Source organism: Metabacillus dongyingensis (assembly GCF_019933155.2).
In the GTDB taxonomy this organism is placed as follows: domain Bacteria; phylum Bacillota; class Bacilli; order Bacillales; family Bacillaceae; genus Bacillus_P; species Bacillus_P dongyingensis.
The window spans coordinates 2,394,682-2,452,352 of sequence record NZ_CP082944.1 but is presented as its reverse complement, the minus strand read 5'-3'; the positions used below and the strand labels follow the sequence as shown (position 1 = coordinate 2,452,352).

The window sequence follows — 57,671 nt, the reverse complement described above, 5'->3', positions numbered from 1 at the left end:
AAGGCAGTTGAATTTCCTTTATAAACACAGAACTTTTAACCGGTTTATCATTGATGGTCTTTGGCAATGTAATGTATAAATTTTTCTTGGGACGGGTAACCGCTACGTACATTAATCGCCTTTCTTCTTCAATCGTAGAAGGTGGATCCGCTTGTTCCACATGTTTCTTCAATTCTGTTTTGTTCGGTTTTTTTATGGCACGTTTACTAGGCAGTCCATTTTCGTAAAGTCCAATCAAAAAAACATTCTCAAACGACAAACCCTTACTTTTATGAATCGTCAAAAGGTAAAGAGCATTATAATTTCCATTATGGTAATCCTCTATCTTTTTCTTCATCTCATCCTTTTTCTTTTTCATCTGAGAATATCTTTGCATCATGCTTGCCCATGAGTCGAATTCTTCACTTTCCATTTCAATCCACTTTTTTTCTTCTTTCGTTAATTGCTTCTCAATGACCGGGAATGTTAAGAATTTCTTGATTAAGGCTTTTAAAGACACTGGTTTGCCTATTTTTAATTGGATAAGATCGTTTAAATACTCAATGACCATCTTTTTATTCTTATCTGAACTCCTACCACAAATAAATTCAGCTGCGTCAGACGGATCAATATCTCCTTTCCCTCTTTGAAATTCGGTTATATCTCTATTATTTCTATAAAAAGCATTAGCAGTGTGTTTTAAAATCATATTCCATTCAACTAGCTTACTTTGCTCCTCATTGATAAACTTAACCCAGTTATCAAAGGCTTGCTTGAACCCATCGATATTAAAAATACCCATAAGATCCTGATTGGTTTCAATCACGAAAGGAATGTCCAATATTTCTAATCGCTGAAGTAATGTCTTAAGCTGAGTACTGGACCTATACAATACAACACTTTTTGAATAATCCACTTCTTGTTGCTCATTGGTCCCTATCTTAACAGCTTGGTTAATAATCCAATTTGCCTCTTCTGTCGGATTGGAAAGAGCTTTTATATAACAATCACCATCTTTATAATGAAAAGGTGTCATGGATTTTTTGATTCGGTCTTTAGCATTATGTGTGATCACTCGATTGCCTGCCTTGACAATGGATTCAATAGAACGATAGTTTGTCATAAGAGTAAGGGTATGCGTTGAGTAGGTTTGTGCAAATTCTTTGATGAACTTAGGCTCCGCTCCCCTAAAGTAATAAATGCTTTGGTCATCATCACCTACGATGATTAACTTAGCTGCATCTTTTTTATCCGGCGGGCATAGTAACTTGATGATTTCCATTTGCAACGGATTGGTATCTTGAAATTCATCAATAAATATGTAATCAAAGCGTTGCTGTAAATATTCTCTTGCATCATCATCTTGCTGCAACACCTTTAAGAGGTTAACGATTTGATCATCGAAAACCATAATTCTTTCTGTTTTTCGTTGTTCGTTGAACTCTGTCATCATATTTGAAAAGCGTAGGCTTAGAGGGTTATCACTGTTTGGCTCAAGATCATCAAAATGCTTTTTTATAAACTTTATCATCTCATCAGATGTAAAGCCCATGTTTGTCCAATAGCCAATCTTCTCTTTTAATGGTTTCTCTCCCTCGTTTATTGGTTTCAATCCATATTTTCTGATTAAACCATTTAATAACCTGTTGTACTTTCTTTCGCCTTCATCCACATCCTCACCTTCGATTCCTATACGTTCCACATAGGGAAACTTTCTTTTTACGTCATTGTATAGAGAGGCAAATATACCGTTAAAGGTTCCAACAACAACCTTTGATTCTTCTTCATCTAAAAATTCATTGACTCTTGTCCGCATTTCAGAGGCTGCTTTATTTGTAAACGTAAACATTGCTATTTTATCTTGTTTAACATTTTCCATCATGGTCAGGTAAGCTGTCTTTGCACAAATGGTTTGTGTTTTCCCACTACCGGCACCAGCTATTATCCTCAAATTCTTTTTCATATTGTAGCGAATGGCTTCAACTTGGTCATCATTAAAATCATTATTATCGTTTTTGGGTCTTAGGAAATCAAAAAAACTTTTATCTTGATCATGTTCCGAGAGGCCTTTATTGCCTTTTCTATCGACGTCTATAATATCTCCATAATACTTACTATAGGTAGTGATCAATTTTTCCTTTTCCTGAATTTCTTTGTTTTGTGCTGTGATTTCTAGCTCTGCAGATCTGATGGTATCTTTCAAGTTACTAATGTTTTTTATCGCATCAGTATAATTACTTTCATATGATCTAATTTGTTGTTCAAGTTGCTTTGTTTCTTTCTTATATCTTGCTACTGTTGCCGTTAAATCTTGAACTTTTTCGATTAATTTTGCTCTACCAGTGATGATATTAAATAAATTCATCGGTTCCCCCACATTTAGTAAGATTATACTCAAGTAATATTTTCCAAATCAATTATTCAGGATAAATTTAACAGAAACGAGGTCTTGCTCAGGTGTTATTCACTTGTTTTTCAGTTTATTACCAGAATTATTAAAATCTTACATCCTTTACTGTTATTATAGTCATAAAAGTAAAATAAATTAATAGAAAAGGAGTTAATTTATGGATAACTTTACTCAAATTGTTCCAATGGTCCTCATGTTTATCATATTCGTGGCAATAATTTATGTACTTGCAAAGATATTGATAAATAAAAGTAAAAATAAAAGCCTCCTATTTACTGAAGTCTTTTCAATGCAATAGTACCTACTCGAATCGGGTCAATTCGTGACGTGTGGATACACCTACTATTGTACCTATCTTATAGATGCGGGGCTTATAATGTGAGAAATACCCCCCATTAGCTTTCCAGTATAATGAACATTGTGTTTACCTGCCCAGTACTGATTCTATAGTCAAAGAGGTTTAACATATGGTAATTACCCTACTAATATAAAAGAAAGAGACTTCCTTCTGGAAGTCCCTTAAATAGTCACCTGTTGATGCTCTTTAATTAATTTGTCTAGTGTTGGTCTCGATATCCCAAGTTCCTTTGCTAACTGAGACTTTGATACTTCACGATTCATATATCGTTGAAAATGCTTACCGAAGTCTGGGATTGATACTTCTTTTCGTCCTTTGTATTTTCCTTCTGCTTTAGCTATCGCAATGCCTTCACGCTGTCTTTCAAGCATATTTTCACGTTCAAAATCGTTAATAGCACTAATCATCTTTAACATTAGTCTGCCTGTTGCTGTTGAGGTATCAATCTGCTCTTTAATTGATACTAGTTGTACCCCTTTTGATTCTAATAGTTCAACTAGTTCCAGCAAGTCTTTTGTAGAGCGTGCTAATCTTGAGAAGTCTGCAACATAGATTGTATCACCTTCTCTTGCAAAGTCTAACATCTCTTGTAGCTTTGGTCTGTCTGTATTTTTTGCTGAGATCTTCTCTTTATACACCTTATCTATTTTGTACTGTTTCATTGCTTCGACTTGTCTTGCTTCGTTCTGTTCAACTGTTGATACTCTGATATATGCTATGTTCATGTTCATCGTTCCTTCTGTATTTATCTGATGAATCAAAGATAGCATATTGTAAAATTAGAATCTATAACTTTATTTGCATTTTGTAAATTAATTATAGTATCAACTTCAAATTTACAACACACTAATGCATATCGGTTGTGAACTTAAGGCACGCTCTAGATTTACAAACGACTTATTGAAACAGAATAATAGCGGAGATATCTATTCCTTAGATTTCACTTAATATTTTACACTTCTGTTATCGATAATTTTGTTGATCAACATTAGGTTTTCATTATACGATTTATCACTTTACCGCACTAAAATACACCAATTATTTGAGTCGTGTCGTATAATTATCGATGCATGCATGTGTGTTGATGAGTATGATTTCTGTATAAACAACAAACAAACAAACTTAACATCAGGCTTACATAATACCCTCAGATTCAATCCTAACTTACATTAAACAAAGAGACCTCATAATAACACTACGAGCCAATCTGAGCGCCTCTGAAGGTGTGTGCTTTTGTACTCACTATACTCATTAAATGGACACACTGTGCTTTTGCTTAACGGGTTCAGTTTTAAGGTACAAATAAAGTATTAAGTAGTGATAAAAATATGTAAAGTGTAGTAAACAAAAAAAGATAACAAAGACGTTCTTTTTAGAACCCTTTACTATCTTTCTCTTGCTTTACATACATATTCCTATATAAGCTACTCACTTGTAGGGTTTTTCAGACGATCCCTTATGTATTTCCAATGGTTTTCAACCTGATGCTCCATTAAATTTATTGTTTTTGTATTTTCATCGAATATTTGCTGCGCCCTTGAAACATAGCTTAAAAAATTACCATGTCCTTTTCGTTTCTTCCCTAGATGGGTATAATTTTGATATAGACTCCTTCTATAGACTTTTCGCTTTTTCTCTTCAGTTTTCCAATTGCATAATCTCACTTTTTTGTAAGCTCTACTGTAAAACTTGAAAAGGCTTTTTTCTCTTATTTTCACATTATTCCCATCAAAGGAAAAACCAAGATAGTCTAAAAGGGAAGGTTGTAGTGATTCATTGTAAATCTTATCATTCATATAAAAATATTTACCTGTTTTTTCTTTTTGAATTTCTAGTCTTGGAGTTCGATCTTTAATATTATTAACAAAAGATATATGTGTATCAAAACTATTCGGCTGAAATTTCCCTTTAATAGGTATGATAATAATAAGATCATCACAATATCTCCTATAAAGTCCATTATTACTGTTTACATAATCATTTATCGCTTTATCATAGTCTAAAAGGTATATGTTAGAGCAAACCGAACTAATCCCTGCCCCTTGGGGTATCCCGAATTTTTCTTTATTTACTTTTATCTTTTCCTTTTTGAATTCTCTGAATTCTTTATCGCTAAAATATCTACTTAAGTTTTTACGTTGTTCTTGATCAGGATATTTTTCATTTATTACTGCCTCAATTTCATCTCTTTCTATCGAACTAAATTTAGTTATGTTTTTATACACAGCGTAATAGTCCGAAGGCAAGCTTTGGACTTTTAAAACATCCTGCAATTTCTTTTTCAAATATTTATGATCTAGGTTATCAAAAAAAGCAGTAAAGTCAGCAACATAAATAAATGCCTGATTACAACTTTTAATAAATTCAATCACTTCTTTAGCAAAATTGATATTACTTTTTCCCTTTAAGTTATTTCTGTAAGCAGTGGAAACGTCGTTTACCCCTAACTCTATTACCGATTCATTATAGTACTCATTTAACATATCACCGTAATATTTATAAATGTAACTATCGATATGAGAAGCATAATAAATGTCTCGTATCTTTTCTTTTTTCTGTTTATTTTTTTTATTATATTTAAAGAATTTCATTTGAAAATGGATAAACGGGAAAAAACCATGCTTAGTAACCCAGCATGGATTCGTAATATCTTCTTCAAGAATTTCAAACTGCTTCTTATTATCAAAGTGAGTATACCGTTTAATAGTATACTTCTCTTTATTGATCTTGGCAGAGCCAGCGAGGGTTTGTAATCGTAGTCTATTACCCTGAACCATTTCAGTCACCCCTCACCAGCATACTCTCATTTCAAATGTACTGTTTCCAGACACATAAGGACTACTCAATTCACTTATTAGTTATACTATAGAATATATAGTAGATTGGTTATTAAGTACAAATGGAGGTGTTGATGTCCATATGCATTGTTGCTTAACATTAACCATGGTAATTGCCTGCTGGTTGATTACCGCAAGAAAGTCTCAGTGGCTTATGCTTGACAACAGTTCACCAATCTCCCTCACATCAATTTCTATGAGACTATTATATAATACCATTATTTAACTAAATTTCCAAGTGAAAAGTTTTGCATATCTTAATATTTAGGTTATCCTATTCCCATGCTATTAGTTGGTGCTTTGAAAAAAACTCAACTAAGAATGCTCTGTTCTTACGACTTATTTTTGCAAATAAATAGTTTTCATTTGGTATAACATCAAAGTGAAAATTAATAAATAGTCTGGATTTTGTATCAGGGTCAATCCAGTGATTTCTTTTTTTAGTACTGAAAACGGTAAGAATTTTTGGCAGGTAGTATTAAACAAAGATATACTAAAGTCGGGTCCTTCTTTACTTTACAGTAATATTAAAATAGAAAGTGTTATATGGTATTGAGATAGTCTTTACATGATTTGTAGTTATTTGAGTTTGCGGATAATACATATTTTTAGGAGACCCCCACCATTGGCAAATTTAAATCGATATGTAATTGTTTCCCTAAGAAAAAAAGCAGGCAACATAAACTTTATTATGTTACCTGGTTTCTATACAAACGCATTTTACACAACCAAATTTCCAATATTAAGGTCTTTAAGCATCCCATACTAAGTTGGACTACTTCAATTGGTTGAATAAACCAGTTCCTCTACTTTCTCTAGAAATGAATAAAAATCTGTTCCTTTTATATCCTCCAATGACATTTTGCTAGCTATCTTTCTATTATTTTTCTTAGAATTTATTCCTATTTGTTCTTCTAACTTTATACTCGGGTCAATTAATGTTATCTGTTTACTAATTTGCCCTTTAAAAACAGCCCTTAGTGCATCTACAGTAAAATAATTTTCTATTGCGTACCTTTCCAATTTATGAACTGAAATATCAGTTTCATTACATTTTCTCATAAATCTATCTCTTACAGTCTTGCTCCCTGGATCAGAATCAATTAATGCAATTATATTGTAGCTGTCTCTAAAGACACTTAAATCTACTTTATCCATAATATCACCGCCCAATGGCCAAGTTTTTATATTAAAGCGTTGCATTAAGCCCATTTTAACTAAGAATTCCTCTATTACACCTTTATCAGTAGGGCCTTCGGTTAAAATTATTAAGTCTGAAGTTAAATTGTCTGTTATGGAAAAACCTAAGTCATTCAATATCTCACTCTTGCTTGTTGCATCTGCAATAGTTATTTTGTCATCAAACGATACATGAAAAACCCTGTTTACAAAATTGCTATCTAAGAAGACATTAGAGTGTGTAGTCATAAAATACTGCTTAGCTGTTTTTTCCCTTAAAACACTTAAAAGCCTTCTTTGCATATCAGAATGTAAATGAGCTTCAACTTCATCTATTAATATTATGTTATAATGGCTATTGTTAGCAAAAAAGAGAATAATTAATAGGTCGTGCAAGCCTAAACCGCATTTATCAGCACTTAACCACTCTCCTGTTGGATTGGTAAAGTATAATTTTAAAATATTTTTATCGTCTTTTATTACATCAAAGTCATATCCACAGGACACTTCCGTAAATTGCTCTTTAATTTTTATGTATTCTATATATAGCTGTGAGGTAGTTAGCTGTGTCTTAAAGTGAAATAGATTATCTAGAATAAATTCACCAGATGTCTTTGGACTGGACAAATCTCCCACCTTTTTCATGTATTCAAGATTCCTCTTGGCAGGTATCAATGCTATTGCTTGATTTTTTTCTTCAATAATAAAAAACTTATCCTTATGATCGTTTAATTCCTCAACTATTTCATAAAAATAATTTAAGCAATCGTTGTGTCCCATGTGTGTCATTATTGTATCTAATAATAACTTGCATAAATCTTCTATATCCTTAATAAACCATATACTTTTTTGAAACCCATTAAATGCATTTTCAATGAAAGAAAGGAATATATCAATAGAATTATCAAAACTATGTAATTTCTCTTTTGGTACTTTATATCTTTCTTTATCTATTACAGACTGAACCCAATTATTCATAGCGTATAAATCAAACTCAATTCCTATGTAATACCTATCAATTTCTCTCATTAACCTTAAAATAGTAGATTTGCCTGAATTATTCTTACCAATAAAGACATTTAGTTTTTGTAACCCTTCTAATTTACCGTTTTTAATTATCCTGTTCTCTAAATCTAGGGCTTTTATCATATCTCTTCTCCTTTTATATTTTACCATTTTTATCCTCTTGTTAATTGGTTGTTTTTACCTGTATATTATATCAAATTAAATATAGGTTACTAAAACATTAAATGAGAAAAAGAAGTAAGACATTCTTATTCTCATTTATGACTTTTTGCTTAACAAAAGATTAGATGCCTATTATGTGTTACATTCAATCATTTCAATAACCATTGGTCATTTTTCCAAATATTTTTTCTCTATGAATGTAAAAATTTTAAACTTAATCTATACTATTCTATTGATCTAAATGCAATGTTCATAAATAGCCTAATCTCCTTTAAATGAACTTATAGGAAAATCATACCATACTATTCATGATTTTTTAGGTATTAATAAAAGAGCAGCAAATTTATATGCTCCCCTTTAAGATAACTATATACACCAATGTTCCCATATCATTTATATTAGATGTGTAGTGATAATGAAAGTTGCCGTTCTGAACGTTAGTGAAGAACGAGCAACTACCGAGGAGGAACTGAGCAATAGCGAAGTGACGGGCGTGGCCAACGCCTGTCTATTCTAATTTCACTCTTAAAAATCCTTATAGGCTTGTCAGCCCGTCACTCGTTCGTTCCTCACTCGCTCCTCCCCGACCATGTGACTAATCTTCGCTTCGCTATGATTAGTCACATCTATCAAACTCATAAGGTATTTTATCAATTTCCCGCTTGATATCAATTTGTTTTTTCTTGTATTAATTCGATACAATAATAATTGCTTATGAGTTACGCAGCCCCTACGCAGTGGGCTGTGTAACACCAACGGAGCAAAGCGGATGCGGTAGCTTACCTCCGTAAGGTGGTAACCAAAGAACTGCCTCTTATCCTTTTGCACCCTTTTTTATACTTTTATTATAAGGGATACCATCTAGAAACCCATATTTTATAAGGATTTAAATTTTCATTTACCCCTTTTGAAGGGACAGCTACCGTTTCCTCCTTGGAGGTTGACTCTATTTTCTTTTGCTTTTGAGATTGATTTTGCCATACCATCATACCGTCAAATATCTTCTCAAACCACGCTACTGATTCACCGCTCAAATATTTTTCTAACAGTTCACGCATACGTGAGGATGGAATGTAAAGATTTATTGGTTGTTCTTTTCGGATTGCACTTCTAAATAACCATTGTATTAACTCTGACAAAGCCCATAAATCCTCGTCAACTCTAATATTATGACTTTTGAAGAATTGTTTTGTAACTGGATTCATATATCTATTAGCTAAATAGATTAAGGTATCCCTTTCAACGTAATTATTTGTGGCTCTACATGTAACTTCTACAAACTGTTTCTTTGCCTTAGGCACTGCAAGTTTCTTTTCAAACTCTTTAACGCAAGTCCACATCACTTTATCTGATTTTGATTGACATTTGTTACGGTGAAAATTGTAAGCAGAATCTGTAATCATTTTAAGGACTGACTTATCGCCCAAATACCGCTTAATCCAGCTGCTAGAAAATGCGCTTTTCTCTTCACCAATAGCATTTAAATCCTTTTTATCGTTGAGTCCCTTGTAATAGATTCGAATTTTCTCTCTTAGTTCTTGAAGTTCCTTTTCCTGTGTGGGTCTAACGTATTGTGTCAACTCATATTTACCTGTAACAGTATTTAAATCAACCGAAAGAAATTTATATTTAACTTTAAACAAATCAAAATAATATCTTTGCAATTGACCGTAAAACATATAGGTCAAGATATAGACATCTTTAAATGATTTAAAAACTGCTGCAGGGAAAGTCCAATACATAGCAATATCATTATAGATGATGAGATTGTCTGTATACGATAAATGCTTTATATGGCTAAACCTGTCCCCATTATATTTTCGATGATTCCATTTAACATAGCCATTTTCTTTCACAGTAATAAAAAGTTGTTCCTCATCTGTCTTTGCTTTAAGCAAGACTTTAATATCATCTTGCTTAATTGGTACTTGTTCTATTACATTCATAACCTCGTCTAATATCAAGGTATAATCTTGAAGAAAGATTAATTTCAGTATCTCGTCATCAGCGTTTAAAAATAATGAGTGTGTAGCTACAATGTTTTCTCCTTTTTCAAGAAGATGTTTTAGGCTTTCTAACTTTGTAACATTCTGGTCATTTTTTGTTGGTTCATAAAATTTTCTACTTGTAACTGATTCTTTAACACGTTGTACCTCTGTTAAAAATGGGGTAATATAAATGAATTTCTCTGATAACTCCACTTCATACATATGTTGTATTGCCCAAGAGGTTTTTCCTTTTCCACATGTAGCATCTACAATTTTTAATTGCTCGCATTTCTTTAAATAATCCAATATGTTCAACTCTTTCTTTTTATTGTTTGTTCTAAAAGTATCCACAAAATTAATGCTACCTAAAGGTCACTAAATTGTACTCTAGGTAGCATTTTAATTAGTAGCAGCAATCTGTATTTACTATCAGATTTCTAATTTTTTCATCCAACTCGGTGTTAAGTTAACTTTTAGCTTAAGATTACCACAACCTTCAATGTCGTCCTCAATCACAATTTTAGCGTCATAACATTCGTCGTATGGAAAATCATTTGGAATTCCATCATTTATAAGATTATTGTATCTCCCATAAGCTATATCCTGTAATAAGTTTAATAGCTTTTGTATCTCGGCATTAGAATAGGATTCGAAATCGGTAAGCTTATGAGTATAAAACTTGACCAACTCAATCTTTACTACGTAAGTTAATAGTTGTTTACTCATTGAAATTTCTTTAAGTTGTGAATATCTTAATTCCTTTGGTGTAATTGTTATATTTTTCTTCATAAAAATAATATCCTCCAATTTAATTGTTATTTTTGTTTTTTAAGGAACGATAACTCCATCTTTACAATACATTCACACTCTTTGTATCTTAATTCCCATGCATTTTTTTTATAAGTTTTCCCTTATCGAAATTACATATATAAATAAACAGAAATCTATAATATCACCAACGAGAAATCGGTTAAAAATTCCTATCGTATCGGAATATTTTACATCGTGTATATGTAATTTGAGGTGCTTAGTTACCTTAATCAACTAAACATAGTGTAGCATGTTTATACTACACTGTAAACAGATATTATAAAATTGTAGTATATATTATTTACAAGCCGCATTCTATCAGTGTATTGTAGTATGGTATAATTCACATTAATTAAACTTCTTTTTGCTGTTTGGAGGAAAATAACAATGGGTACTAATAACTTTGGTAGAGATATAAGAGCATTGAGAACAAAGAGGGGAATGGGTTCTAGGGAACTATCTCGATTAGTAGGCAAGGCTGAAACGTATATATCCCAACTCGAAAGAGGATTGATAAAGAAGCCAGATTATAATACGGCCTTCGAAATAGTGAAGCTTTTAGGGTTTACAGAGAGTGGGATTGATAAATTTTTAGAGAGTTTTTATCAAATTAAATCCCCACTAAAGATTGCTGCTGAAGCAGAGGATGTAGAAAATCTTGATGAAGCTAGAGCCGCCAAAATTGAAGAAATGTGGACTCAAAGACAGGAAGACATTGATAATGACCAAGAATATCATGTAAATAACTTTGAAAAAGAAATGGTTAATATTGAAAGTGAATGGATGATAGAGTTGATTGATAAGCTCAAAAGGAGAAATGAAGAAATTAAGATGGAACTTTCATTTAATATTGATAAAAATGCACAAACTTTTGAACCTGTTATTAATAATCTATATTCATTGTTAACATCAATGAGGAAAGATAGAGGAAATTTTAATTTTTTTGTTGGATTATTTGAGAATGATCTAAGTATTCTGAGTCAAGAAAGTAAAGACAAAATATTAAAAGTAGTAAAAGAAGAGATGGACGAAAAAAAATAGTTTTATCCATTATTGTTTAATTCAAAAAAGAAGAGAGCAGCAGCACTGCTGCTCTCTTCTTTTTTGATCTAATTGGTTTGAATTTCACGTAACCATTCTTGTAAAATATTTTCAATATTATCATAATCCCAATATTGAATTGTGATCAGGGATATGGTGTTCATTAGGCAATATTTTTTCTTAATATTATCTTTTTCTTTTAACTCTTGGAATGCTTCCTCTCCTCCAAAGATATCTACTGGTTCTAAATGTTGGATTCCATTATACTCTATTAATCCTAAAAGTTTATTTTGACTATATACCGCAAAATCAAACCGAAGTCTTCCCTTATAGACACAGTCTTTAAAAGTATATTGAGATCTATAGTCAATTTCATTTTTTTCTAAATATAATGCAATCCGCCTTTCACCTTTTGAAAATCGGCAACCTGGACAGCGTTGGCCTCGAATGAAATCATTCGGTCTAATATTCCATTCATATCCACATCTATTATGTCTCATAAGAGTAGGTTTTGAAGTGTTTTCATACTCACCTAATAAAGTATATTCATCACCTGCTAAATCATAAATTTCTTTTATGTAATACTTAGTATCTCTACTACGAATATGATTATCACATTTGGGACAATAACCCTTCCTAAATATGAACGAAGCAGGATGAACTTTCCACTCATAGCCACAATTGTTATGATACATTAATACTGGTGTCTTGCTGCTAATATATCTACTTTTCACACAATATTCATCGCCAGCAATGATACGAAGATTATTTACAAATTCCTTATGTGTAAGACTTAGTTTTACTTGCATTTTAATTTTATTACAGTTTGGACACCCTCTTTTTCTGTCACCATTATAAGGTGCTAAATCATTTGGAAATCCACTCCAACAATAATTACAAACTTTGCATTTATGTTTTGCTGAAGTATTCATATTAGTAAAACCCCCAATATACTCGATTTGTCCTTTATAATTCTTTAACAATCTTCCTTTGTACTGGTTTTCGGATATGGGTAACTTATTGTTACAGTAAGGACAGCCACCTCTCTGTTTAAAAATAGCGGGAAGTACTAATCTTTCATGACCACACTTATTATGTTTAACGATTATTCTATTTTTGCTATCAATATACTCACTTATAATGGTATAACTGTTTCCAAATTTCATTTGTACGTTTTTTACATAATCCATATGACTTAAAGTACGATTTTTTGCACTCTCTTTTATAGTACATTTTCTACATCTATGTCCCCCTAAGAAGTCGGTAGGTGTCATAAAGAATAAACTGTCACATTCACTATGTTTTATCTCGATCTTCGTTCTATTATTTTTATATTTACCAATTATTACATATTCTTCGCCTATCGACTGATAAACTTGATTAACAAATTCCTCATGAGATTTAGTCCTATTTTTAATCCGACATACAGGACAACGTGTACCTCTGAGAAAGTTGTTTGGTGCTACTAACCATTCATATCCACAAGAAGTATGGTGAAATTTTACAGGTACTTTGTTATTATGATACCTATCCAAAACTAGGTACTCCCCTTTTGTTAGTAAAAATACCTCTTTTTTGAATTGATCATCTGTTTTTCTAATTTTTCTCATAACAAAAAAATCACCTCATGATCGTAAAATAAATAGGTTAATACCCCCTACCTCTTTCTATAATTTGTAAATAACTTCATATTTATTCTAAAAGATTATGTATTTACTAAAACAAAAGTATTGCAATATATATTTTGTGAGAAATCATAAATTATATCCATCTCGAGCATAGTGTAATTATTCCAACTAAAGCGTGGATAATTATGTAAAAATCCTTAATTCTTCTTTTTATCAAAAAAAGCAGCCTCAATTACCACTCTAAAGATAATTGCGTTGTAGTGCGTTTCTCAAACACTAAAACGTCATAAGCCAATGTTACCTATGTCCACAACTTTCGAGTAAATAACCGTGTCGTACCAATTTATAAATGCTTCGCCTTCGCTTTCGCTAAACTGTTCCAAAACATAACGGTACTTAACCAATTAATTAAAAAAGGCACTCAAAAAGAGTGCCTAATATGATTCCTTGTATTCCCATAGTGAAGAGAAATACCTTTATCGCTATGACTTCTTTAAATTCATTAGGGGACTTGATGATACCGCCTTGGATAGCAATTGCTCATCATTCATGGTATGCAAGTACCGTTGAGTTACAGATATGTCAGAATGCCCTAGGAGGCGTGATAATGAGTAAACATCTATATTGCCTTGTGTCAAACATTGGACAGCGTAGAAGTGTCTAAATGTATGTGGAGATACTCTTTTCCCCTCTATCCCTGCCCTTCTTCCCGCTTCTTTGATAATATTGTCTAGAGCGACATGAGAAATCCCTGTGCCTATGTAGGAAAGGAAATAGTTGTTAGGTATATCCTTATCAAAGAAATACTGTTTTTTAGTCCGCTCATATTTGATTAAAATTCTCTTCAAAGCAGGACTAATGAAAACGATACGTTCTTTATTACCTTTACCGTTTACACGGATAGAGGTTTCTTTTACATTATCTGATTTTAACCCTCTAATTTCCATTGCTCTTAATCCACAGTCAGCCAACATTGCAATAATGGCTTTATTTCTTGTCTCAAGATAGTTTGTATATGTGAAAACTTCAATCATTTTTTCTACTTCGGATGCCGTAAAGCCATTTAATACCTTTTTAGGTACTTTTGGTACTTCTACCTTTTTTGTTATATTCCCCTTTAAATATTCTTCTCTCTCACACCAAGAGAAAAATGCTTTTATCATTTTAAACATGGAAACAATACTTTGAGGTTGCAAACCATCTTTCTGTTTCACCCGTATATACGCTCTCAAATCATGAGTAGTGATACTTTCAAGTTCTGTTATAGCCCTCTTTTCTTTTAAGAAATTCTTCAATTGCTTATACTCTTGTCTTTTGTTTATTAGTGTCTTCGTTGTAAATCCTTTTGCTTGGCAATGGTACATGTATTCCTCAAGAATATCTTCTAACAACATACAAAAAACCACCTTCCTCTGGTTTAGTTTCCATCAGAAAAAGTGGTTTCAGATTAGTTTTATGAAAGATAAAGCAAAAATAAAGAAATATCTGATGAAAGATTCACTCTACAACATAAGTTAAAGCAGGTTTTATCTTTTCATCACTTTTAACCAAATGGTAAATCCTTATGTAGCAAGGGTTGAAGGGTGTTTTACTTCGCACCTTGATTGTTCATCATTTTCATCATTTGATTGATTTTCTTTTGGGATGGTTTCATTCCCATTTGCATCATCATCATTTTTAACATTTGCTCGTTAATTGGCGGATTTTTCTTTAAGTAACTCATCATATACTGGCGAGCAATGAAAAATCCTAGTGCTACTCCAGCAAGTAATGCCAGAACGCCTACTAGAATGACTACCCACAGATCCATCGTATTTCCTCCTTCATGTTGTCTATTTTACAGTGTACTAAACCATAGGATATTATACAACAAATACTCCATAATTTCTGCCTTTTTAGACAAATTTTCTTTCTTTTATCGGTTTTAGCCAGCCATATCGTTTTGCTTCAAAATCCATAGCTAAAAAACAGGAGTCAAATTTTCTCAGTATTTCAAAAAAGATCGCTTCCATATCAAAACTTCCAATAGATGTGACTTCTATATATTGATCCCTTACTTGCAGCATAGCATTCCCCTGCTTTGATTCGCTGACGATTCGATGATAACCTTCAGTATGAGCATAATTGTATTGGTTCATTAAACTGGATTCAATCATATTATCAATTGAATCAGCTGAAATTGATTTAGTTACATATCTGATTTGTTTGTATAAGTGATAAAATTCCAGCTGCTCAGGGCTCGTCCGAAGATATTCCTGAAAAAGATGGAACAGTTTCGCTTCTCGGCCAAAAAAGTGGTTCGCAAATTCCTCTTCTATTAAATAGACATAATAGTGCCTCATTCTTCCACCCCTCCGAAATAACTGTTATCGTCAATTATAATGGAATAGGGTATTAGAAATTTGTCTAAACAACAGAGAAATGCTTCACTTTTTTTGTCGAAAAAGAGAGAACGATCAAAATCGTTCTCTCTCAGAGGTGATTATTGTTCAAGCAGCGCTTTTACTCTCGCCATTACGTTTTCAACAGTAAAGCCATACTCTTTCATAATTTTATCTCCAGGTGCAGATGCGCCAAACTGGTTAATCGCAAGAACATCGCCCTCATCCCCAGTATAGCGTTCCCAGCCCAGAGGAGCTGCCATTTCAATCGCAAGACGTTTTTTAACAGTCTTAGGAAGAACGGATTCACGGTACTCTTTTGATTGACTTTCAAATCGGTTCCATGATGGCATGCTGACAACAGCAACATCTATACCTTCTTTAAGCAGGGCATCCTGAGCTTCAACCGCAAGGCCAACTTCAGATCCTGTAGCTAATAACAAAGCATCTGCTGTTTCTTTTTTGCTTGCTGAGATCGTGTAAGCTCCCTTAGAAACGCCCTCATAAGCTGTTTCAGAAGTACCTTTAATTGTTTTTAAGTTTTGTCTAGTCAGGACAAGTGCAGTTGGTGACGTTTCTGACTCTATGGCAATGCGCCATGCTGCAGCAGTCTCATTGCCATCTGCCGGGCGGATTACGGATAAATTAGGCATTGCACGAAGCGATGGAAGCTGTTCAATCGGCTCATGGGTTGGTCCATCTTCCCCAACAGCAATGCTGTCATGTGTAAATACATACGTTACAGGAAGTCCCATAAGTGCAGCTAAACGGATTGCCGGACGAAGGTAATCAGAGAATACAAAGAATGTTCCTCCATATACTCTCAAGCCGCCATGCAAAGCCATACCATTTAATGCAGCACCCATTGCGAATTCACGTACCCCAAACCAAATATTGCGGCCGCTGTAATCCTCTGCTGTGAAATCAGCAGCTCCTTTAATGGATGTATTGTTAGAACCCGCTAAATCAGCTGATCCTCCAAAGATATAAGGAATATTTTTTGCCAGTGCATTTAATACCTCACCTGAGGATGCACGTGATGCAAGTGCTTTTCCCTCTTCATACACAGGCACTGCCTCGTCCCAGTTTTCAAGCAATTCGCCACTGATTCCTGCGTTCAGCTGTTTTGCAAGCTCTGGGTATTCTTTTTTATAACTTTCGAAAAGATCATTCCATGCCTGCTCTTTCTTATTTCCGAATTGTTCAGCAGATTCCTTGAAATGAGCATAAACTTCTTCTGGAACATAAAAGTCTTCTTCAAATGTCCAAGCATAAGCTTCTTTTGTTAATTTAATTTCGTCAATCCCAAGCGGCTTGCCATGTACGTCAGACTTTCCGGACATATTTGGAGAGCCATAGCCGATTGTTGTTTTCACTTCAATTAACGTTGGACGAGTTTCATCTTTTTTAGCGGCTTCGATTGCTTTAGAAATCTCTTCTATATTATTGCCGTCTTCAACACGGATGACCTGCCATCCGATAGATTTGAATCGATCTTCAACATTTTCAGAGAATGATCGATCTAAGTCGCCATCAAGAGAAATATCATTTGAATCATATAAAACGACTAATTTGCCAAGCTTCAGGTGACCTGCAAGAGAAGCTGCTTCAGAAGAGATACCCTCCATTAAGTCGCCATCTCCGCAAATAGCGTATGTGTAATGATCTACTACAGGATATGATTCTTTATTGTATGTATGTGCAAGATGGCGCTCTGCCATGGCCATTCCAACAGCCATGCCGATTCCCTGGCCTAATGGACCTGTAGTTGCATCTACACCAGCTGTGTGATGGAATTCAGGGTGACCTGGAGTTTTGCTTCCCCACTGTCTGAAAGATTTAAGATCTTCCATAGATAGATCATAGCCTGACAAATGAAGCAGACTATACAGCAGCATAGATCCATGGCCAGCTGATAATACAAAACGATCACGGTTAAACCATTCAGGGTTTTTAGGATTATGATTCATAAATTGTGTCCAAAGCGAGTAAGCCATTGGAGCTGCCCCCATAGGCATTCCAGGATGTCCTGAATTTGCTTTCTCGATTGCATCGATCGATAATGTTCGAATCGTAGCAATAGATAAGTCTTGAATTGAATGTGACATAATTTGATCATCCTTTCATAAATAACATTCTACTTTCTTATCATAGCGGTACACACTTTAGGATACAACCATTAATAATGAAATGTAATAGTGCATTAAGATGTGTAAGAAACTATTCTAATGTATTATGTGCAAATTGAAAAGGAATACATCACAAATTGACGTATTCCTTTTATTAATGAAGGTTTCGCTTCTTCTCATCTTTTAGTTTTTGAGGTGTTACATCCGTACCGTTTGGGTCGAGGATCGTAACGCCTTTTAATGTATTTTTCATGGAACCGCGAAACACCTGCAGGTATTCCTGTCTCAGGCTTTGCTGTTCTTTTAGTTCTTCAGGTGACAAAGCGCTTGATTTAGCCTTTTTTGAAAGTTCATTGATTCTAGCCATTTTTTCTTTTGAAAGCATAATGGTAACTCCTTTTTGTAGATAGATTCACTATGCTATCGTACTAAAAATGACTGTAAAAGACAACTTATTGGTCTCCTGATTGTTTCATATATTCCTGATATCTTCTATGTACTGTTGCCTTTGAAACATCATGGCCAAAGCCTCTCAAAGTAGCAGCAATTTCTGCAAATGTCAGTTTGTTTTGTTTTAAGCGGACAATTTCTGAAACAGGAAGCTCTTTTTTATCCTTCCCGGGGCTCCCATGAATATTAGACAGGTTATTTTGAGGTTTAAACCCGTTTTGGACCGCACGCTGCATGCCTCTTTTGATTTTCAGATTATGAATCTTTCTCTGATATTCTTCAACAATGCTGACGATTTCAAGCACCATAGAATCAGCTTCTGAGAGCAGAAGCCTGCCGTTATGTGTAACGGAATAAAGTGTTATTCCCTCTTTTAGAAGAAAATGAATGAGTGCAATTCTGGCGTTTCCCCTCCCAAGCCTTGTTTCATCCTGGATCAGGATTGCATCCACCTGCTGATTTTTGATGCAGTCAAACAGTTCAAATATCCCGTCCCTCTCTATATCATAGCCGCTGGCCTGCTCTTCAATCACTTTTACAATATTCATGCTGTGCTGCTCAGAAAGATTTATGAGCTCTTCCTTCTGTCTTAAAAGAGATGTTTCCTGTTCTTCTTTCACTGTGCTGACTCTGCAATAGATGATGGCGTTCAGTGTTCTCACTTCCCTATTTCTTGCTTGCTATTTGATTGACCTCATAAAAGGCTGTCTTCTCAATGGGTATAAAGACTTGTTCACCAGGTTTAATTACTGCAGTCTCCATACCGTTTTTTTCCTGTACCCACTCGACAAAATCTGACTTAGAAAGATTATGATGTTCTTTAAATTTGTCAGCAATACTCCAGATGCTGTCCCCTTCAGTAACTTCTATATTTACGTAGTGATCCATTCTGTCTTTTTCACCAGTATAAGATAAAGCAAAGACAGCAACAATAACGACGATAAAAAATGAGAGTAAATAAGAAAAAGATTCTTTCAACATAATCCCCACCTCGAAATAGAATGTTTGTTCGCACTTTTGATATTTTTAGTATAATGCGAACAAACGTTTCTGTCAACGGATTTTTTCGAACTTATGTTTGTATGCACAGGAAAAACATGCTATAATCAACATAAATTACAGGACGCGAGGTGCATAAGATGACAAAATTATCAAAAAGACAGCAGGATATCTTAAACTTCATCAAATTAGAAGTTCAGAAAAAAGGTTATCCGCCTTCTGTTCGCGAAATTGGCGAAGCTGTCGGCCTTGCTTCTAGTTCAACTGTCCACGGCCACCTGGCCAGGCTAGAGAGCAAGGGACTAATCAGACGCGATCCAACTAAGCCCAGAGCCATTGAAATTTTAGAAGAAGAGACTTCACATATTCCAAGATCAAATGTTATAAATGTTCCGATTATCGGTAAGGTTACAGCGGGTTCCCCTATAACAGCCATCGAAAATGTTGAGGAATATTTTCCGCTTCCTGATACGTTTGCAGCAGCAGATGATCAAGTATTCATGCTCGAGATTATGGGAGACAGTATGATAGAAGCTGGAATTCTGGACGGGGATATGGTAATTGTTAAACAGCAAAAAACAGCAAATAACGGAGATATCGTAGTTGCCATGACAGAAGATGATGAAGCAACAGTAAAACGTTTCTTTAAAGAAAAAGACTTCATTCGCCTTCAGCCTGAAAATTCAACCATGGATCCTATTATTCTGCGAAATGTTTCAATTTTAGGGAAAGTCATTGGGGTTTACCGGAATATTCATTAAAAATCTTTGCTGCTCAGCAAAGATTTTTATTTTGGCGTTTTATGCTCTTTAACAAGGGGAATATATAATAATTGATAAAATTTAGAAGAGGTAACCTATGAATTCCAATATTATTCATGATGAAATAACCATACTGCGAACGAATTGCCAATTCATTTTTCCCTTTTCATGGGCTCAGGACTGCACTAAGGAGTTAATTGAGGAGCTGTTAGCCAACGGGTTTGAATTTTTTTCAATTGAGAATGTTAAACAGCAAAATAAATATTACGGGGAGAGCATTGATATCCCGCATAAACGTTTGAATCATTATTTTATGCCGTACATAGAACAAATCTTATTCCCTGACAAATATAAAGAAAAAGCGATAAACCGTTACTCAAAGCCTTTAAATTTGAAATGCAGACTTGATACTGCACACAATTCATTTTCTTTGAAGGTTCATTCAATTGATATCTACCTTTGTCCTTTCTCTATCGGAATGGTAACGATTCGAACAGACCCTTACAATAACAATGAAGATTTCTCTTTAAGTGATGCACTGGATTTTATGGATCATTTTCGCGTTCTCGAGCCCTCAATTACAGAAGAAAAAGGTACTGTTCTCTATTGTGGTGAAAAACGTTTTGACAAGACTCAGGATTTTATCTTCCAGGACCTTTGTCCATTCATCGTCCCCTTCATAGAAAAAAGCGAGAATGATCAATCAACTTATCTGGGCAGCCTTCCTTATTTTATTGATGAAAGAATGTTCGTATCCAGTTTTTTAATGGCTGCTCCTGATAATCAAATAACAAATAACGATTTATTCAGAATCGGACATATGAATGGATATAAAGAAAAAAAACAGCCATACATCTCTGCAACCAATCAAAAGTACATCGAAAAATACGTAAATGATCATGTTTATGACAGGTGGTCCCCGGATAGTTTTCATATTATCAGCGACCATACATTTACATGCATCAGCAGAGACAGCAAAAATGAAAAACTCATTGCTGAAGAAATGTATGGCCAGCTATATTACAATATGATTCTGCACTTATTTTATAAAATTGTCCTTTTAAAGCTTTCATACAGTTATTCACAGCTCTATATTGACCAAAAACAAGATAAAATGGACAAACTGATCAGATCGATTGCCAATTTTACCGCCAAATATATTTTTTCTGAAATCAGCAGCCGGACTGAGGGACAAGAGCTTTCTGTTTTGATGAAAGATCGCTTTAAAATTGAAACTCTTTACAAAGAGGTAATAAACACGATGGACAGTCTTTATCAAAATCAGGAAAAATTTGCAAGTAAACGTCATAATTCTCTATTGCTGATCTTAACGACTTATACTGTTATTTCCGGGATTTACGGAATGAATCTGGTGATTGAAGACTGGCGGGGGAAAATTGAGTGGAGCAAGCTTGCCGGTTATTCTGTTTTTGAATATATTTCGCTCGTTGTAGCTTTATCAGGTATTGCTGTAGGGAGTGTACTTGCCGGGATTGCAATCATAAGACTGCTTAAAGACTATTTTGATAAGGGAAAATCTGAAAACCTTGACTGAGTAAAGCCGATGCTTTTTTCTATATTAATTACACAAAAACCCCTCAACATCTGCTGAAGGGTTTTTGTGTAATTAATATTGATACATATACTGTTCTCTTTCCCAAGGGTGAACTTGAGTTCTGAACATATACTTTGTGTTTTTTAAGTTTAATTAGGTAATAAAACCTTATTATATCAATACTTTTGAAAAATTAGTGAGTTATTAATTATATTAAAGTTGATACTTTGGTGGTCAAAAAGTGGTCAATTTTGGGGTCAAAAAATTATTGATATTGTATTTAAACATTATATATCTTTTATACTTTATTGAATTGATATGGTCTCGCCTTCAATATCATCTATTTCCACATCGTTACTTTCAAGTTCCTCAAATTTACTCAATATGAATTCCAAATCTTCGTTTAAAACAATATATACCTCCGATTAAAAGCAGATCTTATTTAAAATAGATTATACCATCAAACATAAAAAACATTTTAAAAGTTACCAAATGGCGATTACACTTTGCTGCAATCGCCCCCGATTGTTGAATAACATTTGATTTACATTAAAACATTAGTAGTTTTTGATTAGCTTTCCATTTTTGCTGGATCAAAGCCAATTAAAGAGTGAGTATACTCCTATTATTGCAAAGAGAATTGTTAATATTATTATCGAAAAGCAACCAATAACAAATAATTTATCATACAATGAATCGTCAGGTTCTTCCTGCAGTTTTTCTTTCACTTTATCTTGTACAGGTGAAATTACCTGATCTAATTCCAGGTTTTTTAAAATTTCATTGTCACCTTTAAATTTTAAAGCTCTTGCTATAAGGAAAGGATCATTTCCCATAGTTTTTTCAAATTGAATACAAGCTTGGATCATTTCCGGTGTTTTATTCTTTTCTAAATACCAGTAGCGACCTGCCATTGATGGATATTTTAATGTGAAATAGATGTCCCCCAACTTTCTGCGGAGCTCTAACTCATTTGGGTAAGTTGAAATTAACCCGTGTAGTCTATCCCTTGCTTTGCCTAAATCATTTTTCTTAATGTCCTCTTCAATCTTCTTAATAGTCTTAACTGGTAATTTTTCTATGTAAAACACCTCATTTATCTTCTTAGGATAGTTGCTTCCTAAACTAAACTATCCTATTAGCTAATAGTCAAAGGGCAAACACTCTATGCTGCAATCGCCCCCGATTGTGGAATAAAGGACACGATCCACTATTTGTGAATTGCGCTCGATTGTTGAGATAAATAATACTATTTAAGGCTGTTGAAGCCGGCTTGTGCTTATTAAACTATAGCCTCCGTTAACAAGAAACCTGTTTTATTCTACAAGAATCGAAATTGCACTATACACTAATAACAAAGCCATAATTACATTAAACTGACTTCTATACTTTGATAAAAACGTTTGAAAAATTGAACCAAACACACTCCAACAGAAAGTACTCATAAAACCAACAAAAGCTAGAAATAATGAATAAAATAGTAAGCTGAAATTTGAACTGTGATATGGAAGGATGAAGGTTGAAATTGCAGTTATGCCATATAAAATACCTTTCGGATTTATGAATTGTAAAAGCATACCTGTTAAAAAACTGTTATTCTTGTCCCCATCATTGTCTTTAGCATTATTTTTACCGGTAATAATTTTCATGGCCAGATACAACATATAGATTGCACCTAGGGTAGTCATTATAAATTCAATTTGTGGAATGAAATTTTCAAGCAAAAGATTAAAATAGCTACACAATAACATTATTACAAAGAATCCTGCACCAACTCCTAAACAAAATCTGATTGTCTTTTTTAACCCGTATTTGTTAGCAAATAACATTGCCATAATATTATTGGGACCTGGTGTAAAACTTGTAACAAAAACATATAGCAAAAACGATAATAAAGGCATATTGGCTCCCCCTCTGTGATGTATGTTATAATGACTAAAATGGACATTATAACGATTTACTTTTTATTGTACAATACGGACGTTATATTGTAAACGAGGAGTGTATTTATGGAGGAAATAAATCTTATCATTGCAAAAAATTTAAAAGCCTTTAGAGAAAGTAAGAAATTAAGTCTTGAAAAGGTTGCAGAATTAACTGGAGTAAGTAAAACGATGATAGGTCAAATTGAAAGGGGGGAATCGAGCCCTACGATTACAACTATTTGGAAAATAGCCAATGGATTAAAAGTTTCTTTTACTTCACTAATAAATAGTCCGCAGCCAGATACAAAAGTTGTTTTAAGAAGTGAAATTCAAACATTATCTGAAGACAACGGAAAATATCGAGTCTATCCCTACTTTCCCTTTGAAGATGATAAACGCTTTGAAGTTTATTCAGTCGAGATAGAAAGAGGTGGTTTCCTAATTGCTGATTCGCACAGAGAAGGAACTGAAGAGTTCATAACTGTTTTTGAAGGGGAACTAACTGTACGTGTAAATAACAATGAATACACCGTAAGAAATGGTGATTTTATCAGATTCAAGGCTGACAGACCTCATGCCTATCATAATTCAGGGGAAACATTAACTCGATTAAGTATGATCTTATATTATCCAACTTAAAAAACCCGTTCCACAAGAACCGGGTTTTTCTTATGTTTTTATTTGTACCTTTGTAACAATGCAGTTATTAAACTCCCCCGTTTGTTCAATAAAAAAGACGATCCCTATTAAAGAATCCCGCCCGATTGCTGAATATCAATTTTATTCAGAATATAGTAAGAAGACTTCCATTAAAGCCCCCTTTAATTGAAGATCTATGAATTGTTGTCTTTAATATGACATCTCAAATTCTAAATCACTTAGCCGTGAATCTAAATCGGTAATACTTGAATCAATGTCACTCAATTCATATTCTACATCATCAACTCTAGTTGTTGTACTCTCTAATTCTGATTGTAATTCTTCAATCTGTGTTATCAGTTCAGCATTCATTTCTTCTAATTCGGTAATCCTTGATTCATAATCATTTCCGCTTATGCTTGAACTCCCGCAACCTGCTAACAATAAACCACTTAATACGAAGACTGCCAACTTTCTCATTTTGTTTTCTCCTTTTTAATTTTCAAATGGTTTTTGCTCCTTATCCTATTCAAGAAATCCTGCCCAATTCTTAACTAAAGGGATGGTCACTATATTCAGCAATCGCCCCCGATAGCTAAATACATTATTTAAAAATTAGGTGATTAACTCAATCTTTTATTCCATTAAAAAGGACACTTACCTTATTCCAGATAAGCGCCCTTTTATGGAAAACCAGTTACCCATTATTATGACTTTCATTTTTAATTGACACTTATTCATTCAAATTAAATGGCATTATGAAACACAAATAGCTGGCTTGAAGCCGGGTCGGTTAACATCAATATTCTTTCAAAATCGAGAATATAATAATGATATTCTGTGGTTTGAAAATAAAGTTGTATTCTATTGGATGGTTGCAAACGTAAAGCCCGCTCACTTTCTCAATGCTTTTACAAAAGAGTTGGATTTTAGTCTAAAAATAATAATGGTAATGAAAGCCACGAACATCTTTTTGGTAACCTAACGATTCATATAAGTGTTGGGCTTTTTTGTTATCAGTAGCTGTTTCAACTCTTAGTCCTTTTGCACCAGTGTCTATCACGAATGCTTTCGCCTTCAACATTAATTGTTTAGCTATGCCATTTCTTCTTGCAGTTGGATCAACAAATAAGTCATTTAATATCCAAACCCTCTTCATGGAAAGTGTTGAAAAGGTTGGGTAGAGCTGAACAAATCCAAGAGGTTTGACATCACCACAACTTTTTTGATCAACCGCTAAGAAGATAACGGATTCCTTTCGCTCTATTCTTTCTTTAAGGTAGGCTCGCCCTTCTAGAAAAGCCGATGCTTGCTTGCAAAAAACACGGTGTTGGTCAAAAAGTCCGGCCACTAGATCTAATTCATTTAAGCCTGCTTTTATTATGGTTATGTTCTTGAAACCTGTCATGAGATTCTCCCCCTGCTAGATTATTTTGCTCCGTTATAGGAGTAATTGGCACGTGCTTGCAGTATTTATGGTTTTTGCTCACATCTAGGTATGGCTTGATAATCATTTTCTTCAACTCGTCTTCTGTAATTGGAACGGGACCGCAACCGCAACACATTCCTTTGCAACCTTTACAAGGTAAACTTTCCATTTAATTTAATCTTCTCCTATGTTTGTTGCTGATTCCAGCGATATTATTCTTATTATTCTTGCTCGAAACCTCCTTTCTTATTGTTTCAGACCAACACAAAAAGGTCTTAGACACACTTGAAGAAGAATGTTCTTCAAATGGTTCAAAGACCTTTGATCTGATAGCTTGATAACGAGATGCCATTTGCATCTCTTCTAAAAAAGAGAAAGTAAAATTTATTCTATTAATATTATAGCAAATTTATCCGGATGCGACAATTATCTTTAAAGTCATTTCGTAAATCATATAATCCCTCCCTTATTCCTTATTCCACAATCTGGCCCTTTAGTGGAGTAACACGAATGTAGTTTTACAAAATTAATAAAAGCAAAAAAGAAAAACCCTGTTTAAATCAATACAGGATTTTGATCAAACTTTATTACAAATTATCAATCATTTTTATAAACGAGCAGAGTTTTTTATAAATTATCAAACTTTTTTTAAATCCACAACTGTTCTATAGTATCAGGCATACAAATCGCAGAACCATAGTGATCAAAAGAAACTTAAAAAGAGAATAGATCATTTGGTTAGTTAAAAAAGGACCTTTCTTTAATGAAGATCCTTTTCATTAAATGATATGGGTGAACCAGTTGAAGTATGCTGATTAACCCAGTCAAGCGAAACTTTTGAAACGACAGTCCAGTCAGGAATTTGTGATCTATGTCCTTCAATCCAACTCATACAATATTGCGGGTCTATATTATTTTCTTGGCATTGTGCTAAGAATGACTTAATTGTAGTTTCCGTACAGTTTTGCCATGATCCACAAGTATTTTGCCAAACATTTTTCATTATAAGATCAATTTCAGTAGGCATATTTTTGATTCCTCCGTTTTTTAAAAAGTTAAGATAATGCCTTAAAAACTAACATCAATAAGTATGTCCATGGCTATAAAGATCATACGGTGTAATAGAAATTCAGTGACTCACTGTCCTCTTTTTTTATTGCCTTTAGGATTTATCTGAAATGACTTTTTTTCCGGTGCAAACCAACCAATTAGGGCAATACCGACTAATACTCCATAGAAAATCAGAGTCCAAGCTGGACTGTGGGGAAAATCATGATCTAAGACCCCAATATCCTCATGGGCAAGGGTAATGACAGCAAGTTTGACACCGACCCATGCAACAATGGCATATGCTGTTGTTTCCAATGCTGGACGTTTTGCAAGAAGTTGAACAAACCAGGTTGCTGCAAACTTAATCAAGATAAGGCCAGCGATACCGCCGAGAACAACAACAATAAACTGCCCTCCATCCATACCGCCGAAATCGCCGAGCGGTGAATCTGGAAGACCAAGGGCAAGAGCAACCGCAGCTAATATCGAATCAACTGCAAAAGCAAGGTCAGCCAGCGCAATCTTCCCTACTGTCGGCCAGAAACCTTTTCCGGCGGCTTCCTTTTCATCGTCCTTATGAACATCCTCATTCTTTTTCCCGAAACGCGCCTGAATAACATGCTTTAAGCCTAAGTAAAGAAGATAAGCTGCTCCTATAGCCTGTATCTGCCAGACGTTTGCGATAAAAGAAATGGCAAAAAGAGCAATAAATCGAAAAACGAAGGCCATAATGATACCATAATTTATAGCTTTTCTTTTCTCATTTTCGGGTAAATGCTTGGCTATAACTGCTAGAACAAGAGCATTGTCAGCCGATAACAATCCTTCTAATCCGATTAGAATTAACAATGTCCAAGCATACTCTAGCCATAGAGAATCCATCAACTTCTCCCCTTTCTAAAATTAAAATGTAATTTAATGGTCCGCTAAAATTAGAATTTCCAATTAAGCCATAGGTAATCCTATAAAATATCATAAATAATTTTGGTAGCTTTTTCTCTTCCTTTATTCGGTATTGGACCTTTTCATGTAGGTATTAACAAAATAAAAGCTCAGAGAAAAAAATTTGCTTTTATAAATACCATTTTCAAATTGCTGATTATTTTTTTAAAATGAAGTCACCTTTTGATACCTTCTTCATTTAACCTGCTTACGTTAGCTTAAGTACATTAGTTCACAATACTCTCTAAATTTAAGATAAATTCCCTATTTTTTTCCACGTGATGGCCGAATACATTAAGACGCCTTCTTATTAATGAAAGGCGCCCTAATATAGAAGTTAAATAAACAATCTTTAACTCCGTTAGAGTAATTATAACGGAACATTATTCTGTGTATCCAGCAGCACCATTTGAAGTGTTCATAGGTGTTACAAGTATCCTATGTGGTATGTATGGGATTATTAGTAAAATTAAGCCATTCCTTTCTTTTTTTAATTATTTTTTTCGGTCTATTAATATGTTTCATTTTTCGTTTTTGTTTATCTTTTACCTGAAGCTGGTATTCATTTCTTCTTTAATCAATGACCACTCTTCAAACGACTTTATATATTCTGCAAAATCATTAATTCATTTCATCACAAAGTGATTTTAAATAGTAAAAAAGTGATTTTTATATCTCTTTTTTTAACTTCGCTCTGAATAAAATCTTCATTTTCTTTCAAGACCTTAAGATTCATAAAATCACCTCACAATATTTACTACCATATAGTAAATTTTTCATTCATAAAAATTTGGTGGTCAAAAAGTGGTCAGATTTGTGGTCAATGCTATTTTTAATAAAATTTTAAGAATTATAAAAAACCCTGCCACCAATTGAAGTGAACCCAAAAAGTTAGACACTTTATTATTAGGCACACCTGTACAGAAAGGATGCTGACGACCGATACTCTAAAAAGGATAAATGTAAATAATGCAAAACGTTCTAATAAATGAGCTATATTGATCGGGGCTTTAACTAAATTCTTTCATCCGAAAACAGGCACAATAATATCGACCATAATTCCTGCATATAACACAACATTTTCTATTCATTAACTAGTTCAATCATTACTAAATTTATGCCATTAAACAACGCTCTTTTACTGTAAAAACACAAAACAAGAATACCTTTTAACAAAAGCTAAACCGAAAAAAGGTCAGCCAGTTTCATATAACTGGCTGACCTTTTTATTACAATTTAGATATATTTCTCAACTTGAGCAGAAGGGGATTTGCTTTTCATCACCATCCCGAATACATATCCTAAAACCCCGCCGATAATAGCTGGTACGATCCAACCTAAACCTACTTCATACAATGGAAGGACAGTGGCTAATAGGTCATTGATTGGAGCAATGGTAATTCCCGCTGCGTTTAATCCGTCAAATAAAGCTACAATTAGAGTTAATAACATACTTCCTTGATAAACCTCTTTTTTACCCTTAAATAATGGATGTAAAAATGTTAAAGCCATTAAACAGATAGCTAATGGATAAATGGCTACTAAAACTGGAACAGAGACAGCAATTAATTCATTTAAGCCGAAGTTGGCTAAACCAGCACTAAAAACAGAGAAAATAATCACGAATTTATTGTAAGAAATACTTGGCATCACTTTAGAGAAATATGAAGAACAAGAAGTGATAAGTCCAATACTAGTTGTTAAACAAGCTCCAAAAACAATTAAGCTAAGCAGAATCCCGCCAAATGAACCGAAGTAATGATTTGATGCACCTGAAAGAACGGCTCCCCCATTATCTAAAAGTCCAAGACCTTCTACACTTGAAGCCCCAATAAAGGAAAGAGATGTGTAAATGATTCCAAGAAGTGCCGCTGCAATTACTCCTGCTTTGGTAACAGCTATCATAATTTCCTTCTTAGTAGAGGCACCCTTTTCTTTTACCGCATTGATAACAATAATTCCAAAAACAAAAGCTGCAAGGGCATCCATTGTAAGATATCCCTCTTGGAATCCTTTAAAGAAGGCATTATTCATATAGTTTTCAGCAGGCGCTTGAAATTGCCCGATAGGATTAAAAAATGCTGCGATGATAAGAATCGCAATAAAAAGTAATAAAAATGGAGTTAAGAATTTTCCAACAATATCAACAATCTTAGATGACTTTAATGAAAAATAGGCTGTAATTCCAAAAAAGATAATAGTAAAGATTATTAAACCAATAACACTGTATTCTTCAGAAATAAAAGGCTTAACCCCGATCTCAAATGAAACAGTACCTGTTCTTGGGATTGCAAACAAAGGTCCTATTGATAAATAAAGAGCAACAGTAAAGATGATACCGAAAATAGGATGTACCCGGCTTGCTAATGATTGTAAATCACTTTTTCCAGATATTCCTAATGCAATTACACCAAGTAAAGGTAAGCCAACGCCAGTAACGACAAACCCGGCATTAGCCGACCACACATTCGTTCCCGCTGATTGACCAAGCATTGCAGGGAAAATTAAATTTCCTGCGCCAAAGAATAAAGCGAATAGCATAAAACCAACTGCAACTATAAATGAAAATGATATTTTATTAGTCATTTGATTTCCTCCTAGAAGTCTATTGATCTGGGGTGATTAAGTTTCTAAAAAAAAGCATTAATCATATTTGAAATAATCTTTATAATCAAAAAAAATACTAAAAATTTCATTTGATGTTATCGCAATTCTCATTTTAATTAAAATTTTCAGATTATTTAGCTTGTACTAATTTATTTTGCTATATTCCTCCTTCTATTATACGTATGTAATATATCGCTTACCAAAAGATATCATATACAAGATATTTATGCAATATATTACGCGTTTTTTGTTCTTTTATGTAATATATTGCATTTTAAAGTAGAATCATATACACTTTCAATATACCTATCTAGAATATTCTACTATTAAATGAAGACAGAGTTTTAAGTACTTCAATTTACCTTATGAAAAATCAAAAGGTGGTTTTATCATGCCCATACCTACCAATTTTTCATCCCCTACTCGTGTTACTGCAAAAAATCGTGCATTTGCTCAAATTCAAGAATGGATCATTGATGGCACTCTTCAGCCTAAAGAAAAGCTTAATGATGCTGATCTTGCGCAAGCGTTAGGAGTAAGCAGGACTCCTATTCGGGAAGCACTGCAATTACTGAATGTTCAAGGATTTGTTGAAATGTTTCCAGGGGTTGGAACTCAAGTCACATCTGTTAATAAAGAGGATATTAACAAAATTTTGCCTCCTTTAGGTGTCTTGCAAGCCTTAGCTGCCGAATTGGCAACACCGGTTATAAGTCAGGAATCGATTGATTCATTGCGTGAAATTAATACTAAATTTGCTGAGGCCATTAAAAAAGGCGATTTTTATTCAGCATTAAAGCAAGATGAACACTTTCATAATATCATTGTGGAGAATGCACAGAATCAATATATCACGAATTCAATTTCAAATCTCCAGGCTCATGTTCTTCGCCTGTATTTTCATCAATCAATCATTCTTACAAATGATTCAATACAGGAACATGAAGCTATATTACAGGCCTTTGAAAATAAAAATAAAGAGAAAGCAGCAAGTCTTGCCCGAAAGAATTGGATTCGTGCTATTGATGAGTTTTATGCTGAACAAAAAGAAAAATAAATATCTGCTCCTATAACCATTAATAAGGCATAAATCATAATAGACAAAAGAAAGATCAGTATCGGTAATTTCCGCATAAATAGAAAAATTGCTTATCAAACCCTGTCCAACTTGTCACCTCTAAAAGTAGGTCTGTCATCTTTACTCGTGGCAGCTTACCATAGAGAGTGGCACTAAAAAAGGTCCGTTGACAATTAGTTGTATTTGATCTTATACTTTTTATATAATTTGAATAATAAAACCTTTTTAGGCACTTTTCTAGAGTTAGCTCTATTTTCGCCACATAACTGTCAACTGACAATTGTGTGGCTTTTTCATGTAAAGAAAGGGGTACAATAACTCGGAAGGGGAAAGCTCTAAGAGTCATTCTGGGTCCTCCTTATTCTATAACTTGATTAATCAAGTTATAGTGTAAAAAAAATTACTCAGGTGGTAAGTCTTTTTTTGGCTATGTTTATGTACACGTGTCATCAGTGTGTACAATGTTTTCGTTTCTTCCTCGTTTAATACATCGTCAAAAAATGACGATTGAAACGCAAGTTGAGCTGGCATGGACTCTTCTAAAATCGCTAGGCTTATCGTTTTCGTTTTCCAATCTTGCTTACGCACAATATAGCCTTCTTTTTCAAGTCGTGCAAGCATACGGGAAATACCACCTTGCGTGACCGTTACTTTTTCAGCTAACTCAATTTGAGTGAGTGGTTGATAGACATGAATTTGCATGAGCACATCAAATTGTGCGGTTGTTAAATCAAAGCGCTTTAAAAAATTATTCGACAGCTGGTTACTGTGGCTCGTAAAACGTATTAAACGTAACCAGATTAACGACCCCATCTCCTCCCTACTTTCATTCATAAAAATTTGGTAGTCAAATAGTGGTCAGATTTGTGGTCAATGCTATTTTTTAATAAAATTTTAAGAATTATAAAAAACCCCTGACACCAATGGCATCAGGGATTTGCAGGTATTAATATTGAGACATATACTGTTCTCTTTCCCAAGGGTGAACTTGAGTACGGAACATATCCCATTCAATTTCTTTCGCTTCCATGAAGTGCTCGAACAAATGCTCGCCAAGGGCATTGATGATAACTTCATCCGTTTTTAATAGATCTAGTGCTTGAGCAAGTGTAGCAGGAAGATCAACGATGCCGTTCTCTACACGTTCTTCTTTTGTCATCACATAGATGTTGCGGTCAATCGGTTTTGGAGCTGCAAGTTTGTTTTTGATTCCGTCAAGGCCTGCTGCAAGCAATACAGACATTGCTAAGTATGGATTAGCAGAAGGGTCCACGCTGCGTACTTCTACACGAGTGCTTAGACCGCGTGAAGCTGGAATACGAATTAACGGACTTCTGTTTTGTGCTGACCAAGCAACATAGCAAGGTGCCTCGTAGCCCGGAACTAAACGTTTGTAAGAGTTAACTGTCGGGTTCGTAACAGCTGTAAAGTTTGGTGCATGCTTAATGATTCCAGCGATGAAATGTTTAGCTGTGTCGCTTAATTCAAGGTCGCTGTTTTTGTCATAAAAAGCATTTACGCCGTCTGTGAATAGTGATAAGTTCATGTGCATTCCAGATCCGTTAACACCAAATAATGGTTTTGGCATGAATGTAGCATGCAGACCATGTTTGCGTGCAATTGTTTTAACAACAAGTTTAAACGTTTGGATATCGTCACAAGCTTTAACTGCACCAGCATATTTGAAGTCAATTTCATGCTGTCCTGGTGCTACCTCATGGTGGGAAGCTTCAATTTCAAAGCCCATTTCCTCAAGCTCAAGCACGATATCGCGGCGGCAGTTTTCGCCAAGATCCGTTGGAGCTAAATCAAAGTAGCCGCCATGGTCGTTTAATTCAAGAGTAGGTTGGCCTTTTTCATCAAGTTTGAATAAGAAAAATTCCGGCTCAGGTCCAAGATTGAAATCTGTGAATCCTAAGTCTTCCATTTCTTTCAGCATACGTCTTAAATTGTTACGAGGGTCCCCGTCAAATGGAGTTCCATCCGGGCTGTAAATATCACAGATAAAACGTGCTACTTTTCCTTTTTCAGAAGTCCATGGGAAGATAACGAATGTATCGATATCAGGGAAAAGATACATATCAGACTCCTCAATGCGGACAAAGCCTTCAATTGAAGATCCATCAAACATACATTTGTTGTCTAATGCTTTTTCAAGCTGACTTACTGGAATCTCAACGTTTTTAATTGTTCCCAGGATGTCCGTAAACTGCAAACGGATATATTTTACGTTTTCTTCTTGCACCAATCGTACAATATCTTCTTTCGTATACTTAGCCATTTTGAAAAATCCTCTCCTAACAATACAAAGATATATTTATTTTAATTTAAGTGAAGCTAAATTCATTAGTGAAAAAATCTCGACATATCACCCTGTCTGAGTGATGATCTTTGAAAACGCCCCGCCTGCATAAGTTCAGCTTTCAGCAATTTTCGCAATTCAGCATCAGATAGATCAGGTTTTTCCACTTTTTTAGGCTGTTCATCATTCGGCAATTCTTCTTTCTTAGAAAAGATTTGCTTTATGCCTGCCATATTGACGCCTTGTTCAATAAGGCTTCTAATTTCAAGCAGTGTGTCTACATCATTAAATGAAAATAATCGTCTGTTTCCTTCAGTTCTAGCAGGGAAAATCAGGCCATTTTCTTCATAATATCGAATTTGTCTGGCAGAGAGTTCAGTCAGCTGCATGACAATTCCGATCGGGAATAAGGGCATCGTGCGTCGAATTGTATCACCCATTGTATTCCCTCCTTTTCTTAACTTATTCTTATTATATTCAATGTCATATAATGTGTCAATACCATGTTAGGAAAAATAACATTATAAATGAATGAGTTCTTTTTGAAGCAGATGATCTATAGCTGAGCATATGGCAATTTTTACGTGAGAATAGGTTAATCCCCCTTGCACATAAGCCGTAAATGGCGCACGCAGCGGTCCGTCAGCTGACAGTTCAATACTTGCACCTTGTATAAATGTACCTGCAGCCATTATGACATCATTTTCATACCCCGGCATATAACTTGGATACGGCGTAACATGAGAGTTAATTGGTGATGCGTATTGAATAGCCTGACAAAAAGCAACCATTAAATCCGCCTGATTAAACTGAACTGATTGTATAAGATCAGTCCGGACAGCATCCCACGAAGGATTTGTATTGAGTCCTGCCATTTCAAGTATCGCCGCAGTAAATACTGCTCCTTTAAGAGCTTGTGCGACTACATGAGGAGCAAGGAAAAAACCCTGGTACATCTCCTGAAGACTATATAATGAAGCTCCTGCTTCTGCTCCAATGCCCGGTGATGTCATTCTGTATGAGCAGGCCTCTATTAATTCCGTTCTACCCACTAAATATCCGCCTGTCTTGGCAAGTCCTCCTCCTGGATTTTTAATGAGAGAACCCGCCATTAAGTCCGCACCTGCATGGCATGGTTCAAGCTCCTCCACAAATTCCCCGTAGCAATTATCAACAAAAACGATCACATCGTTCTTAATTGCTTTTACAAAATCGATCATTTCTTTTATTTCAGCAATTGTGTAGGATGGCCTTGATGCATAACCTTTAGAACGCTGAATGCCGATCATTTTTGTCTTATCCGTGATTTGAGCTCTAACAGCTTCAAAATCAACGCTTCCGTCTTCTTTTAAATCCACTGCATTATAACCGATTTTAAATTCACTGAGCGAACCGATTCCGCTCCCCCGAATTCCAACAATCTCTTCAAGCGTATCATATGGCTTTCCGGTTATGTACAGGAGCTCGTCAAAAGGACGAAGGACTCCAAACAAAGCTATCGAGATTGCATGCGTGCCTGAAATGATCTGGGGACGCACCAGCCCTGCCTCGCCTCCAAAGACATCTGCGTATATTTTCTCCAGCGTATCCCGCCCATGGTCATCATACCCGTAACCTGTTGAAGGAATAAAATGTGAATCACTTACTTTGTGTTCTCTGTAGCTTTTCAGCACACGGTATTGATTTAGTTCCATTCTTTCGTCGATCTTTTTATGAATCTGTTCTATTTTTTCTTCTGCCTGATTAGATAGCTGTGATATTTTCTCACCAAATTTTAATTGTTTAAACATTACTGCTGCCCTTTCTATTGTACATCTGTATATGCCCCGCAACTGAGTGTGCGGGCAAATAGTGTCCTTGTATTTCGTATTGATTTGTTTCTTCATTAAATGCAAAATGTCCGACCATCGTTTCAGTCTTAATAATGGATAGGAGCCTGCCTTCACTCGAAGGGACTTCAATGCTGTAAGTCTCCATTTGCTCGACTGAAACAGTTTGGATCTTCTGTTTAAGATGACCGATGTCACTCTCGCTGAATGCACTGATCAAAACATGTTCAGCTTTTGGCGATGGAACGAACTCAATTGACTGCTTATCTTTTTTGTTGTACACAGTCAGGACGGGGATGGCTGTAACCTTCAATTCATCAAGAAGTTTGTATACTGTTTTTTCATGATTTTGAAAGTCATCATTTGAACTGTCAACAACATGAAGAATGAGGTCTGCTTCTTTTACTTCTTCTAATGTAGAACGGAATGCTGCAACTAATGTAGTCGGCAAATCCTGAATAAATCCAACCGTATCTGTAAGCAGGGCTTGATACCCGGAAGGCAGGGTCATCTTTCTGGTCATAGGATCTAATGTAGCAAACAGCAAATCCTCTTCAAATGTGCCTGCATCTGTAATTCTGTTAAATAGTGTGGATTTGCCTGCGTTGGTATAGCCAACGAGAGCAATTTGGAATGCCTGATTTTTCTTCCTTCTCTCGCGGTAGCGATTACGGTGGCTGACAATGGCAGAAAGCTGAAGTTTAATTTCGTGAATTCTGCTTCGAATGTGCCTTCTGTCGGTTTCTAGCTGAGTTTCACCCGGTCCTCTTGTTCCGATTCCGCCGCCTTGACGGGAAAGATTTATGCCTTGTCCGCTAAGTCTCGGCAATAAGTATTGAAGCTGCGCAAGCTCAACTTGAAGTTTGCCTTCTCTCGACTTAGCACGAGTCGCAAAAATATCGAGAATTAATTGCGTCCGGTCTATTATCTTTATATCAAGTGCAGCCGTCAAATTACGCTGCTGGCTTGGGGAAAGCTCATCGTTAAATATAATTAAGTCCGGTTCAAGTTCTTCTGAAAGAGCAATCAGCTCCTCCACTTTGCCTTTTCCTATGTATGTAGCCGGATGTATTCTTTCTCTTTTTTGAGACAGCTGCATCAGAACTTCACCGTTTGCCGTTTTCGTTAATGAAGCGAGCTCACTCATTGTATATTGAAAGGCCTCGTCATCTAATTTAGGCAGCTGACAGCCAACCAGAATGACTTTTTCGATTACAGAATATATGTTCTCTTTCAAACGTGTATCATCCTTTTCAGCAATAATTTTGCATTATCATCATAACAAAAAAACCGGGAATTCACTAATTGTTTCCTATATAAAGCAGTATATGAAAGAAAATGGTTGCATTTCTCCATGACGCCATATAAAATCAAAAACGATTACAACTAGTGAGCGCATTAGCAAAGGGGATACAGGTTATGACTTGGGAAGTATTAAGCATCATTGGAACAATTGCGTTTGCTGTCAGCGGAGCAATTGTTGCGATGGAAGAAGAATATGATATTTTAGGCGTATATATATTAGGGATCGTTACCGCTTTCGGGGGCGGTGCGATCAGAAATCTGCTGATCGGCGTGCCAGTTTCCGCACTTTGGGAGCAGGGTATGCTCTTTCAAATAGCATTGATTGCAATGACGACTGTTTTCTTATTTCCGAATAACTTACTTAAACACTGGCAAAGATGGGGAAACCTGACGGATGCAATCGGGTTATCCGCATTTGCCATACAAGGGGCTTTATATGCTACAGAAATGAATCACCCTATAAGTGCTGTTGTCGTAGCAGCCGTCTTAACAGGAAGCGGCGGCGGAATCATCCGTGATCTTTTAGCAGGACGCAAACCGCTTGTCTTAAAATCTGAAATCTATGCAGTATGGGCCGTCCTTGCTGGTATCGTCATTGGTTTTGACCTTGCCGAGTCTGCCATTCACCTTTATACACTCTTTGTACTGCTGGTAGTATGCAGGGTACTCTCTTATACAAAAAAATGGCGACTGCCCAACAAATCTATTCATCATTAATAAAGCCGCACACAGCGGCTTTATTCTTTTATGATGAGATCCTGGCTTTTTATTGTCATCAGGTCATCACGCTGATATTGATCTGATGTTAGAAGTCTCATAGCTTGAGATCTGATCGATTTTTCAATGACATTTCGAACATATCTTCCATTTGAAAATTTTGCAGGAGCCATATTTGTTTTAATCATATTTAAATGATCACGAAGCTTCCACTCCGCTTCTTTGCTGAATGTGTATTCCCGTTCAATCATCATTCTTTTCGATATCTCCATCAGCTGTTCTACAGAATAGTCAGGAAAATCCACAACTAGCGGAAATCTCGAATGAAGACCAGGGTTAAGAGTCAGGAAATGATCCATTTCTTTTGAATAGCCCGCTAAGATTAAAACAAATTCATGCTGCTTATCCTCCATATGCTTAACAAGCGTATCGATCGCTTCTTTGCCGAAATCCTTTTCTCCACCGCGTGCAAGTGAATATGCTTCATCTATAAAAAGAATCCCGCCAAGTGATTTTTTTATCAGGTCTCTTGTTTTTTGTGCTGTATGTCCAATGTATTCTCCGACTAAATCTGCTCTTTCAGCTTCAATCAAGTGTCCTTTTGATAGCACATTCATTTGAAAAAATAATTTGCCGATCAGCCTGGCAACTGTCGTTTTTCCTGTTCCCGGATTTCCTTTGAACATCATATGAAGAGATTGCTTTCCAGCTTTAAGTCCTTGTTCCTCACGCTTTTTATTGATATAAATCCATGCATAAATTTCTTTTAACATCCGTTTCATTTCTTCCATTCCTACAAGAGTGTTTAATTCAGCTTCCATTTCATTAAGAATGACATGCTGAGGCTGTGTTTTTGGAATTTTTATTTCATAGGATGCTGATTCGCTGATTTTCTCATGATACGTCTTTTTTTGCCCATTCAAAATCACATTAATTTGACCATTATTTTTAAATGTGACTGCTTGATCCAAAGATGTTCACCTCACATTCTTTTACTACTATACGTTGCAGCGGTCAAAATCGTGACAAATGCCTATATAAAAATATGAAAATTATTTTAACCGTTAAAAAAATTGTTGATAAATGCGATGTTTTGTAGTATTATGCGCTTTCCCGAGAAATATTTTCTCATATTTCCTTTTGCAATGCGGGTGAATATCCTTTAAAAAACAAAATAAAAGCAGCCTCCATTGTGCTGAAGACTGCTTTCATATTTCTATTCCAATTCAAGTGTTACATTTTTCTGCGGTGCAAAAGTTGAAATCGCATGCTTATAGATAAGCTGCTGCTTTCCTTCTGTTTCTAAAAGAACCGTAAAGTTATCAAACCCCTTGACAAGCCCTCTTAATTGAAAACCATTTAGTAAGAATACTGTTACAAAGGTACCGTCTCTACGGATGGAATTTAAAACCTGGTCTTGAATATTTACTGTTGTTCTCATGTTTCGTCCTCCTCTTTTCTCTATGTGTTATGTATTCGCGCTTAAATTAAGCTTTCCTGCTATATATGTAAAAATTTCATTGAATCTCAAATCCATATCCAACGGCTTGCTCATATCAAACCATTCCACATCCATTTTGTTGCGGAACCAGGTAAGCTGGCGCTTAGCATATCTTCGGGAATTTTGTTTAAGCTGCTCTTTTGCGTCTTCAAGGGAAACAGCGCCGTCAAAATAGGCGTATAATTCTTTATAGCCTATTGCCTGTATGGATTGACACTCTTTCAGTCCCTTGTCATAAAGCCCTTTTACTTCTTGAATGAGGCCCTGATCCATCATCAGGTCTACCCTTAAATTAATTCTCTCATAGAGCTGTTCTCTCTCCATTGCAAGTCCTATAATGACAACATCATACAGCAGCACCTTATCTTGTTCTGCAAGAAAATCGGTCATTGTTTTTCCTGTACAATGAAAAATTTCAAGTGCTCTGATCACTCGCCTGACATTATTAGGGTGAATTCTCTCAGCAGAAACAGGATCGATCAAAGCAAGCTTACTATGAATCGTTTCATTTCCCGCTGAACAGGCCTCAGCTTCAAGCTGTTTCCTAAAATCCGGGTCAGAAGCAGCCTCGGTGAATTGATAATCATAAATGACAGATTGTATATATAATCCCGTGCCGCCGACGATGATAGGCAGTTTTTTCTTTTCATGAATTTCCGTAATTAATGGACGTGCAATCTCCTGAAATTCAGCTGAAGAAAAATCTTCTTCAGGATTTTTTATATCAATGAGATGGTGGACAATTCCATCCATTTCATCAGGCTTTACTTTTGCAGTCCCTATATCCATCCCGCGGTAGACCTGCATACTGTCTCCGCTGATAATTTCTCCATTTAGCTTCTTTGCGAGCTCAATGCTCAAATTTGTTTTGCCAACAGCTGTCGGTCCTATTATTACGACCAGCTTCTCTTTCTTCAACTTGCAACCACTCTTTCATTCCTAATAGTCCGCTATTCAACATCTTATCACTTTAAATCAGTGAATACCAGTTTATTATTTCCAGTTTTCTGTGCAGCCAAACGGCAGAATTTCAATAACCAATAGGTCCGCTTGTTCGGCCGCTAAATAAATGGTGATGAACTTGCTTTTGCTGTGCAGAATAAACCACTCCTCCAAACTCCGGAGGCTCTGCTTCTGTATAGTTCCTGTAAGATTTCCCGAAGAATAAGTGATAATGAGACCCATCAAGCATTGGTATAGCAGGGCCTGTTTGAACATAAAAACGGTGATAATGCTGATTTTCAAACGTAGTTAACCCTTCAACATAATGAAAATGACCATCATATGAATTCCCGTTCAGCGGTTTAGAAAACCCGAGTAAATAATGATGGTGATTTTCCTTCTTCTCAGTGACTCCCTGAAAATAATGAGCATGCGGAACTGGAAGCTGCTCCCGGTAACAGTCCATTAGAAAACACTCCTTTTTTCTTTATCCTTCAGATTATGAAAAGGTAAGGAATTAGGCGCATGAATCAGGAAAATAATTGTTTCTGTCTAGGGCAGAATGGTCAATTCTTCTTTTTCAGTTTTATTCTGCTGGTTGGGGGAATTCAAGTAGTAAATGATTTTTAGGAGGGCCATTTGCATGTTTCAGTTAGAAGATATGATTACATTTTTTTGGGCTTTCTTTTTCGTGCTGCCAATCGTAGCATTTATTCATCAGCTGGGACACTTTGTTTTCGTGTGGATGTTTGGAGGCAAAGCTGTATTTATTTTGGGCAGAGGGAAACTGATGTTCAGAATAGGAAAACTTGAAGTCAAGCAATACTACTTTTTAGATTCATTTTGCCAATATGAAAATTTGAAGTGGGATAATCGGTACACACACGCATTTGTATATGCAGGCGGATCTCTGTTTAACCTTACAGCCATTTTGATTGTTAATACAATGATCCACACCGGTTTTCTTGAACCTCATATTTTTTATTATCAGTTTGTTTATTTTTCTGTTTACTTTGTTTTCTTTTCTTTGCTTCCTTTTAAATACTCAGAAACTCACTCATCTGATGGGCGATCTATATATGACGTAATTAAGTATGGCAAAAGCTGCAGTCAGCTTGATTAGAAATAGATTAAAAGGAAATTAACATTTCACATCCTGTACGAATCGGCGGGAAATAAAAACTTGGATGGACAGATGCTGCTTTTAAAATGCGAGGGCACTCCAAGACCTGAGGAAATTAAAAGTGAAAGTGAATATAAACGAATAAAAAAAATAGTTCTTAAAGCAACGGGTGCAATACTACATTCAGTGAATCTTCTTTCTTATACAACTATCTGAGCAGGTTAGTATAAGAAGGTACTAACAAACAGTTTTCAATACTTCGGAGGCAAATTAATGAAAGAACCCTCCAAAAATCATCATTTAGAGGGTTTTATTTCATTTAAAAGTTTGTATATTTAGCGAGGAAATAGTTTCAAATGATTGCTCAATTTCTAAGTCACATAAACTACCGTTTTGACCTTATTTTCTTATGGTTGGAAATCCTCATAAACCTGTGATGTGCCCTCTATATAAACTTACCCATACTAAATGAGTAAAAAGTTATTTGGACTAATATCATTTTTTCTACTATTAATTAAATCAATACAGTGAGCCAATCGCTCTACCCCTAGTTTAATTTGACTCTCGTTCACTTGAGAAATGCATAATCGAAGGAGATTTTCCTTTTTATATTCTGGTAAAAACATTCTGGAGGCATCATCAACATATATATGCTGCTCTTTCAGCATATGAACTACCTGCTTTGCTGTCACATTCTCTGGCAAACTGATGGATAGATAGAATCCTGAAGGCGGTTTTGAAAAATGAGTATTAGCCGGCAGGAATGATTCACATGCTTCTTGAAGGATTTGCATTTTAGTACGGTATACCTCTTTTATTCTTTTGAGATGGCTATTAAACATACCACTTTTTAAATAGATTTCTAGCGCACCTTGAGAAAGTGCTGAACTATTAAAATCCGAACTGAATTTATATCGTAAAAAATTGTTAATCATTAATGAAGGAAGAACGACAGTACCGATCCTTAACCCCGGGAGAAAAATTTTCGAAAAGCTTTTAATATAAATCACTCTCCCAGAAGGATCAAAAGAAAATAAAGGATCTGATTTTGCATTTGGATCAAGGTCTCCTAAAAAATCATCCTCCACTATATATACATCGTATTTTTCAGCTAACTCAACGATTTTTTTCTTATCGCTATTCGGGTAACAATGTCCAAGCGGATTGTTAAATCTAGGGATAATATAGAAGAACTTGATATCATTATTTCGAAAAATGTATTCCAGACGTTCAAGATCAATTCCTTCCATCGATAACTCAATTCCAAAAGCAGTAGCTTGGTGCAGTTTGATGGACTCTATGAATCCGAAATAAGTAGGCTGTTCAATTAGAATATTGTTTTTTCCATTTGGAAATGGCATAGAAACTAATAAATTAAGGGCTTGCTGCGAGCCAGATACAACGATTACTCTTTCAGGTTGAGTAAACACCTGCAGACTTTGCAAATATTTCACTAACTGTACCCGCAGTGAGTAAAGCCCTTGTTGATCAGAGTATGTAAAAAGCTCTTCTTTATATTGTTCAATTGCTTGATTCATACAATGTTGAAATTCCACATAAGGCATAACCTTTTTATCTGGACCGGCAGACAAGAAATCAATCACCTCATTTTCTTCCGCCGCTTTTTGAAATTCATTCACAACATAGTAGCCGCTTTTAGGAACTGAATAAATTAAATGCTCTTTTTCAAGTTCGGCGTATGCTTTAATGACCGTATTTTTGCTGCATGAAAAATACTCAGATAACTGACGAACAGAAGGGAGTTTACTGCCTGCAATCAGCGAACCATCTGCTACCTGAATCTTAATTTCTTGCATTATCTTAATATATTTTGAGTTCATGTATTGATCCCCCTTTAACTGTACCAGGACAGATGAGTAAAAAAATGGTTTATTTTTATTGTATGTACTCATAGTATGTTAATTATATCAGAACTGTTTTTTAGATAAGTAAAAAATGGTACAGATGTGATACAAAATATAAAGACTGGGGTTAGATAAGATGCAGGGAGAAATCAGAGAGAAATTAGGATTAATTTTGGGATTAGCAGGCGTCATTTGTTTTAGCTTAACGCTCCCGTCTACAAGTATTGCAGTAGAGTATTTTGGGACTACGGTCGTCGGTTTAGGAAGAACAATTGTAGCCGCTATTTTAGTAGGCGTGGTATTGATTGTTCGAAAAGAAAAACTGCCTAATCCCCGCCAATTCAAAAGTCTGCTTATTGTTGCAGCAGGTGCAGTTTTAGGATTTCCTCTCCTTACTTCTTGGGCAATGGAATCCTTGCCTGTTTCTCATGGAGCTGTGGAAGTAGCCCTGTTACCATTGGCAACAGCCGGATTTGCTATGTTTAGAGCAGGTGAAATCCCTTCTCTCAAATTCTGGATTTCAAGTATAATTGGCTCTTTATCTGTTATTATGTATGCTTTTCATCTCGGATTCGGTCAATTACAATTTGCCGATTTAGCAATATTGGCTGCAGTGTTAATACTTGGACTTAGTTACGCAGAAGGCGGGAAATTAGCGAAAGATTTAGGTAGCTGGCAAGTAATTGCTTGGGCGATTATGATCGGTGCTCCATTTTTTATTTTTCCAGTTGGATTAAACCTTACAACCGAAATGCTCCATGCCCCAATACATGCTTGGGTCAGTTTTATTTATCTCGCAGTGATCAGTCAATTTTTAGCATATGTTGCCTGGTATAGCGGAATGGCTATGGGCGGAATAGCAAGAGTTAGTCAGCTTCAATACCTGCAACCATTTTTAATGATTCTATTTGCAACCATATTTCTAGATGAATCCATCACATTTTTCACTGTTGTAATAGCATTGATAGTAGTCTTTTCTGTTATATTAGGCAAAAATGCTCACGTATCAAAAAAAGAAGCTGTATCAGAGAAAAACTAACTGTCTGTTCAATTGAGATAGCTATATAATGGTTAATGATAAAAGAGAGCACATATTATACATGGTTAATATGTGCTCTCTTTTGAAAGTCCATTTTTCAACTTAAAAAGAATATGATTCACCATCATGCGGCACTAGGACACTAGAGGAGATTCCTTTTTCATTAATAAAGCTTTTCAATTCTTCTCTTGATAATGTCCAATGATTGACAGTCTCCATATGGACAGAAATAATTTTCGCGTCAGGGGCATCCTTATAAACTTCATAGATATCCTCTTTCCCTATTACTAGCGACCGCCTAAGAATTGATTTTCTCCGCCATTTACCACAATGATTTCTGGCAAAGAGAAGTTTGTGAAATAACATACTTAAACTATCCGGTGCATTTGTTAAATAATAAGATAAGACGTTTAACATTTTGGACATGTCTAAAATGTTAAACGTCTTCCTTTTTTGAATTTTAATATTTTTAGTCTTGATAAAATGGTTCCATCACTCAGGTCTATTCTAAGAAACTCTATGAACTTAGAGGTTATATTATTAAGACACGCTGCCAAATTGAAATTTTTTCCTTTTCTCTTCAACAATACGAAACGATCTTTGAGCAATCCAAGTCAAATAACAGGCGACAGCACTAGTTCCAAAAAAGGGTATGAGCATCGGGATGTACCTGTAAATAAAGAAAGAGCCGAATAAACCGGTAATCATCAAAATAGTTAATTTAGGATTCAATATCGCAATTAGCAGGCTCCTATTCAGATATTGGAATAGCTTCCAGTCAAAATGGACGAACGCTGGAAATAGAAAAACAATGACAACCAGGAACACAATAGTCAGATTGATGGAAACTAATAGCATGAACTTGGATAAGAGAGAGCCTTGATCCAAAAAGAATTTGATATCTATGAATAGTATAAAACTAATCAAAAGGAACAGATATCCCAGAAGTTGCGATTTCCAGAATTCCTTCTTGAAGCTCCTCCAGAAAAAGTGAAAAACCCTAATATTCTCATCACCAAGCACCCATTTCCTCGCAACTGCAAACATTGCCGCAGTAGCTGGAAAGATACCAAATAAAATCAGCCCGGATATGGTAAATAAAAGCCATAATATATTCAAACCAACCAATCGGGTAATCCATTCAAACACTCTAAAGATTCCACTGTAAAATCCGTTTAATTCCACTCCATCTCACCGTCCTTTCATCAATTTTGTTTAGTTAATCAAGCAGCAGTTTTAGATGAAATTCTTTTGTTATAAATAGGATTACTGGTGAAATTATATCTTCTATCCCGATAATGTTCCTTTTATCATTTTCTGCTTGGGCAGTTAAATTTTGCAGGTAAAAAATCTTCTTTTACTTTATTCCAGATGTGGCTATGCCTTCGACAATATAACGCTGGAAGAATAAGAAAATCAAAAATACCGGTATAATTGATAATACAGACATTGCAAAAAGCGAACCAAGGGCTGCCTCTCCTCCCGCATCAGTGAACATACGAAGCGCGAGTGTTACTGTATATTTTTCTACACTGCTGAGATATAAAAGCTGACTGAAAAAGTCGTTCCATGTCCAAATAAATGTGAATATGGTTGTTGTCACGATTGCTGGTACTGTTAAAGGCAGAATAATTCGGGTATATATGCTAAACGGTCCGCATCCATCAATGGTAGCAGCTTCATCCAGTTCACGAGGAAGTGACCGAATGAATTGAACAGTCAGGAATATGAAAAATCCATCCACTGCAAAAAACTTTGGTACCACAATTGGCAAAATGGTATTGATCCATTCCAATTTATTGAAGATAATGTACTGCGGCACAACAAGTACATGCATTGGAATCATCATGGTCATCATCATTAAGGCAAACCAGACTTTTTTGTGTTTAAATTCCAACCTAGCAAAAGCATAAGCGGTAATAGAACAGGAAATGATATTGCCAACCACCGCTAACCCTACCATAATAAAAGAATTCAGATAAAATGTGGTAAACGATGTTCCTGATGTGCCCTTCCATCCATTCTTGTAGTTTGATAGTGTCAGGTCTTTTGGCCATAGACTGTTATCGGTTAATATGGTTTCAGTTGGTTTAAACGAACTGATAATCATCCACAAAATGGGGTATAGCATAATAACTACGCCTAATAAGATGAAACCATGAAGAATAAGTTTTTTAAACTGAGTCCTTGTCTTTTTGTACTCCGTTAACCCTATTACAAACTCACTTTTTTGCTGATTAACTTTTATCATCTTTTCCACACCATCACCCCTGATCTCCGTAATGAACCCACTTTTTCGATGTCAAATACACCAGGCCAGTAAAGCAGGCGATGATAATAAGTAATGTCCAGGCCATAGCCGAGGCGTATCCCATCTGGAAGTTGCCGAATCCGTTCTGATATAAATAAAGCGTATAAAACAGAGTCGAATTTACCGGTCCACCCGTTCCGTTGCTTATGATATAAGCCGGAGTAAATGCCTGGAAAGAACTAATAATTTGCATGATCGTATTAAATAGAATAATAGGAGACAGGCATGGCAGAGTGATATAAATGAATCCCTTCCATTTACCAGCACCATCCAAGGAAGAGGCTTCATAGTATTCCTGCGGGATTTGTTTGAGACCTGCCAGGAAAATGACCATCGGTGAACCAAACTGCCATACCTTTAACATAATGAGCGACCAAATAGCATAATCAGGCGTCCCTACCCAACTTGGCATAACAATTCCTATATAACCAAGCAATTGATTGACGATGCCGTGATTACCGAATACTTGCTGCCATAGAATCGCTATAGCGACACTTCCGCCGATTAGCGAAGGTATATAGTAAACAGCACGGTAGACACCCAGACCGCGAAGTCCTTTATTTAAGAGTATTGCTAGGAAAAGAGCAAATGCTAACTCCAGCGGAACAGCTACAATCACATAAGTAAGTGTAACCTTGAGAGCTTGCAGGTACTGTGAATCTTGGGTAAACATAGTTGCATAATTTTTTATACCAATCCAGGTAGGCGAGGAAACGAAATTGTAATTTGTAAATGAAAGATATAATGAGCTAAGGAAAGGAAAGGCATTGAACAAGATCATTCCTATAAGCCAGGGCGCCAGAAAGATGTAAGGAATGAACGGTAACCACTGCTTGTTGTCAAATAATTTCAACATAGCATAGACTCCTTTGCAGGAACAAAAGCTCAATATTATGTAGTTGAGCTTTTGCTCAAAATAAATTGACTTATCGGTTCAATATTTTGTTTGCCTGTTCAAAAAAGTCATCAACGGCCTGAGAGATGGTTTTTTGACCAAATGCAATCTCCTGGTTACTTGTAAGCAGAAGCTTTTGTACGGATGTACTGCCACCCGGCATAGCTGGATACGGCTTAGTGGAAGGTATCATTTCGTTTACGAAAGCGTATTCCTTATTCTCCGATTCTCCCAGTAAGGGCGTTATCACTTCCTGCATTTGTTTCGAAGCCTGTGGACCATGCTCACCTTTAAAAATTTTGGCCGCATCTGAATCGTTAACAACAAAGTTTATCAGTTTAGCCGCTTCCTTCGGATGTTTTGTTTTCGAAGAAATTCCTAGGGATGCCACAATTAAAGGGATTTTCTTATTGCCATTCGGATCAAACGGATAACTGACGATAGCAAGCTTGTCTTTCGAACTGCCTTGATAGATTTTCAGCTGATTGGAACTTTTACTGATCATCGCCACCTTACCAAGAGCAAGCATGGACTGTTCCTGTGTTTTATCTCCTTGTTCTGCTTGAATTGAAGCAGGTGGAGTTAACCCGTCTTTACGCATTTGATCCCAGAACTTGAACCAGTCTTTCAAATCCTTTTTATCGATTCCTAGTCCATCATCTTTAAAAACTGACTTCCCTCTCTGTTGGGCAAACAATTCTAGTCCACGATACACTCCACCTTCATCCTCAACCGCCCATGCGTCTTTGCCCAGTGATTTTTTCAGTTTTTTGGCTGCAGCTACATATTCGTCCCAAGTCCAGTTGTTTTCAGGCGCTTCTATTCCTGCTTTCTCAAACATAGCTGTATTATAGATCACGCCTGTAATATTGTGACCAAGACTTATAGCATATAACTTGTCGTTGACTTTGCCTCCGCCAATATCTGCCGGATCAAAATCCTTTATATTCAAATCACCTGAATCAACAAGCGGGTCAAGATCCAGCATCATTTCACGCGTTACAAAGTCAAATTGGAAGAAGCTGCTCGTCTGCATTACATCCGGGGCATTACCACCTGCACCTTGAGTAGTGAATTTCTCCGCGTACTGATTTTCCGTAGTGAATTCGCGCAATACCTTAATATTTGGGTTTTTTTGCTCAAACAAGTCGAATAGTTCATTCATCTTGTCATGCCGAGCTTGACCACCCCACCACGCCACACGCAATTCAACTTTCTCGCTGGAAGATGCTCCGCCCTTTGTTTCCTCTGATGAACAAGCTGTTAACCCAAATATCAGAATGACAGACATGATAATAAATAATATTTTATTAGGATTCATTAACTTCTCCCCCCAAAAGGATCAATTATATTCAAATTGGTTCACCTTTGTTCTGTTAGGCATAGACGGTTGAGCACCAAAATTAGTGACGGACAGAGCAGCTGCTTTTTGTGCAAAGCGAACAGCTTCTTCTAACGTACCTCCTTCTGCGAGATATACACCTAATCCGGCGTTGAAAGAATCACCCGCTCCAGTTGTGTCAACAGTCTCAACTTTATGGGCTCTCATAAGACGGTATGCACCGCTTTCTGAGTATGCTGCCCCTTCTCCCCCTAGCGTCATAACAACTCGCTTTACACCCCTGCTAATAAGATGAGACATTACTTCTCCAATAGAAGCATCACTTTCCGCCCGGCCTGTGACGATGATCTTGCCTTCTGTTTCGTTTGGGGTCAGAATATCGATCTGCTTCAGAAGTACATCAGACATCTGGCGGGCCGGAGCCGGATTTAAAATAACCGGAACTCTATGGCGGTTCGCAACTTTAACTGCTTCTTCCACCGCATCCATCGGGATTTCCAATTGAACCAAAAGCATATCAGCTGAACGAATCACATTCTCAGCCTCTCGTACATAAGAAGGAGTCATCCGAGCGTTGGCGCCAGGAGCGACAACGATGCTATTCTCACCGGATTCATTGACGGTAATCATGGCCACTCCTGTTGACTGGCCTGATATTGTTGTTACATATTCAGTACCTATATTCTCTTCTTCAAAATGTGCCAGCAGTTCTCTACCATATCTGTCATCACCCACACAGCCAACCATTTTTACTTGTGCGCCTAGTCGACTCGCGGCCACCGCCTGATTTGCTCCCTTTCCACCAGGCATAGTGGAAAATCCATCGCCTATTATGGTTTCTCCCTCAAGTGCAATCCTAGGCGTCTTCACGACTAAATCCATATTTATACTTCCCACTACCACAATTTGCGCTTGTATGGACATGATTCTCCTCCCGTTTACTCTGACAGAGCCGGTTTCAAAGACGAATACTGACGCTCCATCTCGTTTAGTTTTTCAACACGCCGCCTAAACTCTTCCTTGGTACTGAATTCTGCTTTCAAGAAACTCTCCAGTAATTCCTCCACAATAACCGGACCGATAATTTGTGCACCTACGCACATTACGTTTACATCGTCATGTTCTACACACTGATGCGCGGAATAGATGTCGTGGCAGACGGATGCACGAATACCTGGAATCTTATTGGCAGCAATACATGCTCCCACACCTGTACCGCATACCATTACAGCTCTATCAGCCTCTCCGGATAGCACTGCTGCACATACTTCACTAGTGATATCAGGGAAATCTACAGGATTGCTATCAAATGATCCGTAATCCGTTACCTCGTGTCCGAATTTTTTTAAAGCGCTTACAACTGTCTCCTTAAGTGGATAACCTGCATGGTCTCCTCCGACTGCGATTCTCATATCTCCGCCTCCAAATATTTTATATTTAACTGCCAGCAGCACTTTTTGTTAATAAATTTACTTCAAGACTTAAAACTGTTGATTTTTAAGTTAATCGTTTAACAATTAACGAATGGTATAATGCGAAGAAACTAGATATCAAGTTTTGGGTTTTCGGAATTAGATCAATAAATTATCACTAAACTGCACGGATTCACCGTTAAACATGTTATCTTCAGTGCAGCCACATGAACGACGGACGATTAGTGACGTGTCTAAATACATGATTTCCCGCTTCACTTGCTTTTTAATAATTCTGGCCAGCATTAATTTGGCAGCTTGGACACCGAGTTCATAAGCAGGCTGTTTTACAGTTGTAATAGGCGGCTCAACGATCTGTGCCCAGCTAGAATCATCATAACCGAGGACTGCTACTTGATCTGGAATAGAAAGACCTGCTTCCTTTAAATATTTATATGCTCCAAGCGTCATCGAGTTATTTGAAATAAACACAGCATCCGGTTTCATTTCCTGTTCCATCAGCTCTTTCATCTTAATGTAACCGCTCTCAATATCGAAATTGCCTACTTTTACAAGCTCATCCGACTCGGTGATACCATAATCTTCCAGTGCTCTCCTGTAGCCAATCAACCGGTCTTTACCGGTACTGATTGAAGTTGGTCCAGTAATGATTGCGATATGATCGTAGCCGTGCCGGATCAAATGCTCCGTTGCGGAATACGCGCCCTTAATATTGTTAGTCATAATCACATCCGAGATCATAAAATCAGGGCACCTATTAAGAAAAACAATCGGAACTCCCGTTTTATTCATTGAATGAAAATATTCGCCCGTGTTTCCTGCGGATGATACGATTAAACCATCTACTCTTTTGCCAATCAGTACTTTGAGATATTTATCTTCTTTCTCCACGGACGAATCCGTGTTGCAAAGCAGAAGGCTGTAGTCGCTTTTTGATATTTCTTCTTCAATCCCGCGAACCATAAGAGAGAAGAAGGGATTTGCAATATCGGTTATCAGCAGCCCTATCGTGCGAGATTCCCTTACACGAAGGCTTTTGGCTACTATGTTAGGCTGATAATTCAGTTCCTGGGCCGCTTTGTAAACTTTGTCTTTAACCTCTTCGCTTACATTTTTCGTTTCATTTAATACATTTGATACGGTAGCTGTTGAAACTCCTGCCAATCTTGCTACCTCTTTAAGGGTTGCCCTCTTCATCTAACAGTTTCACCTCCTTTTAATCGATTAACTTGATTATATTCAGAATTTTCATTATTGTCAATTAACGATTTGGAATCTTTACTGGTTACAAAGGTAAAGGTTAAATAGAATCACTCCTCTGTATTTAAATAATTAAAAAAATCCACACGCAATTACGCGTATGGACGAAGTGATCTGTTGGTAAATTTTAAAAAACACACTTATTATTAAGATAATCTTCCAGCAATATGATAAGACCATTCTTTTCCTTAAAAGTTCAATTCTAATTAAATTATTGTCTGGAAGTCTTATTAAGAAATCCTGTAATTGCCTTTACAACAAGGTCATGATCTTCTTCCTGGGTTAAGCCGGAGACAGTGATGACTCCAATTACTCCTGATCCTTCCGTTATAATAGGAAACGCTCCTCCATGAACTGCATACTCAAAAGGACTGGCTGAATAAAAATCAAAATAGGATCTGTCTTTCAACTGATTGTAAAGCATCATATAATAAGAACTATGATGATGACGTAAGACAACATTTGATTTTTTCTTAATCCATTCATCTTGATCAGGTGATGTACCATCCATCCCATAATGAAATACTGTTTGTCGATTTTTAATGATATTTACTGCAACAGATTTATTTATTTTCTTGGCAGATTCAATGATAAACAATCCTATGTGCCATGCATCTTCATTAGAAAAGCTTTTAAAAATAAGTTCTTCTTCCTGCTTTTTAACTTCCTCTAACTTAGCTTGCAAAGTACCATATTCCATATTGATCCCTCTTTAAGATTATTTTTAAAAATAAGCTTTAATCGATATATACAGCTTTCTTTTCTTTACTGCTTTTAAAGGCAGCATCAATGATTTTAATGACAGATAGCCCCTCATTTGCAGTGACAGGAGCAGTTTTTCCCTCAAGTATACTTTTGGCAATTTCTTTATAGTAGGAAACATAAGATCCATGCAGGGTTTGAATTGTTTTATGCTCCTCTTTATCTCCATCAAACCTGACAAGCTGACCGTAAAATTGCGGCTGATCTGCTCCCCAAGAGTTATCTAGAGGCTTTTTGCCCTCCTTGAGTGCAGCTTCCTGACCATCAAGCCCGTATTTTATAAAGCTGCCTTTACTTCCGTGCACCTGAAAACGCGGTCCGTTAGTCGGGACGATTGAACCGGAATGCAAAATGACTCGCAGCTTTTCATATCCTAAAATAACATGGAAATAATCATCCGTTTCTGCATTCTCTCTTTGAGCGAAAACATCTGCTATTACAAATTGCGGCCATCCAAATAAATGCAGGGCTTGGTCAATTAGATGTGAACCTAAATCATAAAGCATGCCAGCTCCAGGACCTTGCTTTTCTCTCCATCTATCTCTTACAGCTGGTCTGAAGCGATCAAAATGAACCTGATAGGTATTGATTTCTCCAAGCACCCCATCATTTACAAGCTTCTTGACAGTCAAATAATCATTATCCCATCTTCTGTTATGATAAACACTTAGTAACAGCTTCTTTTCATCAGCAATCCTAATAAGATCTTCTGCTTCCCATGTTTCCACCACCATGGGCTTTTCCAAAATAACATGTTTTCCAGCCATTAAACTTTGTTTAGCCATTTCGTAATGCAAACCGCTCGGTGTTGTAATAACTGCTAAATCAATGGATGCATCTTCTAGAACTTCTTCTAAACTGCTTACTACCACCACATCTTTCAAATCCTGATGCACTTTTTCCAAATTGGAGCTGACTACTTTTGTAATTTCAAATTGTTCTAAAACACTTAATAATGGTGCATGAAATGTAGCCCCTGATAGTCCATATCCTATTAAACCAACTTTAATTTTTCTCATCCTATAAACCCTCACTTTTTTCATCTTCAGCAACAACTAAAAGAATATTGTTCTCTGTAATTTTGTCTTTCACTTCTTCATCGGGATATTTATCTGTAATAATCACATCAATATCCGTCATATCACAAACCTTATGTAAAAATTCCTTTTCGAACTTCGAATGATCCGCAAGCATTATCACTTGTCTTGCACAACTCATCATTTTTTTCTTCAAAAAAGCTTCATTTTCATCTGGAGAGGTAACTCCCTCAACGCTGATTCCGCATGCACCCAGAAATAATTGATCTACTTTAAAATCATCCAGTGTTTTGATTGTTCTGGGTCCTGTTACATTTCTGTTTTTCGAATTGAATCTTCCAGGAAGCAAAAAGCTTTGAATATTTGAATACTCTCCTATTACATCAACTATATCGATGGAGTTTGTAATCACATTCACATGTTTGTTTCCAATGCACTTCGCTATTAAAGCAACAGTTGAAGATGTATCCATCAACAAATCATGATTTTCGTGTATCAACAATGACGCACTCTTTGCAATTCGTTCTTTTCCTGCGGTTGCTATTCGTTCTTTGTAATCAATTAAATGCCGGTTGGCAGATGGAAGTGTTGCTCCTCCTTTAATCCTTATAATATCCCCTCGTTCTTCAAGTTTGACAAGATCTCTTCTGGCTGTATCTTTTGAAACACTTAATTTTTCACATATTTCTTCGATTGTAATGCTTTTATGAGAAGACAAATACGTTTTTATCGCTGTCAGCCTTTGTTCTTGATACATAGTCTAGAGCTCCTTTAAAATCTTCTAAATCTATTATATATAGATCGATATCCAAAAAGCCAGAAAAAACTTAAAAAACTTAATTAAAATAATTATTTTAAGGTATTTCAGCAACAAACAGAAAATTAATATTTGAGGAATTTGTGCAAGTATAAAAAAAGGGAAACACAAATTAGACATGTCCAAAGTGTGTTTCCCTTTATTAAAGATTAATTAACAAAAGTACTATGCGCCGCAATCGCCAGCGATAATTTAAGTACATTTCTTCGCAAACTTCAATATTAAGATAAATCTGATGTTAATCTGTGCTTACCACAATGAAGACATTTAAATAAATGTCCAACAATATAAGAATTCAAGGCATTTTTAAGGTCACCCTGCTCCAGATTATACTTTGTTGCTTCTATTGTTAAATCATTGTGGATCTCTGGCTCGAGGTGACTAACTCTTTCCCAATCTACTATTCCTATATAGGCACAAAAGTCATTACAGTGTTCTAACCAGGGTATTTCTTGCCACGATAGAATTGAAGGAGTTCTTAAATGAAGTTCCTCAACTTTATTATCATCTTTAAAAGAGATTGGATATTGATAATTGAAAGATACATCATATTCCTCCCCTGCTTTCCCAGATGCAATGCATTGAACACATATGACTTCTAAGTCACTTTCTCCATAACAGCCCTCATTAAAGAAAGAACTTTCTTGGTTACATACCTCGCATATATCTTTATAGAAAGATATACATCCACTTTCATATACGTGAGGATGATATTTAAAATAAGGGAGCTGATGGATAACCTTAAACTCATCTATTATATTTTCAAGTTCAAGGAGACTAATTATATTCTTTTTATCCTCAGTTTTCTGATAGATAGTAAATTTTGTTGTATCTTCATTCAGTAGTTTAATTATTTTCTTTATGTGGATAATCTTGTTATATTCAGTATCAAATACTTTATAAACTTTAGTTTTGTTACTAACAGCTCTCCTAAATAATTCGAAATCTTCGGTAGATATGAATTTACTTACCTTAGAAAAGAATGTCCCCTTCTGATTATTATTCAATTCTGCTAAGTCAACTTCTAAAATTAAGCTATAGGACATTTAAGGTTTCCTTTCTGCACCGAAATCCACTGTTCTTTAGCATTAAATTCTTTTTGCTGCTTAAAATCAAGAGCTTAACTGTAAATAGGTACCCAGAAAAAGGATAAGTTTATCTATTTAAATTATGTAGATGCTCCTGCTCCTCCGCCGTCACTTGAACTTCTGCGTTTTTCAATTGCATTGACGCCCATGACAACAGCTATCAATTCTTCAGTAAGAAAAAAATCCGAATAATTCCTCAGTTCGTACGCAGCTGCTTGAAAAATTCCACTTACTTTTTTGAATGTCGCCACTGTTGCTTTATTCCCATCGAGTATAGTGTATTCTTTTGAGAAAGCTGGTGACTCAATCTCAAATCTGCCGCAATTTGTTGTATAATTATAACGCTTAGCGAAGAATGAAAATGAAGCTTTTATCTCGCCCAATTCCTTCCCATTCGGCTGTTTAATTGTCCATTTGCCAGATAAAAACGGAAAGCTGCCTTCAACAATGACTTCGCCTTTTTCATTCTCCACACTCACACTTGAAGTGAATGCACTTTTCAAATCGAGTTTTCCAAGCTTTTCTTGTGATTCATTATAAATATCAGTTCTGCCGGAAGAAAAAAATTGATCAGTGAAGTATACGCATTTATCCATGTCTAACACCCCTTTATTATATATACGAACGGAGCATTGCACATGTTTCAGACTTTTTTTGTAAAAGAGCGCCACATTGTTCAAGATCCTCCTGGAGCACCACCCTTAAAATTGTTTCACTCAACTCACAATTCTTCTTTAACTAACCCACCTATTAGTTTAAGTACATTACTTACAAAATCAAAACTAATTAAGCTCTTTAATATAAAAGAAGGTATTACCCCTGATGAAGTAATACCTAGTTGATTTTAATGCAGTATTTATTTAATGATTACAGGTAAGACTTTCACGAAGGAAGATTTAGTTGCCACGATACTCCAAACCGATCATTTAGCCAACCAAACCTTTGACTAAAACCATAATCACCAATTGGCATAAGTGCCTGTCCACCTTCGATAAGTTTCTGATAAAGGTTGTTTATTTCTTCTTCAGTATCACAAGTAATAAAAATTGAGAATGAAGGAGTAAAGGAAAACTGATGCTTCAGATTACTGTCAATGCACATAAATTCTTGCCCTTTTAAGGAAAAAGCACCCTGCTTTACAGTTCCTTCGTCTCCAGCTTCATTCGCTCCATAGCGAACAATACTCGTAATTTCTGAATCATCAATGATTGATATGTAATAATTCATCGCTTCTTCTGCTTTACCATCTTGAAACATTAAAAATGGTGTAACTTTTCCCATTAAAAATCATCTCCTTTAGTTACTTAATTAAAGCCTTCATTAATTAATATATGAATATACGTTAGGTGACTTTAATTTAATAATGACATTACATAAAATATAATTCAATCCGAGTCATACTTCTTCTTCAATTAACTTGCCCTTCACTTCAAGAAGAAGAGGCGACACTTTAAGCAGTCGCCCCTATTAATGGAGTAACACACTACGAATTCAAGTGCATCGATTTGATGGAAAACATTCAATAAATAAAATAATATATTATAAAATAGCTGATGAAAAACAAAATAGAACCAACTAAAAATGGACTTATAATCAAATAAGGTTCTTCACGCTTGAGTTGATAACTTCCTGCCATCGCCCCGAAAACGGAGTATTCAGAGTAGTTAGATAAGAAATCCCCTGAAGAACTTATTAGAAAAGCAATAAAAATGAATAAACAGGAACCGAAGAACATTGTTTCTGGAAAACGAGTATCCCATATAACTATTGTCCCAGTAATTAATAAAGACTCAATTACCAATGTTACTAAGACAAAAAAAATGTACTTCTTCATTTTACCCCCCCGTTATAATTGAATTATTTATAATACGTAATTCAATTATAAAAAGGTTCATTTTTCTAACACAAAAAGAAAGGCGAGGCAAGATTTCCCTTCACCCGACTTTCCAGCTTTAATCTACATATTTCTTCTTCAAAGAATCAGATCCAATACCACCAATAACCATCAATGAAAATGGTAAAAAACTCGCTGCAATTCCGATATCTTTCAAAATTGTAATTTCAGTTCCAACAAATTTATTTAGAGCAAATATAATGAATTTAGACACTAACAAAAATGCCCCTAGCACGAACATACAATCAAAAAACACTTTCCACTTTGGATACTCTAACTGCTTACTATCTCGAATTATTTTTTCTTTCAATTCATCGTCACTCCTTAATAATTCATCGATTGAAATACCAAATAAATCACTCAATTGAATGATTACCTCAATGCTTGGATAATTTTTTCCTGTTTCCCACTTGGACACTGATTGGCGGCTCACATGAATTTTCTCTGCAAGATCATTTTGAGACCAATTTCTTTTTTCTCGTTCTTGTTTTAATCGTTCGCTAAAAATCATAATCTTTTCATCGCCCTTTCTTACTACTAGTATTATAAGATAAATTATGCAAAGTAAAGATAGTAATAAGCGCATCACGCGCAACTTATGCGTGCACTTCAAAAAATCTTGATTTATCAAGGTTTCTTCATCTGATTACTGCCCGATTATCAACAGAGCTGACTAAAAAGAAAGCTGTTGCAAGGTTTCAATATCAAGACATAATTTGTAAAAATTCATTAAAAATAAAGGGTGATAAATATTAGACATGTCTAATATCTATCACCCTCTTACGTCTTTTTCCACAAACGCCACCTTTAACGGAATAACATAATCTTTGGTTTCAATCTTTTATA

55 protein-coding genes and 1 pseudogene (1 of these 56 running past the window's edge) are annotated in these 57,671 nt (G+C 35.6%); 9 read left to right on the top strand and 47 right to left on the bottom strand.

Annotated elements, in window-relative coordinates; all coding sequences use genetic code 11:
• The 6 genes from K8L98_RS12150 to K8L98_RS12125 all read right to left on the bottom strand — a co-directional run.
• Positions 1–2,344, bottom strand: partial view of an ATP-dependent helicase gene (locus K8L98_RS12150; protein ID WP_223442838.1) — the 5' portion only. 8 nt of this gene lie to the left of the window's left edge; the window shows 2,344 of its 2,352 coding nt (coding positions 1–2,344); the start codon lies at positions 2,342–2,344; its stop codon lies off the left edge, out of view.
• Positions 2,345–2,908: 564 nt separating this feature from the next.
• The gene (locus tag K8L98_RS12145) at positions 2,909–3,472 is read right to left on the bottom strand and encodes a recombinase family protein (protein WP_223442834.1); all 564 of its coding nucleotides are present in this window, start codon (positions 3,470–3,472) and stop codon (positions 2,909–2,911) included.
• Positions 3,473–4,171: 699 nt separating this feature from the next.
• On the bottom strand, positions 4,172–5,524 hold the full coding sequence (locus K8L98_RS12140; RefSeq protein WP_223442831.1) for an RNA-dependent RNA polymerase family protein: 1,353 nt from the start codon (positions 5,522–5,524) through the stop codon (positions 4,172–4,174).
• An 840-nt stretch (positions 5,525–6,364) separates the two neighbouring features.
• Positions 6,365–7,939: an ATP-dependent nuclease gene (locus K8L98_RS12135; RefSeq protein WP_223442829.1), complete on the bottom strand. Its 1,575-nt coding sequence runs from the start codon at positions 7,937–7,939 to the stop codon at positions 6,365–6,367.
• An 857-nt stretch (positions 7,940–8,796) separates the two neighbouring features.
• Positions 8,797–10,245: a hypothetical protein gene (locus K8L98_RS12130; protein WP_223442826.1), complete on the bottom strand. Its 1,449-nt coding sequence runs from the start codon at positions 10,243–10,245 to the stop codon at positions 8,797–8,799.
• 123 nt (positions 10,246–10,368) lie between these two features.
• On the bottom strand, positions 10,369–10,728 hold the full coding sequence (locus tag K8L98_RS12125) for a hypothetical protein (protein ID WP_223442823.1): 360 nt from the start codon (positions 10,726–10,728) through the stop codon (positions 10,369–10,371).
• 408 nt (positions 10,729–11,136) lie between these two features.
• Here K8L98_RS12125 and K8L98_RS12120 point away from each other — a divergent pair, with 408 nt between their 5' ends.
• Positions 11,137–11,790, top strand: a complete 654-nt coding sequence (locus K8L98_RS12120; RefSeq protein WP_223442821.1) for a helix-turn-helix domain-containing protein — start codon at positions 11,137–11,139, stop codon at positions 11,788–11,790.
• 68 nt (positions 11,791–11,858) lie between these two features.
• On the opposite strand, the gene K8L98_RS12115 is transcribed toward K8L98_RS12120, so the two are convergent.
• The 8 genes from K8L98_RS12115 to yneA all read right to left on the bottom strand — a co-directional run bounded on the left by K8L98_RS12115 (position 11,859) and on the right by yneA (position 19,359).
• A complete protein-coding gene (locus K8L98_RS12115; RefSeq protein WP_223442819.1) occupies positions 11,859–13,400 on the bottom strand; it encodes a hypothetical protein in 1,542 nt (513 codons plus the stop codon).
• A gap of 500 nt (positions 13,401–13,900) precedes the next feature.
• Positions 13,901–14,812, bottom strand: a complete 912-nt coding sequence (locus K8L98_RS12110) for a tyrosine-type recombinase/integrase (RefSeq protein WP_223442816.1) — start codon at positions 14,810–14,812, stop codon at positions 13,901–13,903.
• A gap of 194 nt (positions 14,813–15,006) precedes the next feature.
• Positions 15,007–15,228, bottom strand: coding sequence for a YneF family protein (locus K8L98_RS12105; protein WP_223442814.1), 222 nt, complete (start codon positions 15,226–15,228; stop codon positions 15,007–15,009).
• A gap of 85 nt (positions 15,229–15,313) precedes the next feature.
• Positions 15,314–15,760, bottom strand: coding sequence for a sporulation inhibitor of replication protein SirA (gene sirA / locus K8L98_RS12100; RefSeq protein ID WP_223442812.1), 447 nt, complete (start codon positions 15,758–15,760; stop codon positions 15,314–15,316).
• Positions 15,761–15,900: 140 nt separating this feature from the next.
• The gene (tkt, locus tag K8L98_RS12095; protein WP_223442809.1) at positions 15,901–17,907 is read right to left on the bottom strand and encodes a transketolase; all 2,007 of its coding nucleotides are present in this window, start codon (positions 17,905–17,907) and stop codon (positions 15,901–15,903) included.
• A 175-nt stretch (positions 17,908–18,082) separates the two neighbouring features.
• Positions 18,083–18,313: a DUF896 domain-containing protein gene (locus K8L98_RS12090; RefSeq protein WP_223442805.1), complete on the bottom strand. Its 231-nt coding sequence runs from the start codon at positions 18,311–18,313 to the stop codon at positions 18,083–18,085.
• Between the two features lie 67 nt (positions 18,314–18,380).
• On the bottom strand, positions 18,381–19,031 hold the full coding sequence (locus tag K8L98_RS12085; protein ID WP_223443366.1) for a YneB family resolvase-like protein: 651 nt from the start codon (positions 19,029–19,031) through the stop codon (positions 18,381–18,383).
• Positions 19,032–19,044: 13 nt separating this feature from the next.
• A complete protein-coding gene (gene yneA / locus K8L98_RS12080) occupies positions 19,045–19,359 on the bottom strand; it encodes a cell division suppressor protein YneA (protein WP_223442802.1) in 315 nt (104 codons plus the stop codon).
• 158 nt (positions 19,360–19,517) lie between these two features.
• On the opposite strand from yneA, the gene lexA reads away from it, so the two are divergent.
• The gene (lexA, locus tag K8L98_RS12075) at positions 19,518–20,138 is read left to right on the top strand and encodes a transcriptional repressor LexA (RefSeq protein WP_223442797.1); all 621 of its coding nucleotides are present in this window, start codon (positions 19,518–19,520) and stop codon (positions 20,136–20,138) included.
• A gap of 97 nt (positions 20,139–20,235) precedes the next feature.
• Positions 20,236–21,693, top strand: a complete 1,458-nt coding sequence (locus K8L98_RS12070; protein ID WP_223442793.1) for a magnesium transporter CorA family protein — start codon at positions 20,236–20,238, stop codon at positions 21,691–21,693.
• 593 nt (positions 21,694–22,286) lie between these two features.
• Here K8L98_RS12070 and K8L98_RS12065 read toward each other — a convergent pair.
• Both K8L98_RS12065 and K8L98_RS12060 read right to left on the bottom strand, forming a co-directional pair.
• Entirely contained in the window at positions 22,287–22,775 is a 489-nt protein-coding gene (locus tag K8L98_RS12065) for a DUF6584 family protein (protein WP_223443363.1), read from the bottom strand.
• Between the two features lie 234 nt (positions 22,776–23,009).
• Positions 23,010–23,594 carry a LysE family transporter gene (locus K8L98_RS12060; RefSeq protein ID WP_223442790.1) on the bottom strand — a complete coding sequence of 195 codons (585 nt, stop codon included), beginning with the start codon at positions 23,592–23,594 and terminating at the stop codon, positions 23,010–23,012.
• Between the two features lie 108 nt (positions 23,595–23,702).
• Between K8L98_RS12060 and K8L98_RS12055 the strand changes: the two genes are divergently transcribed.
• Positions 23,703–24,257: a helix-turn-helix domain-containing protein gene (locus K8L98_RS12055; RefSeq protein WP_223442787.1), complete on the top strand. Its 555-nt coding sequence runs from the start codon at positions 23,703–23,705 to the stop codon at positions 24,255–24,257.
• Positions 24,258–24,467: 210 nt separating this feature from the next.
• Here K8L98_RS12055 and K8L98_RS12050 read toward each other — a convergent pair whose 3' ends face one another.
• The 5 genes from K8L98_RS12050 to brnQ all read right to left on the bottom strand — a co-directional run bounded on the left by K8L98_RS12050 (position 24,468) and on the right by brnQ (position 30,264).
• Positions 24,468–24,737, bottom strand: coding sequence for a hypothetical protein (locus tag K8L98_RS12050; RefSeq protein ID WP_223442784.1), 270 nt, complete (start codon positions 24,735–24,737; stop codon positions 24,468–24,470).
• A 454-nt stretch (positions 24,738–25,191) separates the two neighbouring features.
• The gene (locus K8L98_RS12045) at positions 25,192–25,665 is read right to left on the bottom strand and encodes a GNAT family N-acetyltransferase (RefSeq protein WP_223442781.1); all 474 of its coding nucleotides are present in this window, start codon (positions 25,663–25,665) and stop codon (positions 25,192–25,194) included.
• Positions 25,666–26,446: 781 nt separating this feature from the next.
• Complete coding sequence (locus tag K8L98_RS12040) at positions 26,447–26,713, bottom strand: hypothetical protein (protein WP_223442779.1); 267 nt, start codon at positions 26,711–26,713, stop codon at positions 26,447–26,449.
• Between the two features lie 110 nt (positions 26,714–26,823).
• A complete protein-coding gene (locus tag K8L98_RS12035; protein ID WP_223442777.1) occupies positions 26,824–27,618 on the bottom strand; it encodes a TerC family protein in 795 nt (264 codons plus the stop codon).
• Between the two features lie 1,296 nt (positions 27,619–28,914).
• On the bottom strand, positions 28,915–30,264 hold the full coding sequence (brnQ, locus tag K8L98_RS12025) for a branched-chain amino acid transport system II carrier protein (protein ID WP_223442775.1): 1,350 nt from the start codon (positions 30,262–30,264) through the stop codon (positions 28,915–28,917).
• 412 nt (positions 30,265–30,676) lie between these two features.
• On the opposite strand from brnQ, the gene K8L98_RS12020 reads away from it, so the two are divergent.
• Positions 30,677–31,342, top strand: coding sequence for a GntR family transcriptional regulator (locus tag K8L98_RS12020; protein ID WP_223442773.1), 666 nt, complete (start codon positions 30,677–30,679; stop codon positions 31,340–31,342).
• A 399-nt stretch (positions 31,343–31,741) separates the two neighbouring features.
• On the opposite strand, the gene K8L98_RS12015 is transcribed toward K8L98_RS12020, so the two are convergent.
• The 5 genes from K8L98_RS12015 to hflX form a co-directional block, all read right to left on the bottom strand.
• Positions 31,742–32,176, bottom strand: a complete 435-nt coding sequence (locus tag K8L98_RS12015; protein WP_223442771.1) for a MarR family winged helix-turn-helix transcriptional regulator — start codon at positions 32,174–32,176, stop codon at positions 31,742–31,744.
• A 133-nt stretch (positions 32,177–32,309) separates the two neighbouring features.
• Positions 32,310–33,644 carry a type I glutamate--ammonia ligase gene (glnA, locus tag K8L98_RS12010; protein WP_223442769.1) on the bottom strand — a complete coding sequence of 445 codons (1,335 nt, stop codon included), beginning with the start codon at positions 33,642–33,644 and terminating at the stop codon, positions 32,310–32,312.
• A 65-nt stretch (positions 33,645–33,709) separates the two neighbouring features.
• Positions 33,710–34,105: a MerR family transcriptional regulator gene (locus K8L98_RS12005; RefSeq protein ID WP_223442766.1), complete on the bottom strand. Its 396-nt coding sequence runs from the start codon at positions 34,103–34,105 to the stop codon at positions 33,710–33,712.
• An 81-nt stretch (positions 34,106–34,186) separates the two neighbouring features.
• The gene (locus tag K8L98_RS12000) at positions 34,187–35,455 is read right to left on the bottom strand and encodes a methionine gamma-lyase family protein (protein WP_223442765.1); all 1,269 of its coding nucleotides are present in this window, start codon (positions 35,453–35,455) and stop codon (positions 34,187–34,189) included.
• Positions 35,448–36,731, bottom strand: a complete 1,284-nt coding sequence (gene hflX / locus K8L98_RS11995; RefSeq protein ID WP_223442764.1) for a GTPase HflX — start codon at positions 36,729–36,731, stop codon at positions 35,448–35,450. The genes K8L98_RS12000 and hflX overlap by 8 nt, the downstream gene beginning before the upstream one ends.
• Positions 36,732–36,913: 182 nt before the next feature.
• On the opposite strand from hflX, the gene K8L98_RS11990 reads away from it, so the two are divergent.
• The gene (locus K8L98_RS11990; RefSeq protein WP_223442763.1) at positions 36,914–37,516 is read left to right on the top strand and encodes a trimeric intracellular cation channel family protein; all 603 of its coding nucleotides are present in this window, start codon (positions 36,914–36,916) and stop codon (positions 37,514–37,516) included.
• A gap of 20 nt (positions 37,517–37,536) precedes the next feature.
• Here the strand turns inward: K8L98_RS11990 and spoVK are convergent, their stop codons facing one another.
• From spoVK to K8L98_RS11970, 4 genes are all read right to left on the bottom strand, one after another.
• Positions 37,537–38,487: a stage V sporulation protein K gene (gene spoVK, locus K8L98_RS11985; RefSeq protein ID WP_223442762.1), complete on the bottom strand. Its 951-nt coding sequence runs from the start codon at positions 38,485–38,487 to the stop codon at positions 37,537–37,539.
• A 245-nt stretch (positions 38,488–38,732) separates the two neighbouring features.
• Positions 38,733–38,957, bottom strand: a complete 225-nt coding sequence (gene hfq, locus K8L98_RS11980; protein WP_223442761.1) for an RNA chaperone Hfq — start codon at positions 38,955–38,957, stop codon at positions 38,733–38,735.
• A gap of 27 nt (positions 38,958–38,984) precedes the next feature.
• Positions 38,985–39,935 carry a tRNA (adenosine(37)-N6)-dimethylallyltransferase MiaA gene (gene miaA / locus K8L98_RS11975; protein ID WP_223442760.1) on the bottom strand — a complete coding sequence of 317 codons (951 nt, stop codon included), beginning with the start codon at positions 39,933–39,935 and terminating at the stop codon, positions 38,985–38,987.
• A 112-nt stretch (positions 39,936–40,047) separates the two neighbouring features.
• Positions 40,048–40,425 carry a YmaF family protein gene (locus tag K8L98_RS11970; RefSeq protein ID WP_223442757.1) on the bottom strand — a complete coding sequence of 126 codons (378 nt, stop codon included), beginning with the start codon at positions 40,423–40,425 and terminating at the stop codon, positions 40,048–40,050.
• Between the two features lie 177 nt (positions 40,426–40,602).
• Here K8L98_RS11970 and K8L98_RS11965 point away from each other — a divergent pair, with 177 nt between their 5' ends.
• Positions 40,603–41,082: an RIP metalloprotease gene (locus K8L98_RS11965; protein ID WP_223442754.1), complete on the top strand. Its 480-nt coding sequence runs from the start codon at positions 40,603–40,605 to the stop codon at positions 41,080–41,082.
• A 464-nt stretch (positions 41,083–41,546) separates the two neighbouring features.
• Here K8L98_RS11965 and K8L98_RS11960 read toward each other — a convergent pair whose 3' ends face one another.
• Positions 41,547–42,923, bottom strand: a complete 1,377-nt coding sequence (locus tag K8L98_RS11960) for an aminotransferase-like domain-containing protein (protein WP_223442751.1) — start codon at positions 42,921–42,923, stop codon at positions 41,547–41,549.
• A gap of 160 nt (positions 42,924–43,083) precedes the next feature.
• On the opposite strand from K8L98_RS11960, the gene K8L98_RS11955 reads away from it, so the two are divergent.
• The gene (locus K8L98_RS11955) at positions 43,084–43,986 is read left to right on the top strand and encodes a DMT family transporter (RefSeq protein ID WP_223442748.1); all 903 of its coding nucleotides are present in this window, start codon (positions 43,084–43,086) and stop codon (positions 43,984–43,986) included.
• 102 nt (positions 43,987–44,088) lie between these two features.
• On the opposite strand, the pseudogene K8L98_RS11950 reads toward K8L98_RS11955, so the two are convergent.
• From K8L98_RS11950 to K8L98_RS11895, 13 genes and pseudogenes are all read right to left on the bottom strand, one after another.
• A pseudogene (locus tag K8L98_RS11950) lies at positions 44,089–44,327 on the bottom strand (MBL fold metallo-hydrolase); the annotation flags it as partial.
• 199 nt (positions 44,328–44,526) lie between these two features.
• Entirely contained in the window at positions 44,527–45,135 is a 609-nt protein-coding gene (locus tag K8L98_RS26860; RefSeq protein WP_223443360.1) for a YesL family protein, read from the bottom strand.
• 208 nt (positions 45,136–45,343) lie between these two features.
• Entirely contained in the window at positions 45,344–46,237 is an 894-nt protein-coding gene (locus K8L98_RS11945; protein WP_223443358.1) for a carbohydrate ABC transporter permease, read from the bottom strand.
• Positions 46,238–46,250: 13 nt separating this feature from the next.
• Positions 46,251–47,153 (bottom strand): carbohydrate ABC transporter permease, encoded by a 903-nt coding sequence (locus tag K8L98_RS11940; protein ID WP_223442745.1) that lies wholly within the window; start codon positions 47,151–47,153, stop codon positions 46,251–46,253.
• 70 nt (positions 47,154–47,223) lie between these two features.
• Positions 47,224–48,513, bottom strand: coding sequence for an ABC transporter substrate-binding protein (locus K8L98_RS11935; protein WP_223442742.1), 1,290 nt, complete (start codon positions 48,511–48,513; stop codon positions 47,224–47,226).
• A 21-nt stretch (positions 48,514–48,534) separates the two neighbouring features.
• A complete protein-coding gene (gene rbsK / locus K8L98_RS11930; RefSeq protein WP_223442738.1) occupies positions 48,535–49,458 on the bottom strand; it encodes a ribokinase in 924 nt (307 codons plus the stop codon).
• 14 nt (positions 49,459–49,472) lie between these two features.
• Complete coding sequence (rpiB, locus tag K8L98_RS11925) at positions 49,473–49,946, bottom strand: ribose 5-phosphate isomerase B (RefSeq protein ID WP_223442736.1); 474 nt, start codon at positions 49,944–49,946, stop codon at positions 49,473–49,475.
• Between the two features lie 159 nt (positions 49,947–50,105).
• Positions 50,106–51,164 carry a LacI family DNA-binding transcriptional regulator gene (locus K8L98_RS11920; protein WP_223442733.1) on the bottom strand — a complete coding sequence of 353 codons (1,059 nt, stop codon included), beginning with the start codon at positions 51,162–51,164 and terminating at the stop codon, positions 50,106–50,108.
• A gap of 274 nt (positions 51,165–51,438) precedes the next feature.
• Positions 51,439–51,927: a heme-degrading domain-containing protein gene (locus tag K8L98_RS11915; protein ID WP_223442728.1), complete on the bottom strand. Its 489-nt coding sequence runs from the start codon at positions 51,925–51,927 to the stop codon at positions 51,439–51,441.
• Positions 51,928–51,964: 37 nt separating this feature from the next.
• Positions 51,965–53,008 carry an oxidoreductase gene (locus tag K8L98_RS11910; RefSeq protein WP_275976753.1) on the bottom strand — a complete coding sequence of 348 codons (1,044 nt, stop codon included), beginning with the start codon at positions 53,006–53,008 and terminating at the stop codon, positions 51,965–51,967.
• Between the two features lies 1 nt (position 53,009).
• Positions 53,010–53,783 (bottom strand): DeoR/GlpR family DNA-binding transcription regulator, encoded by a 774-nt coding sequence (locus K8L98_RS11905; RefSeq protein ID WP_223442725.1) that lies wholly within the window; start codon positions 53,781–53,783, stop codon positions 53,010–53,012.
• Positions 53,784–54,064: 281 nt separating this feature from the next.
• Positions 54,065–54,889, bottom strand: a complete 825-nt coding sequence (locus K8L98_RS11900; RefSeq protein WP_223442722.1) for a CbrC family protein — start codon at positions 54,887–54,889, stop codon at positions 54,065–54,067.
• A 122-nt stretch (positions 54,890–55,011) separates the two neighbouring features.
• Complete coding sequence (locus K8L98_RS11895; RefSeq protein WP_223442719.1) at positions 55,012–55,527, bottom strand: LURP-one-related family protein; 516 nt, start codon at positions 55,525–55,527, stop codon at positions 55,012–55,014.
• Positions 55,528–55,569: 42 nt separating this feature from the next.
• Here K8L98_RS11895 and K8L98_RS11890 point away from each other — a divergent pair, with 42 nt between their 5' ends.
• On the top strand, positions 55,570–55,773 hold the full coding sequence (locus tag K8L98_RS11890; RefSeq protein WP_223442716.1) for a hypothetical protein: 204 nt from the start codon (positions 55,570–55,572) through the stop codon (positions 55,771–55,773).
• Between the two features lie 40 nt (positions 55,774–55,813).
• Here the strand turns inward: K8L98_RS11890 and K8L98_RS11885 are convergent, their stop codons facing one another.
• The 3 genes from K8L98_RS11885 to K8L98_RS11875 all read right to left on the bottom strand — a co-directional run bounded on the left by K8L98_RS11885 (position 55,814) and on the right by K8L98_RS11875 (position 57,336).
• Positions 55,814–56,212 (bottom strand): VOC family protein, encoded by a 399-nt coding sequence (locus K8L98_RS11885; RefSeq protein ID WP_223442712.1) that lies wholly within the window; start codon positions 56,210–56,212, stop codon positions 55,814–55,816.
• Positions 56,213–56,450: 238 nt separating this feature from the next.
• Entirely contained in the window at positions 56,451–56,765 is a 315-nt protein-coding gene (locus tag K8L98_RS11880) for a hypothetical protein (RefSeq protein WP_223442709.1), read from the bottom strand.
• A 118-nt stretch (positions 56,766–56,883) separates the two neighbouring features.
• On the bottom strand, positions 56,884–57,336 hold the full coding sequence (locus tag K8L98_RS11875; RefSeq protein WP_223442706.1) for a helix-turn-helix domain-containing protein: 453 nt from the start codon (positions 57,334–57,336) through the stop codon (positions 56,884–56,886).
• Positions 57,337–57,671 lie beyond the last annotated feature (335 nt).

What these genes read in the sequence shown, in the direction of transcription:
- K8L98_RS11885 (WP_223442712.1), bottom strand. Translation starts at nt 56,212, where the DNA reads ATGGGAAAAGTTACACCATTTTTAATGTTTCAAGATGGTAAAGCAGAA.
- K8L98_RS11935 (WP_223442742.1), bottom strand. Translation starts at nt 48,513, where the DNA reads ATGAATCCTAATAAAATATTATTTATTATCATGTCTGTCATTCTGATA.
- glnA (WP_223442769.1), bottom strand. Translation starts at nt 33,644, where the DNA reads ATGGCTAAGTATACGAAAGAAGATATTGTACGATTGGTGCAAGAAGAA.
- K8L98_RS11890 (WP_223442716.1), top strand. Translation starts at nt 55,570, where the DNA reads ATGTTTCAGACTTTTTTTGTAAAAGAGCGCCACATTGTTCAAGATCCT.
- sirA (WP_223442812.1), bottom strand. Translation starts at nt 15,760, where the DNA reads ATGAGGCACTATTATGTCTATTTAATAGAAGAGGAATTTGCGAACCAC.
- K8L98_RS12060 (WP_223442790.1), bottom strand. Translation starts at nt 23,594, where the DNA reads ATGCCTTTATTATCGTTTTTGCTATATGTTTTTGTTACAAGTTTTACA.
- K8L98_RS11895 (WP_223442719.1), bottom strand. Translation starts at nt 55,527, where the DNA reads ATGGATAAATGCGTATACTTCACTGATCAATTTTTTTCTTCCGGCAGA.
- K8L98_RS12145 (WP_223442834.1), bottom strand. Translation starts at nt 3,472, where the DNA reads ATGAACATAGCATATATCAGAGTATCAACAGTTGAACAGAACGAAGCA.
- K8L98_RS12020 (WP_223442773.1), top strand. Translation starts at nt 30,677, where the DNA reads ATGCCCATACCTACCAATTTTTCATCCCCTACTCGTGTTACTGCAAAA.
- K8L98_RS12055 (WP_223442787.1), top strand. Translation starts at nt 23,703, where the DNA reads ATGGAGGAAATAAATCTTATCATTGCAAAAAATTTAAAAGCCTTTAGA.
- K8L98_RS11915 (WP_223442728.1), bottom strand. Translation starts at nt 51,927, where the DNA reads ATGGAATATGGTACTTTGCAAGCTAAGTTAGAGGAAGTTAAAAAGCAG.
- K8L98_RS12110 (WP_223442816.1), bottom strand. Translation starts at nt 14,812, where the DNA reads ATGTTGTTAGAAGATATTCTTGAGGAATACATGTACCATTGCCAAGCA.
- K8L98_RS12125 (WP_223442823.1), bottom strand. Translation starts at nt 10,728, where the DNA reads ATGAAGAAAAATATAACAATTACACCAAAGGAATTAAGATATTCACAA.
- hfq (WP_223442761.1), bottom strand. Translation starts at nt 38,957, where the DNA reads ATGAGAACAACAGTAAATATTCAAGACCAGGTTTTAAATTCCATCCGT.
- K8L98_RS12135 (WP_223442829.1), bottom strand. Translation starts at nt 7,939, where the DNA reads ATGGTAAAATATAAAAGGAGAAGAGATATGATAAAAGCCCTAGATTTA.
- K8L98_RS11945 (WP_223443358.1), bottom strand. Translation starts at nt 46,237, where the DNA reads ATGATAAAAGTTAATCAGCAAAAAAGTGAGTTTGTAATAGGGTTAACG.
- K8L98_RS11910 (WP_275976753.1), bottom strand. Translation starts at nt 53,008, where the DNA reads ATGAGAAAAATTAAAGTTGGTTTAATAGGATATGGACTATCAGGGGCT.
- K8L98_RS11970 (WP_223442757.1), bottom strand. Translation starts at nt 40,425, where the DNA reads ATGGACTGTTACCGGGAGCAGCTTCCAGTTCCGCATGCTCATTATTTT.
- K8L98_RS12090 (WP_223442805.1), bottom strand. Translation starts at nt 18,313, where the DNA reads ATGCTTTCAAAAGAAAAAATGGCTAGAATCAATGAACTTTCAAAAAAG.
- brnQ (WP_223442775.1), bottom strand. Translation starts at nt 30,264, where the DNA reads ATGACTAATAAAATATCATTTTCATTTATAGTTGCAGTTGGTTTTATG.
- lexA (WP_223442797.1), top strand. Translation starts at nt 19,518, where the DNA reads ATGACAAAATTATCAAAAAGACAGCAGGATATCTTAAACTTCATCAAA.
- K8L98_RS12045 (WP_223442781.1), bottom strand. Translation starts at nt 25,665, where the DNA reads ATGACAGGTTTCAAGAACATAACCATAATAAAAGCAGGCTTAAATGAA.
- K8L98_RS11990 (WP_223442763.1), top strand. Translation starts at nt 36,914, where the DNA reads ATGACTTGGGAAGTATTAAGCATCATTGGAACAATTGCGTTTGCTGTC.
- rbsK (WP_223442738.1), bottom strand. Translation starts at nt 49,458, where the DNA reads ATGTCCATACAAGCGCAAATTGTGGTAGTGGGAAGTATAAATATGGAT.
- K8L98_RS12000 (WP_223442765.1), bottom strand. Translation starts at nt 35,455, where the DNA reads ATGTTTAAACAATTAAAATTTGGTGAGAAAATATCACAGCTATCTAAT.
- K8L98_RS12120 (WP_223442821.1), top strand. Translation starts at nt 11,137, where the DNA reads ATGGGTACTAATAACTTTGGTAGAGATATAAGAGCATTGAGAACAAAG.
- K8L98_RS12035 (WP_223442777.1), bottom strand. Translation starts at nt 27,618, where the DNA reads ATGGATTCTCTATGGCTAGAGTATGCTTGGACATTGTTAATTCTAATC.
- K8L98_RS11905 (WP_223442725.1), bottom strand. Translation starts at nt 53,783, where the DNA reads ATGTATCAAGAACAAAGGCTGACAGCGATAAAAACGTATTTGTCTTCT.
- K8L98_RS12115 (WP_223442819.1), bottom strand. Translation starts at nt 13,400, where the DNA reads ATGAGAAAAATTAGAAAAACAGATGATCAATTCAAAAAAGAGGTATTT.
- yneA (WP_223442802.1), bottom strand. Translation starts at nt 19,359, where the DNA reads ATGTTGAAAGAATCTTTTTCTTATTTACTCTCATTTTTTATCGTCGTT.
- K8L98_RS11875 (WP_223442706.1), bottom strand. Translation starts at nt 57,336, where the DNA reads ATGATTTTTAGCGAACGATTAAAACAAGAACGAGAAAAAAGAAATTGG.
- K8L98_RS12015 (WP_223442771.1), bottom strand. Translation starts at nt 32,176, where the DNA reads ATGGGGTCGTTAATCTGGTTACGTTTAATACGTTTTACGAGCCACAGT.
- K8L98_RS12140 (WP_223442831.1), bottom strand. Translation starts at nt 5,524, where the DNA reads ATGGTTCAGGGTAATAGACTACGATTACAAACCCTCGCTGGCTCTGCC.
- K8L98_RS11920 (WP_223442733.1), bottom strand. Translation starts at nt 51,164, where the DNA reads ATGAAGAGGGCAACCCTTAAAGAGGTAGCAAGATTGGCAGGAGTTTCA.
- K8L98_RS12040 (WP_223442779.1), bottom strand. Translation starts at nt 26,713, where the DNA reads ATGCCTACTGAAATTGATCTTATAATGAAAAATGTTTGGCAAAATACT.
- rpiB (WP_223442736.1), bottom strand. Translation starts at nt 49,946, where the DNA reads ATGAGAATCGCAGTCGGAGGAGACCATGCAGGTTATCCACTTAAGGAG.
- K8L98_RS12050 (WP_223442784.1), bottom strand. Translation starts at nt 24,737, where the DNA reads ATGAGAAAGTTGGCAGTCTTCGTATTAAGTGGTTTATTGTTAGCAGGT.
- K8L98_RS12105 (WP_223442814.1), bottom strand. Translation starts at nt 15,228, where the DNA reads ATGGATCTGTGGGTAGTCATTCTAGTAGGCGTTCTGGCATTACTTGCT.
- tkt (WP_223442809.1), bottom strand. Translation starts at nt 17,907, where the DNA reads ATGTCACATTCAATTCAAGACTTATCTATTGCTACGATTCGAACATTA.
- K8L98_RS12070 (WP_223442793.1), top strand. Translation starts at nt 20,236, where the DNA reads ATGAATTCCAATATTATTCATGATGAAATAACCATACTGCGAACGAAT.
- K8L98_RS11900 (WP_223442722.1), bottom strand. Translation starts at nt 54,889, where the DNA reads ATGTCCTATAGCTTAATTTTAGAAGTTGACTTAGCAGAATTGAATAAT.
- K8L98_RS11960 (WP_223442751.1), bottom strand. Translation starts at nt 42,923, where the DNA reads ATGAACTCAAAATATATTAAGATAATGCAAGAAATTAAGATTCAGGTA.
- K8L98_RS12005 (WP_223442766.1), bottom strand. Translation starts at nt 34,105, where the DNA reads ATGGGTGATACAATTCGACGCACGATGCCCTTATTCCCGATCGGAATT.
- K8L98_RS11965 (WP_223442754.1), top strand. Translation starts at nt 40,603, where the DNA reads ATGTTTCAGTTAGAAGATATGATTACATTTTTTTGGGCTTTCTTTTTC.
- K8L98_RS11955 (WP_223442748.1), top strand. Translation starts at nt 43,084, where the DNA reads ATGCAGGGAGAAATCAGAGAGAAATTAGGATTAATTTTGGGATTAGCA.
- K8L98_RS11880 (WP_223442709.1), bottom strand. Translation starts at nt 56,765, where the DNA reads ATGAAGAAGTACATTTTTTTTGTCTTAGTAACATTGGTAATTGAGTCT.
- K8L98_RS11940 (WP_223442745.1), bottom strand. Translation starts at nt 47,153, where the DNA reads ATGTTGAAATTATTTGACAACAAGCAGTGGTTACCGTTCATTCCTTAC.